Origin of the sequence: Paenibacillus wuxiensis (assembly GCF_040195695.1) — a bacterium.
GTDB classification, from domain to species: Bacteria; Bacillota; Bacilli; order Paenibacillales; family Paenibacillaceae; genus Paenibacillus_B; species Paenibacillus_B suaedae.
In genome coordinates, this window is record NZ_JBEFZI010000005.1 from 519,045 (window position 1) to 575,053 (window position 56,009).

Genomic DNA, 56,009 nt, shown 5'->3' on the forward strand with positions numbered 1-56,009 from the left:
CGTCAATCAACTTGATAAATCCGACGAAGTCTGTATACACATAATATTGAATGTCCAGTCCTGTCAAGTCGCTTGCTGTCTTCATAGCCAGCTCCGGTCCGCCATAGGCGAGCGCCGCATTGAGACGATCCTTGCCGAAGCCAGGGATGTCAACGTATGTATCCCGCAAGAGGGAGAACAAGTTGGCGCGCTTCGTCTTCGGATCGAAGGAGGCGAGCAGAATAGAATCTGACCGTGGGACTTCGTTAGCCTCCAGTCCGCGAGAGTCTCCGCCCAGCAGTAATATGTTGACTCTCTCTTCTCCCTGCCATTTGGGAGGCTCTATGTCGACCTTCTCGGGCACGCGATGTACGACGGGGGTGAAGCGAGAGGCTTCGGGCGGCTTCTGCAGACTGTCCAAGCTGCTGTACATAGACCACATATAATATCCGGCACTAGCCAGAAGGAATACACAAACAGAAATAAGGGCATGCTTCCAATACTTTTTCAACATATGGATCGTCCTTTCCGCATCCGGCGGCAAAGCGGCGAGAGTCATGATGTCGAATCCGGTGCATTCAGCATTCTTTCAAGTCGACCTACGTGCTATAGTAAAGGTTATGGGCAAATGCTCCGCATCTTGTCTAATCAATTATAGAATTTTTACAGAATCGAATCAATTGAATGACTTGTACCCGCGTAACGGGTCGGTGACCAGGGAAAGGGTGACAGAAATATATATGAACGCTATTGACGTGCGGGATTTGCGCAAAACGTTCCAGGTACAGAAAAATCGCGATGGACTGAAGGGAGCGCTCCTTGATTTATTCAAGCGGGAATATAACGAAGTAATGGCAGTGAAGGATATCTCCTTCACGATCCCACAAGGGGAAATATGCGGATATATTGGGGAGAATGGTGCAGGCAAGTCGACGACAATCAAGATGCTGACTGGCATTCTTGTGCCAACCTCCGGTGATATTCGTGTGAACGGATTTATCCCGCATAAGGAAAGAGAGAAGTTCGTGCAGGGCATCGGCGTTGTCTTCGGGCAGCGCAGCCAGCTGTGGTGGGATATCGGCGTTATTGAATCCTTCCGACTGCTGCGCAAAGTGTATCGCGTTTCTGAACATGATTTCAAGCAGCGGCTGGATGAACTGGTTGAGCGTCTTGCCTTGCAGGAGCTGTTGAACCGCCCGGTACGGAAGCTGAGTCTCGGACAGCGCATGCGCTGTGAATTGGTGGCATCCCTGCTGCACCGTCCTTCTGTGCTATTTCTGGATGAACCAACGATTGGACTCGACATTGTCGTGAAGACGGAAATTCGCGAGTTCCTGAAGCAGCTGAATGCAGAGCATGGAACAACGATTTTGCTGACTACTCACGATTTGCAGGATATCGAAGCTCTATGTACGCGTGTCATTATGCTCGATGATGGACGCATTATTTATGACGGCGGATTGGACACGCTCAAGTCGACGTGGGGCAAGGGACGAGAGGTCCGTTTCCAATTTGCGAAGCCTATGCGAGCAGGTGATGTAGAGGCGCTTACGTCCGGCCTTGATGTGGAATGGACAGTTGAATCTCCTTATGAAGCGGGAGTTCTTGTGCCTTTTGCCACGAATGTATCGGATGTCATAGGGCGAGTAGTAGGCGGTGCGTCGATATCGGATTTGAGCATTATTGAGACAAATACCGACGATATCGTTCGTGAGATTTACAAGGCGGGCACGGCGGAGAAGCCGGAAGGGCTGAGCCCTCTCTTGGCCGTACAGTCGAAGATGGAAGTGGAGTCATCTTCATCAGATACAGATGTGAATACGGGCGATTCCAATCGCAAGGAAGAGAACGACAAGGAGAAGGAAGAGAAGGAAGCGGTGACTCATGGCTAGCGCATATCTTGAATTTATCCGCATTCGCTTCCTGTTGATGCTGGCTTACCGTGTTAATTACTATTCCGGCATTCTCATCTATACGCTCAACATTGGCGTGTATTATTTCACCTGGCAAGCGATCTACGGCGGACAAGGAACACTTGCAGGCTTTACGGCTGATCAGATGACGACCTACATCGCGGTATCTTGGATGGCGCGCGCCTTTTACTTCAACAACATGGATCGTGATATTGCCACGGAAATTCGAGATGGCAGCGTAGCGATCCAATTTATTCGGCCTTACAATTACCTATTCGTCAAGCTGATGCAGGCGTTCGGCGAAGGCTTGTTCCGGCTGCTGCTCTTCATGGGGCCGGGTATGGTTATCGCATGTGTTCTTTTCCCGGTGAAGCTTCCGCAAGATCCGAAGCAGTGGGCGGTATTCGGCGTCATGCTGTTCATGAGCTTCCTGATCAATTCGCAGTTGAATATGCTGACAGGATTGACGGCCTTTTTCATCGAAAATAATGAGGGCATGATTCGTATGAAGCGGGTTGTCGTCGATTTGTTCTCTGGTGTTATTGTACCGATCAGCTTCTTCCCAGGCTGGCTGCTCGCGTTGAATGAATGGCTGCCATTCCAAGCGATCACGTATTTGCCGAGCTCTGTATTTACAGGCAGAGTGGCGGGCGATCAAGTGTGGGCGGCGCTCGGCATCCAATTGCTGTGGGCGGTAGTGCTTGTTATTCCAATTGTGCTGCTGTGGCGTTCCGCGCGCAGACGCTTGTTCGTGCAGGGAGGTTGATCACGATGTATTACTTCGGACTTGTCAGTGAGTATTTGAAAAACTATATTAAAACACGACTTACCTATCGTGCAGACTTCTGGATAGAGATCGCATCGGATCTACTTTTTCAGGTCACGAATTTAATCTTCATCTTCATCGTCTTCATGCATACGCCAACATTGGCTGGCTGGACGCGTGATGAGATGGTGTTCGTCTATGGCTATTTCATGATTCCATATGGCATATTCAGCTGCTTCTTCAATCTGTGGGGGTTCAGTGAGCGATATATCGTAAAAGGGGAAATGGACCGGATATTGACGCGTCCAGCGCATAATCTATTTCAGATTCTCCTTGAAAATGTAGATCCCCCCTCCATTATCGGATCTATCGTTGGTGCAATCATGATGGGCATTTGCTGGAACAGGCTTGGTCTCGACTTCGGCATCATGGAGCTGCTCATGCTGTTCGTGATGCTGATCGGATCGGTGATGCTGTACTTCGGCATTTATTCTGCACTAACATCGATCTCATTCTATTCGGATGCGCCGACAGGCATTCTGCCGCTCGTGTGGAACATTCAGAGCTACGGTCGTTATCCGCTAACGATCTACAATCGGTTCATTCAAGTGCTGCTCACATGGATTCTGCCGTTCGCATTCGTGGGCATCATACCTGCCTCTTACTTCATGGAGGGCAAAGGATTGCAGCAGATGGCGCTCCTGACACCGGTTGTGGGAGTTATCTTCTTCGCCCTTGGGTTAACGCTGTGGAATATCGGTGTTAAGCGATACCGCGGGGCGGGATCTTAATTGAATAGGTTGTCGCCTTCCAAGTCAGCAATGGGTTTGGAAGGTGATTTTTTTATACAATGGGGAGAGAATTAGAATCTAAGCCTCGTCGTTTTTGAAAAAAAGAGTTGGGGATGATAAGCTTAATGCAATAGAACGGCAGTCTTGGCTGCTGGGAAGGAGCCTCATACGAATGACACAATCCACGCAAGTTGAACTTGGACAAGTTATCCCTGACTTTACGCTGCCGGCATCTACCGGACAGGACGTGAAGCTGAGTGACTACCGGGGCAAGAAAGTCGTGATTTATTTCTATCCGAAGGATATGACGCCAGGCTGCACACAGGAGTCATGTGATTTCCGTGATTATCATGGAGACTTTGAGAAACATGGCGTTGTCGTGCTTGGCATTAGCCCAGATCCGATCAAGTCGCATACCAAATTTATTGAGAAGCACAGCCTGCCATTCACGCTGCTGTCTGACACGGAGCATGAAGTAGCGGATCTGTTCGGAGTATGGCAGCTTAAGAAGATGTACGGCCGCGAATATTACGGCATTGTTCGCTCGACCTTCCTCATTGATGAAGAAGGCAAGCTCATCAAGGAGTGGCGGAGCGTCAAGGTGAAGGGACATACGAATGAAGTGCTGGAAGCGGTACGCGAGCTCGTATAACGTCGCTTCATCTATATAGAACGGGCTGTCCTTATCAGGGGAGACACCAATGAATCAGACCCGCAAGGAAGGAAAAGACGCCTCCAAAACCACTGGGTTAGTGGAACGGAAGCGTCTTTTTTCATGCAAGTTCAAAGTAATACGGTGCACCAAATTCAACATTGACTGCTGGGGCTGCCCTTTTTTGAATCGTGAGCTGCCCTAGTACACACGGTGGATAACATCCTCGAAATCCGGTTCTTCCATATGGACGTCTTCCACTTCACCGAATTGCCCCAAGATGCGGAGTGCTTCCATGGCGCTCAATTCATCGCGATTGCATTCCACGGTTAAGGTCTGGCCGTTCAACTCACGGAAGCGAAGCGGGCTGGGGACATTTTTAAATTGGTCAGGGATTTGGCAGCTGCTTCGATAGGTAACCGAGATGACAGTCGGCAAGCCGATGCGCTTGCGCAGGTCGTCGATTGTGCCGTCGAAGCCGAGCTTGCCATGATTAATGACGATAACGCGATTGCATAGCTGCTCGATATCGTCCATGTCATGCGTTGTCAGTAGGATCGTCTTGCCAAGCTCCTGATTAATCGTCTTCAGGAACTGGCGAATATTCCGCTTGGCGATGACGTCAAGGCCAATCGTTGGCTCATCGAGGAACAGAATGTCCGGATCATGCAGCAGCGCGGCCGCAATATCGGCGCGCATTCGCTGCCCGAGCGAGAGCTGACGGACGGGCGTATTCATGAATTCGTCCATCTCCAGCAGTTCGGTCAGCTGCTTGATGCGCTTCTGCTTCTCTGCAGGATCGAGCCCATACATAGCGGACAGAATATCATAGGAATCTCGCGTTGGGAGATCCCACCATAGTTGAGTGCGCTGTCCGAAGAGGACACCAAGCCGGCGGGTTACCTGCCGACGCGCCTTATAAGGACTTAGTCCAAATATCCGCACGTCGCCAGATGTCGGATGCAGAATACCGGACAGCATCTTAATTGTCGTAGACTTGCCTGCGCCATTCGGCCCGATATATCCGACAAATTCACCGCTATTGATCGTGAAGCTGATGCCCTGAACAGCTTCCTTCACAATCTTGTCGCGAGAGATCAGGGAGCGTATGCCCTTGAAGGCACCTTCCTTCGGGGCGGGCCGGACGAAACGTTTATGTAAATCGGTTACGGTAATCACGAGTATCCCCCTTTAATTCCGTTCGTTACGTGTGTTGCCTGTTACTTTTTCAGGTTAATTGTGCAGTTATTACAGTCGGCTCTATACCTAGTTTCATATCAAGCTGCTGATCGAACTTCATACCGAACTACATATTCGAGTTCCATATCGGGCTCTGCATTGAGCTCAATATGGACATCAGCTTAGCTTCCTGTGCTCTGATAACGGGAAATCCCAATCTTCCACACGCGCAGGGCAATCAGGAACACGACGGCCGTAATCGCGGTGGACAGACCAATTAGCCATATGCCGGATTGATGACGCAAGATGTAGAGCGAAGGAATATAGTTCGCGAACCCGACGGGAATGATGCTAAGCAGCACTCCTTGCATCCATTTCGGATAAATGGTCATTGGGTATTGCGCTGCCGTACGAGCAGCATCCTCCGTAATGTTCTGCAATTCCTCGATACGGGTTACCCAGAAGCCGGCCGATGCGGTTAACAATCCAATGGCAAACAGCAGGACGGCACCCGATAAGATGACAAATATTGTGAGCGGTATGGCAGTCCATCCAATCTGTCCGCTGCGCATCATAACATTCATGCTGATAGTCAATATCGCGGTTCCTTGGATGAACTCTCCGAGCCTAATGGAGAAATTCTGTGACATCAGTGCCAGCAGTACAGGGACAGGGCGCAGGAGCAGACTATCAAGAGCTCCGTTAACCAGATAGTTCTCCAAATGGTGCACGTCCGAAGCAATCATTCGGTATATTGCCTTGGACAAGGATAGGATGGCATACAAATATCCAGCCTCCGCCAAGCTCCAGCCTTGAATATGGCCGAACTTCAGCAAAATGACTGCAAGCATAAGAAATTCGACGACACTGATAACGGCCGCCATTAGCGTAGAGAACCAGAAATTAAACTTGTACTGCATGCGGCTGCGAATACTTGCGCGAACGAGCAGCACATACATACGAATCCACTTCATCCGCCCTGCACCTCCACCTTGCGTCGCATAATCCCGGTAACGGCGAGACATGCGGCGGTGAATACGATGCACCACATCAGCGAACCTAACAGCGTGGACGGGGATTCCATGCCGAGATAGATTCGAGTTGGGACATAATGCAAGAACGGATAGAATGAGGCACGGCTAATGTCGGCAAGCCAAGATGGCAGCCATTCGATTGGAATGAGAAAGCCCGACAGCAGCATGCTGAACGCATAATTGACCCAGTACAGCCAGACTGATTCTGTCGTCCAGAGCGCAGCGGCTCCGATCAGATAGTTCAGGCATATTGAAATGTACGCGGCCAGCGTCAAAGCTACAGCGGTCCACACGTAAGTGATAATCGTAGAGGGGACGTGAAGCGGCATTACGAAGAAATATAAAATGTAGATCGGTAAAAACTTGTACACGAACTGGTAGGCAATTTGCCCCCATTCCTTGCTCATCAGCTGATAGAACAAGTGAACGGGACGAACGAGATCAAGGGCGATCTGTCCGGTTCGGACGGACTGCTGGATGCCAAGTCCATTCGTTAGAAAGGCAGCAACCCACAAGCTGGCTTGATTGAAAGCGACGTAGCTTACGATGCCATTCAAGCCATACTCGCCAAGCGGCCTTCCTTCGCCAATCCCTGTCCAGATCGAAATGTAGATAAACCCGAACATGAAGCTGGCGATGTTGTGCACCATATGGGCACTGCGGTATTGCAAATTACTGAGATACTTTTTGCGAGCCAAAGTAAAAAAGAGCATTCTCCACCTCCGTCATCTTCTCGTATTGCGGCGTGCCATACTAGTGATGCTAGGTGAAATGAATAAAAAGAGAGCGAGGAATATAGTACCAGATACGTTGTTGAGCTGGCAAGTATTATTTTGGATGCAGCACGGAACGGCTGAAAGTTAATACTCATATTTCTGTCCTTGTTCCTATACTTGCCAATACCTAGATTTACGATATATAGTATATCTAGGTATTACATAGATGTGGGAGGGATAATCGATATCATGCAGCCTAAGGTTAGCAAGGAACTATTAAAAGGCAGTACGGCTATGCTTATCTTGTCCATGCTGGAGAAGGAAGAAATGTATGGCTACGAGTTGTCCAAGCGATTGGAAGCCGCGTCTTCGGGATTGTTCGCTCTGAAGGAAGGGACGCTGTATCCAATTCTTCATGCACTCGAAAGTAAAGGCGAGGTGGAAGCTTATTGGAATGAGGCAAACGGCAGAGCCCGCAAATACTACCGAATTACGGATCAGGGGCGCAAGCTTCTGCAAGAGAAGACGCAAGAATGGCGCTTATTCCGTCGTTCGCTCGATCAGGTGCTGGGGGAGGTATAAGGATGCGAAGTGATCAGGAATCAAGAGTCACGCAGCATGACTCGATCCTTGAAAAATTTGTGGGTGAGGTTCTAGCTCACGTGAAGGCCAAGCAAATGCACAACGAAATTCGGGCAGAACTGCAGGATCATCTATTGAACGAGATCGAGTATGGGATGGATCAAGGCATGGATGAATCATCGGCTGCGCAGCAGGCGGTTCGCAATATGGGAGAGCCTTCGGTTGTGGCGGCGCAGTTCAATCAGGTGCATCGTCCTAAGGCGCCTTGGAAGCTATGGATTTCCGTATTGGTGTGGATTTCCATTTGTGTACTTGGATTGTTCGCCGTGCAAGCTGGGAATCCTCAAGATATTTATCGCTTATCTGCCGAGGGCTATGCATGGCGTCTAGTACCGGGGGTGGTGGCTTTTTTGTTTGCATTTTGGATAGGTTATCTGAAATTGCAACAAGAAGCAGCATGGATATATGGCATTACGTTGTGTTTAAATGTGTATACTGTGTTTTTTCCCGTGTACATCATAAATGGGTACCCTCAATTTGGACTTAAGGGAATTCCTATCCTTGATGGCATTCCTATCGATATCATTTATATGAGTCCGTATCTATACCTCTTATCTTTGTATTCGATGTGGAACAGAAAACCGGAGAGTCCGTATCGCTCTATTCTCCAGAAAATGGTTCTTTTTATACTGCCGATCATTGTATTTCTTGTAAATGGGAATCTGCTTCAAGTGTCCACTTATCTTGTCGGAGGAATAATCGTGCTCAAGCTGGTAGGAGTGAAGAGGAAGAATATAGCGACTGTGGCTGGTATGACGCTCATGACAGGTGGACTCTGCTATTGGTTCATAGAGAATCCGGGCTTGATGGTTAATCTCAGATTTGGAAATTGGTTTGAAGGCTTCTGGGGTAATGGGGACGGGGCTTACACGCAAAAAATAGCACAGCAGTTATTTCGCGAAGCAGGATGGTTCGGGAACGGAGTTGAAGATATTAGCAGACTCCTTCCTTACGCCTATAGCGAAAATTTGACTGTGACCATGGTGCATATGTTTGGATGGGCAGGAGGTCTTGTATTGATAATCTGCCTTGGTGTTATCATCGTTACGATGTACAATTCAGCACTGCTATTCCGTGATCCGTTTGCAAGAGGAATTGGTATGTGGGTGAGCGGAATGATGGGGGTTCAGAGCTTGTTGTATATCGGGGGGATTATTGGGATCATTCCCATTAATGGTGGGGGACTTCCTTTGCTCGGAGCAGGCGGGAGCGAGATTATACTGTGGATGCTGATGCTGGGATTGTATTCCAGTGCACATTGGAAGAAAGACATGGTACCTGTTCTAAATCGATGATCTGAGTTGTGAGAGTAAGTGGATTATTGCGTTTAAGAGAGTTTGAGTTGAAGACTTACATATGCTCGTAGTAGCAGCAACGAGGAAAAGGTGACATCCAATCGATGTCGCCTTTTTTTCGAATAGGAAAATGTTGTTATTCAATGGATGAAATCGTATGATCAAGGAGTAGCCGCAATGAAATGAAGGTGGCACCCATTCGGTGTCATCTTTTTTTATTTCCGCCATATAATCTAGCAATAGGGTAATAGAAACAAGGACAAGTCCACGATTGACTGCACTACGAGAGGGAAGAAGGAGACGATGATAATGATGAATGACAAGTTGAAATCGGTAATGATTACGGCGCTATGCGCCTTGCTTGTTCTGATTGGAACGTTGACGTTCGTAGATGGACAGACGCCAACGGAGCATATCGCTTATGCTTCGTCAGGGCATGAGGTGGATAGGCATGAATCTAGTTCACATACACTGGTGGGGGTCGGAAATCAGACTTCTGTGTTGTCAGCGGCTGTTTCTTCACAGATTGCTGGGCAACAGGTTGGTGTTGAGCCTGCGACTGCACCGGTTCTAGTAAGCAGCAAGAGCAAGTCTGAAGTCCCTGCCAATAAGCCGGATAAGGTCGTGTATCTGACATTCGACGACGGACCAAGTGTACATACGAAAGAAGTACTCGATATTTTGCAGCAGGAGAAAGTGAAGGGCACGTTCTTCGTATTAGGTCAGCAAGCAGAACGGAACCCCAAGCTAGTGGAGCGAATTGTAAATGAAGGCCATGCACTTGGCAATCATAGTTATAATCATGAATATTCTGAACTGTATAGTGATTTTCGTAAGTTCTGGAGTCAAATAAAGCGTACAGGCGAGGTTATTAAGAAGATCGTAGGCTATGAGCCAGAACTTGTTCGTGCTCCAGGCGGTACATTTTTGAACTTTGACAAGCAGTATTTTGATTTGATGAATCAAGCAGGCTATCTCGTCTATGACTGGCATGTAGACAGCAACGACTCGAAGCGGCGCGGTGTTCCTGCGAAGGAGATTGTTCAAGGCGTCAAAGACGGTGCTCTGCTTCCGTCAACCGTCGTGCTCATGCACGATGGGGTAGGGCATGGCGAGACCGTGAAGGCACTGCCGGAAATTATTCGCTACTACAAAACGAAGGGGTATACCTTTGATGTGCTCTCTTCTTATGTGAAACCTGTGCAGTTCAAGCTGGCTGCCAAGCAGCGCTGGTCGAGAACCTCCGTAAGTAAAGCATGGATAGAGGCCAACGTGAAGCCGATTCAGACAGTGAGCAACGATAAGGCACAGAAGCCGGGTCAAAAGCCAGATCAGAAGCCAGACACAACCGCAGGCGGCACACCGGATCCGAAGACGAATCAGAAGCCTGCTGAACCAGTGAAGCTGGACAGACAACTGACGATTGCGACGGAGCAAGGCGAACTTGAATTTGCGCCGGATCAGTTCATGAGTTATCAGGATCTTACCTATGTTCCGCTTCGTATGCTGGTGGAGCGATTGAACGGTACCGTGAAATGGAATACAGAATTGGAACGGGTAGATATGGAGTGGAACAATAGTTTGGTTGGCATTGATGTACGAGCGGGCAAGATGGAGTTGATTGGTCAATCAGGAGAGGACGGTGAGGTGAAGGTGCAGCCTCTTCGTATTGTGACCGAGAAGTATGTAACATGGGTGCCATTAAGGCAAGTGTTGGATGCATTCGGTGTAAAGATGACTAGTTATATGCTGTCCCCGCTTAAACCAATAGAGAAGCTAGAGTAGTTGGAATAAAGAGTAGATGTATGATGAAAATGTACCTGCTATGGATAAGAGAATGCAAAATTGATAGGTTTGAAAACAAATAGCTTGGGCGACACTGGGATATAGAACGGCCCGGGACGATTACAGGACGTGCAGAGGCACGCGGGAATCGTTCCGGGCTTTTTTTGTCATGTTGTTGTCTATGAATTGCACAGAAAAGAAAGTTAAAAATGATATACACCGTTCAGAGTTGATAGGGAGGGAATCGCATGACGAATGAATGGAGTGTTAGTGGTGGACAGCGTCCCCAGCGGGATACAGATGTGTGGCTGGCCGAGTTCGCGCAGCGGGGCTGGATTGCTTATCTGGAACGTATGGAGCAGGTCATTGTGGGCAAGAGAGAAGTGATTACGATGGCGGGGCTTGCGATGATAAGCGGGGGACATATTCTACTTGAGGATGTGCCTGGGGTTGGGAAGACGGTACTGGCACGTGCCATGGCGCGAGTGACAGGGGGGGCCTTCCGTCGTATTCAGATGACCCCGGATATGATGCCTGCTGATATTACGGGCAGTATGGTTTGGGAGCCAAGCAGCGGTGAGCTGCGCTACAGCGAAGGAGCACTCCAGGCGAATGTAGTGCTCGCTGATGAGTTGAACCGAGCCCCTGCTAGGACGCAGTCAGCTCTGCTTGAAGCGATGGAGGAGCGGATGGTGACCGTGGACGGCATGACGCGTCCACTTCCAGATCCATTTATGCTGATCGGTACTCAGAATCCGCAGTATTTCGAAGGTACGTATCGGATGCCGGAGGCGGAAGCAGATCGTTTCATGATGCGATTATCTATTGGATATCCGCATGCTGAACATGAGGCAGATATGCTGCTCCGCCAGCGAGAAGAGCATCCATTGTTGCGTGTTAAGCCATTATGGACTCCAGAGGAATGGCGCTTACTCGTGCGGCGCGTGCATATGGTGCATGTAGATGAAGCACTGTGCCGCTATATGGCGGATCTGGCGCTGGCGACTCGTACTCATGAATCGGTAGCGCTCGGGGTCAGTCCCCGGGGAACGCTTGCGTTGATGCGCGCAGCACAGGCACATGCTTGGGTAGAGGGACGAACTTATGCCGTGCCGGACGATGTGAAGGCTGTTGCAGTCTATGTACTGGCGCATCGGCTGCAGCTCCACAACCATGCCGTACGAGCAGGCATTATGGCTGAGGAAATTGTGTTGGAGGTGCTGGGTCACACAGCTGTACCCGGATTCCCATCAGGTTCTGTAGGCAAGAAGGGGACGAGCGGAGGTGGTTTGTCAGCCTCTACGAGTCGGGCTGGAAGGACTAGACAAGCTTCCACTTATCGTACACATGCAAGGGATGTGCAGTTCCCATCTGTTCAAGAAGAGCAGACGAACTCACGCCAAGCAGGGAAGCGCATATGGTTCGGAGGAGATTATCAATGAAGCAAGCGCTAAGACATCTATTCACAGCTATCGGCTGCTTGGCGCTGGCGTGGATCGGGTTTCAACGGGAAAGTGCTGCAGTCTGCTTCCTGGCAGCCATATTGGGTGTCATGTTGCTTAGCAGCGCCCGTTCTTATTGGATAGGAAGCAGGCTACGCTCGGTGCAGACTGTACACCAACCGATTATTCCGCAGCGCAATGAGAACAGGAACATGGTATTTCTCGTCACCATGACAATGAAGCGTCCGTTTCCCGTATTGTGGCTGCGAGTGACAGAGTTCTGGACTCGTACAGGAGGGGAAGGAGGGGCGTGGATGTGTCGACGACTTTTATTTCCTCGCCGCCGCCAATCTCTTACTTTTACCTCATCCTTTGCAGGGGCTCCGCGAGGTGTATATGAGCTTACCCGCATTGAGCTTCAGTATGGGGATGTATTCGGTTGGTTCAAGCACAATGTAATCATCCGTCCGAGTGAAGAGAATGCGCCTGTATGTATTATGGCGCCTGATCTCAGCACAGGAAATGGGTCGGCTAACGAGCAATATGCAATGGAAATTACGGAAAGCTTGGGAGGCCCTGAGGACACAAGCATCTTTGGGACGACTGAGCGACAACTAGACTCAGAGCTGTTCTCCCCATCCTTATATGGAGAAGGGGGCGAGCCGTGCACAGCAGTGACGAGTGGGATGCGAAGTGCTGAGCTTCGAACGTACCGTGCCGGAGATCAATGGAGATCTATTGACTGGAGAATGTATGCGAAGCGCCGATTGCTTGCAGTTCGTGTTCCTGAAGCGGGACAACTCGAACAATGGGATATTGCAGTGGATGATACAGGGTGGCGGAATGAGCTGACTCAGCATACGACGAACATGAACTCAAAAACAAATACGAACATAAATAAAAACACAAACAAAAGTACAAATACCAAAACAACTGCGAATAAGAAATCGAGCGCGAAGGCAAGTATGGGTGACTTGCAAAAGAAAACGAAGCTCTTGCAACAGATGGAAGCAACGGTTTCTGCGGCAGCAGCCCTTGTAAGACAGAAGATGGAAGCGGGACATACCGTTCGCTTATTCTGGATCAGTGATGGAGCTAGTGTGCATGGTGCTCGGAATGCTATTATCGCACTCGCTGCCGAGCAGCTGGGCAAGCGTGTAGAACACCGTTGGAACTATGAAGAGGGAACTCCTTCGATGGTGCATGCAAATGCAGCAGTCTCTAGAAGGCTTGCCGTTGTAAGTTGGGACAGACACTCCCAGAAGTGGGGGGCTGCACAGCATTTTACAGGGCTTCACCAAGTGGATCAATGGCTGAATGCTGACGAGATCCAACGATTCGAGCCATCAGCGACTAGAATTGTGGGCAGCCAGAACACAGCGAATGCGAGTGTCTCGGCGGCAGCAAGTGAGCGAGTCGGAGTGAGAGGCAGTGACCGAATGAACGATAGTGAGAACCGAGGTGAGTATCGTGTATCTACCGACAGTTGGACGACAGCACAAGGGTAAATCGCAACCGCTGCATACGTCTGCGGATCCAAGCAGCAAGCTTACCTGGTTGATGCGTTGGAAGGCAGCTGGATTTACTGTACTGCTTTTCGCCTTGTTCGCGGAGTGGTTCTATCCCCTGCAAGAGGTGGGACGCAATATTGACTTGAGCGATGTTCGCCCATTTCTCGCTGCGGTGGCGATATATTTGCTTCTTGGCTTGATTGTTCACCATACTGCACTGTCTGTGGTTCTGTATGGGGTGGTGGCGATTGGAACGACCGCTTGGATGTTCGGCTCCGTTCGAGTACTTCCCCATGCGTCAGATTCCTGGCTAATGGGTGAAGGGTTTATCCGTTCTTTGTTGACAGGCTTAGGCAGAATCGGTACCGCACTGCGCGCAGATATCAATGGCTGGATGGATGGCCATTGGATGAACACAAGTGGTGAATTGCGGACACTGCTGCTTCTCATCGGTTGGGCGATGCTGGCGTCATCGATTCAATCGCTTATGTTAAGCCGCAGGACGGTGCTCTTTTTTACGGTGTCAACAATTGTTTATTTATTCGGATTCGAATTGGGATTCGGTATCGAAATAACGGGATCGATCGCGCGATCGGTTGGCTGGGGGTTGCTCTTGTCAGCGTGGCTGTATTTGGATGAACAGTTGGAATCTGATACAGAACGCTCACGCATTGGACATTGGCCATTTAGCTGGTTGTTGTGCGCCTTGCTGCTGTCCTTAGCCGTGGTTGGGATTGCTGAAGGAATCAGGCAGGTGTATGCATGGCCGAAGCCAATGCCGCTGGCATCGTTCGAAGCATTGACGCAGTCATTACAACCAAATGATTTGGCGGAACGAGGCAGGGTAAGCAAGGGCGGGAATAACGGATCGGCTGTAGAGGGGCAGGATCAAGTCCGTACATCGATGATGGTAACAGGCTATAGCACAGACGACTCTGAGCTGGGACGTCCATTGCGTGACAATAATGAGGAATGGTTCACCGCGATATCTCCTGAGCCTACGTATTGGCGGGGAGAGAGCAAATCCATCTATACGGGGAGGGGCTGGACGAGCCCGCAAAAGGGAGAAGAGAAAATTGAACTGTCAAGCTCTTTGAAATTAGACCAAACGGGTGGGCATGAAGGGTGGTCGGAACCTTTTCAACAGACGATTATATGGAAGGGGTTCAAGCCGAAGTATCCCTTGCTGTTCGGAGGGGTGCCAGTGCGGATAACCTCTTGGCTTCCTAATGCAGAAGAGGCTGGAAATGAAGTTCCATCACAGCATTTCGTTCGCTATAATCCCCTATCCGAACGATACGGAGCTGACATCGGAATATCGGATACGACGGGGATTCCTTTAACCTATCAGTATGAGACAAGGGTGTTCCGTTTTCAGACAGAACTGCTTCAATCAGCACCGGAGAAGGTGTGGTCGGATGATATACGCGCGACCGGATTGCAGCTGCCAGAGGCGCTTCCAAATCGCGTTCGTGAGCTAGGCAAACGCATTACAGCGGGGGCAGACAGCCAGTATGACAAGGTTCGGAGGGTACAGCAGTTTTTGCAGCAGGAATACATGTATACCAAGTCGGATACAACCGTCCCGCCAGCCGGAAGGGATTTTGTCGATTATTTTCTGTTTGACTCGAGGCAGGGGTATTGCAATCATTTCTCGACATCAATGGCCGTGCTGCTTCGCACTCAGGGCATTCCAGCCCGCTGGGTGAAGGGGTTCGCTCCGGGAGAAGCTGATTCGCCTGGACATTACACAATTCGAGGGACGGATGCTCATTCCTGGGTTGAGGTGTATTTCACCTCCATAGGATGGGTGCCGTTTGAAGCGACTCCGCCTATAGGCGTACCAGGAGGCTCTGTGGCTGCTTCGAATCCTGACGTCATTACGGCTTCTACTCCCATAAGCGAAGGTACGGGCGGATTATCTACTGCTGCATCAGAACAAGCCGGGTACCGTACGCCACCAGAGGTTGTCGCGATGTTGGACGATGCAGCAGCCGAGAAGACTGGAGAGGGTTGGGGCGCGGTTCGTCAGTTCGGAAACAAGATCGCACAATGGTGGGACGCTAGAGTACAGGCCACTCGTACCTGTATTGAGCAGGAATGGTATACGCTTCAGCGTATTCCCGAGGAATGGACAAGCGAGGCTTCCCACAGTGGGATTGGTACAGCGTTGCTATCCCTTGTCCGCAAGGCGGTTACACAAATGCCAGTTCTCCTATTTGGCGGCGTGATCTTTATCGTGTTTCTATTGCTCACTATGAAATGGGCGATGCAGCGCAATGCGATGCAGCGCAAACTTCGCCGACTGGTGCATGTGCAGCAGCACAGCTTCCGTATGAGTCGCGTACAGGAAATGGGGCGTATCGCTTGGTCGCTTGTCGAGCGCAAATACGGTGCTAAGCCATGTGGAATGACATGGAATGAGTATGCTGGGCAAGCTGCCAGAACTCGTATTCCATCTGCAAGCAATCCGACACGCCATACAGAACATCAAGACTTGGAGCGTGATAAGGAACCGCTAGATCAATTTATAACTGCATGCAATTTGCTTTTCTTCGGGGGGCAGCAAGGGAATGCAGCTGTACAGCAGCAGTTTGTTGATGGCTGTGCACGAGTGCTTCGCGACTGTAATCGAGATAAGCGATGAATCCTCCAATTAGGGAGGATTCATTTTTTTATTTCCGCTGATTATCATGGAGACTTATGCCTGATAGGAATTACGCAGATTTTTTTCTCTTGGAGATTCGACGATTTTGCCAAGATGTTTTGCTTCGTACACGCTTCTTGGCAAGCACGCCTCCTCTAAGAGGACGTTTGCGGAGACGTCTATTGATGCGCTTATTGATACGTCTACTGCTGCGTTGAGTAAGTCTGGCACCGGAGCGCGCGGTTCTACGTTTTCTTTTTTTTCCGTATTTGCGAGTCCGTATGGAAGTGGAGGAAGCGGTTCTGCGTTTACGTGGGTAGTGAACTGGAGCAGCACTCTCCTTAGCAGTAGGGATAGACATAGATGCATCAGTCCAATATCGAAGATCGCCATGGGTGCGAATGGTTGGCAGCTGTCCATAATGGACCAAGTGAATAGCACCGCGCTTGTGCAGGCTCGCAAGGTGGGCGGCAATTTGGGGATCGAGGAAGACCTGCAATTCCTCTTCTCTCGCTGTCGTCCACGTCGATAAGCGCCTAACATCGTCATCCACATATCCAGGGTGGCATAGAATCTCCGTGATTCCTTGCGGGGCATTGTTCACCAGCTTCAAGAGCAGGGATACACCTGTGTCTTTGCTAAATGTGTGCATCATTAGCGTGTCCGCAACCCATGGAAGTTCGGGATCTGGCCTACTAGGGTGCACACGGACAGGAAGCTGCTCCTGTTGAGCCAAGCGTTTGACCCATGCGTATACGCCTTGACTATAGAAATGGATATGGTGGTGCGAATCAATATGGGTAGGATGAAGACCATGCTGCACCATGCGCTGATACTGATTGTCGAGTTCAAGTGAGATATCTTGCTCAGTCCAATCATCCAGCATGCCGTGGAAGGAGCCGTCCTCTCTTACGAGAGAAGGGATAAGAGCCGGATCGGTAACAGGCGAGCCATAGGTTAAATTGCAGTGCAGTCCCACTCCCAGTGAGGGGGTAGATCGAGCAATGGACACAGCATCGAGGAAGCCAGGAGTGTTGATCATTAAGGACGCACTGCTGACTGTTCCAAGCCGGTGAGCTTCCAAGATACCGCGATTCACGCTGTTCGATAGACCGAGGTCGTCAGCATTAATGATTACATATCGAGACAATGACAATCCCACCTTCTATTGTTTTAGTACTAATAGATGATGAGGCGGGTGCAAAGGAAAGTGCAATTGTCCACATATCCATAAAATAGCTGACAATTAAAAAGGAGACCAAGCCCTATGCCCGGTCTCGATTATTTGCTCACGGTAGGGTAATGAAGCAGTGTGATATAGCGGATTACTTCATCCGTATTATTGGTGTATGTATGACTTTCGTTCGCGGTGAAACGGAGCGCCATATTCGGTTCGAGGATATACGTGTTCCCGCCAATGCCGACTTGAAGCTGTCCATTCATGACCATGATGAATTCATCGACACCCTCGTAATGCGGTTCGGAAGTATAGCTGCAGCCCGGCTCGATGACGACGCTGTATACTTCAAATCCTTTATCCTGCTCGAACGGGAAAATTGGATATGCGCGGTAATCCCCATCCTCCTCCACAAGGGGCGTCGTTTCGTCCATGTGCACAACAGTGACATTCGGTGTTGACTCTTCCATTAAAGTTGCAAATGAAATACGGAGTCCATTCACAATTTTCCATAATACAGATATGGTCGGATTGGATTCTCCGCGCTCGATTTGCCCCAGCATGCCCTTGCTGACTCCACTCATTTCGGATACTTGATCAAGGCTAAGGCCCCGTGATTTGCGTATTTCTTGTAGATTCTTGCCGATTTTCTTATGTATCGGTTCTGACATGGGATACTCCTCTCTGGTTGTCCATCTAATCCGTTCCAAAATCATACAAATCACCATGTACAATATAACTCACAAACGTATAATATATTATACAGGAAAATGTTAGAAATATTTACTGCTTCTATTGTAAGAAAAAATCGAGGAAGGGGCAATCAGTTTATGACCCAAACGATGATCGGATTAGTGAAGGCAGAGCGCAAGCCTGGAGCAGTATTACAAGAGGTACCTATACCTGCCTATGGCCCCCATGACGTACTCATTCGGGTGCAGGCATCCTCGATATGCGGTACGGATGTTCATATTTACAAATGGGATGATTGGGCTGCGCGGACCGTTGTTACACCTAATGTGTTCGGTCATGAATTCGCAGGCGTAGTTACTGCCGTTGGCAATGAAGTGACGAATGTGAAGCCAGGGGATTATGTGTCAGGCGAAGGGCATGTAGTCTGTGGGATGTGCAAGGCGTGTCGTACGGGCAATGCGCATGTGTGCGCGAACACACGCAGCTTCGGCATAACGATACCGGGCTGTTTCGCAGAATATGCAGTCGTTCGAGACAGCAATGTCATCCATAACGATCCGAAGCTTCCGCCGCATATTGCATGCTTGCAGGATCCACTCGGCAATGCGGTGCAGGCTGCGTTGTCCGGCGATATCGTAGGCAAGAGTGTAGCGGTTATCGGCGTCGGACCGATCGGACTGATGGCGATCGCGGTAGCGAAGGCCTGCGGAAGCGGAACTGTAATTGCTGTAGATGTGAATCCGTACCGATTGGATATGGCCAAAGCGATGGGCGCTGATGTTATCATTAATAGTGCGGAGGAGCCGCTTGTCGACACCTTAATGCAGCATACTGGCGGTGAGGGCGCAGAGGTCGTGCTGGAAATGTCCGGTCATCCTGGGGCGATCCGCGATGCTTTGAAAGCGGCTGCACAAGCTGCTCGCGTATCTCTGCTTGGCATTCCGACAGAGGAAGTGCCATTCGACTTGGCAAGGGATATTATTTTCAAAGGTCTGCATATTGAAGGGATTACAGGACGGCGCATGTTCGATACTTGGTATCAGATCAAGGGTCTGCTCAATCGCGGCCGCTTGAATTTAGAGCCGCTCGTTACGCATCATTTCCGACTGGATCAGTATGAAGAAGCATTTGAGCTAATGGCGTCTGGGAAATGTGGGAAAATTGTATTCTCGCATGACCTTAACCGAGCAATATAGGTTCCTTAGGTGAAGGATTCAGATGATTCAACATGTAATCTAATTCGGGAGGTTGGACTAATGGCAGGATTTGAAGTAATCGAGGGTCAACTGAAGAGCCTGAAGGCGGAAGGACGGTATCGGCCGCTCACTGTATGGGAGGGGGGCTCCGATTCTTGGATGACGTTACAGGATGGTCGCCGTGTGCTGCAAATGTCTTCGAACAACTATTTGGGATTGACGAAGCATCCAGCCCTTAAGAAAGCTGCCATTGAGGCGATTGAAGCCTATGGGGTAGGGGCAGGCTCGGTACGAACGATTACAGGGACTCTCGACATTCATGACCAACTGGAGCAGCGTTTGGCGGCATTCAAGGGGACGGAGGCCACGCTTGTATTCCAGTCTGGTTTTACGACGAATCAAGGCGTGCTATCTTCTATTCTTGGTCCGGAAGATGTGGTTATCAGTGATGAATTGAATCATGCGAGTATTATTGATGGCATCCGCCTAACGAAAACCAATAAACGCATTTATGCACATAAAAATATGGATCAGCTTGAAGACGTACTCAAGGAATCCGGCTCGTATCGTCAACGGATTGTGGTAACAGATGGCGTATTCAGCATGGATGGTGATATTGCCCCGCTGCCGAGTATTGTAGAGCTGGCTGAACGGTATGACGCCCTTGTCTATGTCGATGATGCGCACGCAAGCGGCGTGCTTGGCAAATGCGGCAAGGGATCTACTGATCACTTCGGTCTGCATGGCCGGGTGCATATTCAAGTAGGTACTTTGTCCAAGGCGGTTGGTGCTGTTGGGGGATATGTAGCCACCTCCCAAGTGTTGAAGGACTATTTAACCCATACGGCGCGTTCGTTCCTGTTCAGCACGGCGCTTCCGCCTTCTGTCGCGGCAACATGCTTGGCAGCCATTGACGTTCTGCAGCGTGAACCGGAGCTGACGGAGCGGCTGTGGGCCAACGCGAATTCATTCCGTGCTTCCTTGCAGGCAGACGGATTCGATACCGGAGGGAGCGAGACGCCGATTATCCCGATTATTGTCGGTGATCCAGCACGAACGATGGCCTTCTCACAGCGATTGCTGGAAGAAGGGATATGTGCGCAAGGAATTGTATATCCTACTGTAGCGCTAGAGCGTGGCCGGGTTCGATTAATTGTAACCGCACAGCATACAGCTGATGATTTGGAGTTTGCACGAGATGTGTTGAAGAAGGTTGGCACTGAATTTGGAATATTGTAAGGTTGAGGAGGCTTGTAGATATGCTTAGGCATATGTGCAAGCTTCTTTGAATATTTTTAAAATGTAAGCGCTATATATAGCTGAACCGTTGAGACTAGTCGCATCCTAATGACCGGAATCTTAATGTAAAAAAATAACTATCAATCTTCGGATCTATGCAGTATAATACATAGAAATACATACATATGCACGTAAATGATAGGTATTTTGTCTCTATTTTAAAGTCGTCTTTTATGTTCATGAACCGTGGAATAACAGTGCTTTTTGACTTTATATGGTGGACAATCCCTCGGAGAGTTAGCGATACCTCTAAAATGTATATTTATTAATTTTTTTTACAGAAATATAAAAAATCCCTATGGTAACAGAACGATACCCCATCACATGACCAAGCGTCACCGCTCTGACATCATCGCCGTACAACTATGCTTTTGAGCAGATAGCTTTTTCTTCATTAACGAGTTAGATAATCACTGTAATAAAGAGATATTTGGATTAAACGGAAGTATTTATAGGAATATGTGGTAAATATACGGGAAATCCGACTTATTGATCATAAATTGAATCATTTTTACTGTGTACATAAATTTACCACTGGACTATAATTAGGCCTATAAAATTCCTACTGAGATTATAGGAATAGTCAATAATATACTTGTTCATTTCAGGAGGGTCAACATGAAGAAAACATTGCTTCTTCTTTTATCTCTAACGATGGCTAGCAGCTTGCTTCTGGCAGCTTGCTCGAATGACAGTGCCGCACCTGCAGACCAAGGACAAAGTCAGGTGTCATCCAACAACTCCAGTTCGGGAGAGACCGCGACGCCTCCTGCGGATTTGTTGACAGAACCGGTTAGTGCTTCGGATATGTCGAAGCTCCCAGAACAAGCGAAGAAGCGTACCGATACGATCATTGTCGGATTGGTAGATCCGAGCGGTGCCTTTACACCTTACTTCCAGCAGAGCGGATATGACGGCAACGTGTCCTCCATTCTGTACACTCCACTCGTTACGAATGACGAGAAGGGACTGCCGATTCCAGGATTGGCCGAGAAATGGGAGATTACGGAGGATGGAAAAACATTTACGTTCCATCTGCGCCAAGGCTTGAAGTTCAGTGACGGCTCACCGATTACAGCCGATGATGTTGCATTCACATGGACGCTGGTCAATGACAAGGGGTACTCCGGTGAGGAGGATCTGTCCATCATTGGTATTGAAGGGGCAAAGGCATTCAAAGAAGGCAAAGCAACTTCCATTTCTGGTATTAAGGTCATCGACGCCAATACAATTTCCGTCACGTTGGAAAAAGGAAATGCTCAAGCGTTGACGGTTCTTGGCGGGGATGTGTTGTCCAAAGCTTACTACGGCAAAGATTACAAACCTGGTCAATCTCAGGACTTTATCAAAAATTTGCATGCGAATCCGGTTGGAACAGGCCCATACAAGCTTGAGAAGTTTATTCCTGGGCAAGAGGTTCGCTTTGTCGCTAACGAAAATTATTATAAGGGCAAGGCAAAGACTGAGCATTTCATATACAAAACAACGGAGGGCGATACGTGGCAGTTCATCGAGACAGGTGAGCAGGATTACGGTTCCTTCACGGCAACACAAGAAAATATTGAGAAGCTGAAATCCTTGGGCTTCTTGAATCTCGTTCCGGTTATATCCAGCAACTATAGCTTCTTGGCATTTAACCACGAGCACGCCACGTTCAAAGACAAGCGCGTTCGTCAGGCATTGACTTATGGACTGGATCGCCAATCCATCTACGTAGATGCGAACCAAGGCGCAGGTCAAGTGGCGAACATCCCAAGTTCACCAACTTCTTGGGCATATACAGAAGAGGGAATTAACCCATATAACTATGATCCGGAAAAAGCAAAAACATTGCTTGAAGAAGCTGGCTGGAAACCTGGTAGCGACGGCATTCGCGAGAAGGACGGGCAAAAGTTGAAACTCCACTTTATCGGTTCCAAGAGTAAGGGGAATGACTTGTTCGTAACGATTGCGAAGGAAAATTACGCAGCGATAGGGGTTCAATTTGAGCCAGAGCTGTTCGCAGATTTCAACGCACTTGGTGCGAAATCAGACAGTGGCGATTACGACATTGCTTCCTTCTCAACGCCAGTTCTGGTGGATCCTGCGGATGGCGTTCGCCGCTTCGTGAACGGTGAAGTAAAGGGCTATGACAACCCGAAGGTGAAGGAGTTGTACGAGAAGGGCTTGGCAACCTCGGATATTGAAGAGCGCAAGAAAATCTATAAAGAATTGTTCCAAGTGTTGAACGATGATATGCCTTACATCTTCGCAAGCTATCGCAAATCCGTATATGCCTACAACGGACGCATCCATGGCTTGAAGGTTACTCCGCTGACTGGCGTAGCTGGAAGCGTGTTTGACTGGGAATTGAAATAATGATTATTGGAGCCCCTGGCCTGCATCTTCATTCGCAGCCAGGGGCGAATGACTTCCAAAAGGAGTGCGATCATGAGTAACTTTTTACTGCGAAGACTTTTGTACATGATCCTCATTTTGTCTGCCGCATCCTTATTTATTTTTGTGCTGTTTGCAATGATGCCAGGTGATTTTCTGGCGGGAAATACGAAGCTGTCGCCTGAACGGAAAGAAGAGCTCAGGGCCATATATGGTCTTAACCAACCCGTGCTGGAGCGGTATTGGAATTGGTTGACCAATGCATTTCAGGGCAACTTCGGATACTCCCTTGCACAGCAGAAGCCTGTAGTGACGTTATTCAATGATTATGTGTGGAATTCATTCTTGCTAGCCATTGTTTCTACCTTTTTCACATGGCTGTCGGCAGTCATCATCGGCGTTGTTTCGGCGTACAAGCAGTATTCCTTCTTTGATACAGCAGTAATGGTCTTCTTATTTGCTGCGATGTCTATTCCCTCATTCTTCATTGGATTGTATCTGATCAAGTTGCTGGCAGTTGATCTGAAGATATTGCCTCCTGGTGGAATGATTACAACAGGAAGCAATGCTACAGGGATGGCCCATGTATGGGAAGTCATCGATCATATGATTATGCCTGTAGCAGTTATGGTATTGCTCGGGGTGGGATCGCTAACGCGATATTTCCGCAGCAACATGATTGACGTTATTCGGCAGGACTATGTTCGGACAGCTAGAGCAAAGGGGATGAAGGAGCGAGTGGTGCTGTATCGGCATGCGCTGCGCAATGCGATGCTTCCAGCAATCACCCTGGTGGGATTTGAACTTCCAGGATTGTTCGGTGGTTCGATGATTATCGAGAAAATTTTTAACTGGCCTGGGATCGGGCAGTTGTACATGCAATCCTTCGGTACGAGGGACTATCCGCTGCTCATGGGCTTTACGATGTTCATTGCTATCTTGACGATAATTGGCACACTTATTTCCGATGTATTGTATAAAGTCGCCGATCCGCGCGTCAGATTGCATTAAGGGGGTTCCATCATGTCTTCCATTACCGGCGGGGTAACAGAGGTTCAGCGGACGGTGCCAGCAGCGGCACGAACGTCTCTATGGCGTCAAGCATATCACAAACTATTAAAAAATAAACTGGCCGTATTCGGCTTGTTCTTCTTCATATTTATGTTCTTGGCTTGTTTCATCGGACCACTATTCTCACCATATGCGGATGGCAAGAGCAATCTGGCTATTATGAACAAAGCACCTTCGATGAAGCATTGGCTCGGTACAGACGGGCTCGGACGAGATGTGTTGACACGGCTGCTGCAAGCCGGGCGCATATCCTTAACTGTAGGCTTTGCATCAATGATTATCTCCGTATTTATAGGTTCAATTCTCGGTGCGGTTGCGGCATATTATCGTGGTGTTGTCGATCAAGTAATTATGCGGATTGCTGACTTGCTGCTGACAATTCCGAGCATGCCGATCTTGTTCATACTGGGGGCTTTGATGTCCGAGTGGAAGGTACCAACGGAATATCGTATGTATTTCATCATGATTATACTCAGCTTTATAGGCTGGCCTGGATTAGCACGACTGGTGAGAAGCCAGATGCTCAGTATTCGCGAACGAGAATTTATGCAGGCAACAATTGTGCTTGGGCTTGATGACAAGCGCAAGCTCTTCAACCATATGATTCCGAATATTGCACCTCTTATTATCGTAGCTGCTACTTTAAGTACGGGCGGAGCGATATTGAGCGAATCCACACTCAGCTTCTTCGGTCTGGGGGTACTGCCTCCAACTCCTACGTGGGGGAATATGATTGAGGCGGCGAACAGCATTATGGACTTTGAGAAGCGTCCGTGGCTATGGATACCGCCCGGGGTTGCTATCTTTACTACAGTAATCGCTATTAACGTATTTGGCGATGGTTTGCGAGATGTTCTCGATCCTAAACAGAAGAAGTAAGGGAATGACAGTTGATGAAAAATGTAATCGAAATTGATCATCTCAGTACTTATTTTTATACCGAAGCAGGGGCAGTTAAGGCAGTCAATGATATTAGCCTGCGCATTCGCGAAGGGGAAACCGTATGCATCGTCGGCGAATCAGGCTGCGGCAAAAGTGTAACCGCAATGTCTATAATGGGGCTCGTCGAAGAACCAGCAGGTAAAGTGGTGAACGGCAATATTCAGTTCGGTGGCAAGGATCTGCTCCACATTCCGAAGGAAGAGCTGCGCCAAATCCGTGGTAACGATATTGCGATGATATTCCAGGAGCCAATGTCCTCTCTGAACCCGGTGCTTACGATCGGCAAGCAGATTATGGAGCCTCTTATGGTGCATATGAAGCTATCGAAGAAGGATGCGCGGGCTCGGGCTCGTGAGCTGGTAGAGCTGGTTGGAATCTCCCGTGCAGAACAGATCTTGGACAGTTACCCGCATCAGTTGAGCGGGGGCATGCTGCAGCGGATTATGATTGCAATCGCGATGTCCTGTAATCCGAAGCTGCTCATTGCGGATGAACCGACGACGGCACTTGATGTAACGATTCAGGCGCAAATTCTGGATATGCTGCGTCAAATCAAAGAAGATTCGAATATGTCTATTCTGCTCATCACCCACGACCTTGGTGTCGTTGCAGAAATCGCTGATTACGTAATCGTGATGTACTCCGGCAAGATCGTGGAAGAAGGCGAAGTTGTCGAGCTGTTCGAGAATCCGAAGCATCCTTACACACAAGGTCTGCTTCGTTCGAAGCCTGTCATCGGCCAGCGTCAGGATGACTTGTATTCGATTCCGGGACAGGTGCCTAACCCATTGTCTTTGACTGAGTCCTGCTATTTCCATGATCGCTGTGACCGCTGCATGTCCGTGTGCACAACGAAGCAGCCACAGCTGAAGGATACAGCTGAACGGCATCGGGTTGCTTGCTGGTTGTATGAGGAGGGAATTCAACATGGCTGAGACATTGCTCGAAGTGAAGCATTTGAAAAAGTACTTTCCGATCACCTCAGGCATATTCAATCGAACCGTCGGCCATGTGAAGGCCGTAGATGATATCAGCTTCACCATCAAGCGGGGAGAGACGTTCGGCTTGGTTGGCGAATCCGGCAGCGGGAAGAGTACGGTAGGACGTACCATTATACGCTTGCTTGAGAAGACAGAAGGCGAAGTGAAGTTTCAGGGGGTTGATATCTATGGCATGCAGGAGAAGGAACTGCGCAAGCTGAGACCGAAGATGCAGCTCATCTTCCAAGATCCGTATAGTTCTTTGAATCCGCGTGTTCGCGTCGGCGATGCCATTGGCGAGGCGCTGCTGAATCATGGGATGACCACGAAGGAAGAAGTTCGGGATCGAGTGCTTGAGGTTATGGAAGCATGCGGTCTATCGGCCTATCAGTATGATCGCTTTCCACATGAGTTCTCAGGTGGTCAACGTCAGCGCATCGGAATTGCCAGAGCGCTTATCCTTGACCCGGATCTCATTATTGCAGACGAGCCAGTATCTGCCCTCGATGTATCGATTCAGGCGCAAATTATTAACTTATTCCGCAAGCTGCAGAAGACACGCGGCTTAACGTATTTGTTTATCTCCCACGACCTAAGCGTCGTGGAGCATCTGTGTGATCGGATCGGCGTTATGTACTTGGGCACCATGATGGAGACGGCGTCGCGAGACGAATTGTTCCGCAATCCGCTGCATCCGTATACGAAGGCACTGTTATCAGCTGTGCCGATTCCGATACCGAAGCTGAAGCGTGAACGAATCGTCCTGCAGGGGGATATTCCGAATCCAGCCAATCCTCCATCCGGCTGTAAGTTCCACACACGCTGTCCGTTTGCGACCGATATTTGTCGTGAGCAGGTTCCGGTATTCAGGGATGTAGGTAACGACCATCAAGTGGCCTGCCACCTCGTATAAGCCGATTTTGATCACTTAAACCAATAGAATGCCCCGACAGTCGGATTGCGACTTCGAGGCATTTTTCATTTTCATGAACAATATCAGTCTCTGTCCGTGACTTCCAATTCAAGCAATTTGGCTGTTTCTTTGTGTTTGTACACGATGAAATACGCTTTTTTGTCGACAGGGGCGTATGTAATAAAGCGTACAACCCCCTCTGGGAATACAGTTGTTTGTTCCTCAATTAACGCTTTCCCAAATGTATCTGTAATGATCCACTTGCTATCTGATAAATCATGCATCCATATCTTCCTAGCTTGGTAGGAAGCATTCCAACCGAAGGTATCATTGTCTGTGAAGGTAGATACTTGCTGATGAATTTGCTTTCTTGTGTTCAAATCGTACACAGCATACACCAAATTACCTTTATTATGATCTGGGCCGAACGGGCTTCCGATACTGTTATGCTCCGTTGTTATAATGAGTTTCCCATCTTGTACACCGAAATCGGTTTGTATATTCCCCTCGATTAGAATTGTCGACTCCTGCGAATTACGAATATTGATGATCTTATAGAAAAATTGGGATTGCATAATGCCAGACCCTTCGTACTGGACGACCAGATTGGGAGCTCGGAAGGCGATATCTATAATAGTTAGATGATCATAACTTCCAGGTTCGATTCGTATATCTTTACGGAGGAGAGGCTTGATCCAAGGAGATGAGTAAAGGGATGCAATCGACTTCTTTTTATAATAATTCTGCTCAAGTACGACAATTTGCTCTTCGATGTTCTGCTGTGGCGGCGACCATCTCACCTTGATGCTAATGCTGTTTAATTCCAGATTAAGCTTAATATTACGGTATAATTGTTGGGATAATGTATTCCCGTGTTGATCGAGAACGATTTTCTTTAGGTTGTCGTTATCGCGAGTCATGACTACGATTTTGGTAGGGTTGGCCAAGACATATACGTCATAAATTTCGGGGAATTTCTTGCTCCACAGTATTTTGGCTTGTGGCAGATTGATCGCATTCAATGTTGAATAATTCTTCTCGTAATTGGGTTCAACGAGCAGTGTTGTGTCGTCTGACAGATGATAAAGCTGAGAGTAAAGGCTTGTATTGGGAAGGGGAGACAGCAATGGAGCATTTTCGGCACTGACAGTTCTTATAGATGGAATGAAGAGGGAAATAAACAACAATAGTGCACAATAAACATGAACAGATTTTCGCATATACACACCTCGATTTTTAGGGGGATCAGCTGTTACCGCTATGGGAAGGGGCTGATGTTCCATGATTTTACTGTTTCGATCCTATAATAACTTGAATACTTTTCAAATTGAAGAAAAATAATAACACTTTACCAGTAATTTTATATAGTTATCCAAACTTGATCACATAACACATTGACTGACGTTTTTCAATTTCGTTATAATAGTGGACAATATGTATTAGGGAGGCACGGCAATGACAAAGCAACATCATGAAATGATCGTTGTCCTCGATTTTGGCGGACAATATAACCAGCTCATCGCACGTCGTATTCGCGATATGGGCGTGTACAGTGAACTGGTTCCATACAACACTTCAATCGAACGCATTCAAGAACTGAATCCAAAGGGGATCGTATTCTCTGGCGGTCCAGCGAGCGTATACGAAGAAAATTCACCAATGGTAGATCCGCGTATTTATGAATTGGGTCTTCCAATCATGGGGATTTGCTACGGTATGCAAATGATGTCGCATCAGCTGAAGGGTAAAGTTGAGCGTGCAGGCAAGCGCGAGTACGGGAAAGCTGATGTTGTATTCCAGCCAGGCAGTGAATTGGCACATGGCTTGGAAGCAAACCAAACGGTATGGATGAGCCATACGGACTTGGTTGTTGAGCTTCCAGAAGGCTTCCGCGTTGACGCAGGTACGGAGCATGCTCCAATTGCGGCAATGAGCCATCCGGAAAAACGTTTCCATGCGGTACAATTCCACCCTGAAGTACGTCATTCTGTATACGGAAATGAAATGATTCGCAACTTCTTGTTCCGTGTATGCGAATGCAAGGGCGACTGGTCGATGGAAACATTCATCGAGGACAAGGTGCAAGAAATTCGCGAGACAGTCGGCGATCGTAAAGTATTGTGCGCGCTTAGCGGCGGTGTAGATTCCTCCGTTGTAGCGGCACTTATTCATAAGGCAATTGGTGATCAACTGACATGTATGTTCATCGATCACAACTTGCTGCGCAAAGGCGAAGCTGAAGGCGTAATGGAGACATTCGTCGGCAAGTTCGATATGCATGTGGTCAAAATTGATGCACGCGAGCGCTTCATGAGCAAGCTTGCGGGTGTATCCGATCCAGAGCAAAAGCGTAAAATCATCGGCAACGAGTTCATTTACTGCTTCGATGAAGAGTCCGCGAAGCTGGGCGACTTCGACTTCTTGGCACAAGGCACATTGTATACGGACATCGTAGAGAGTGGAACAGCAACTGCTCAGACGATCAAGTCCCACCACAACGTTGGCGGCTTGCCTGAGGACATGAAGTTCAAGCTTATCGAACCTTTGAACACGTTGTTCAAGGACGAAGTTCGCAAAGTCGGCGAAGAGCTCGGCTTGCCGCGTGAAATCGTATGGCGTCAGCCATTCCCAGGTCCGGGTCTTGCAATCCGTGTATTGGGCGAAGTAACAGAGGACAAGCTGACTATCGTTCGCGAATCCGATGCGATCTTGCGCGAGGAAATCGCGAAAGCTGGCTTGGACAATGAAATTTGGCAGTACTTCACAGCATTGCCGGACATGAAGAGTGTCGGCGTTATGGGTGACGCTCGTACGTATTCCTACACAGTAGGTATCCGTGCGGTAACATCCATCGACGGCATGACGGCTGACTGGGCACGTATCCCGTGGGATATTCTTGAGAAGATCTCCGTACGTATCGTCAACGAAGTCGAGAACGTTAACCGTATCGTCTATGACGTAACATCGAAGCCACCAGCAACAATCGAGTGGGAGTAATTCCATTCGAATCTTAACAATTTAAAGGCTGTACCGCGTTTAACCGCGGTATAGCCTTTTTGCGTTACGGCATTGAAATAAGGTGACTTCCTTCATTAGCGGCGAACGAAATTCTCTTTTATTTGAGTTGTTAAGCAAATGGAAGGGAGTATTTTTTATGCTTGTTACCAAAACCATCAGAGGAGAAATAAAGTGTTTGAGTACGTTCATTGTATCTTTCAATAATTCACACGTTTTCCATGCTATAGTAAAATATAGGAAGTGAATTAGGGCGGTTTGGAGGGATAACTTTGGATGTAGTGATCACCAGAACAATCGGAGAACTTATCATAGGCACTAGATGTTCAAGAAACAAATTAGAGAAATGATGGAGAAAATAATCCCTATTGCTATTGTGAGTCTATTGTTGTTATTTGCAGTGATTACATCAATAATTTTATTCTTTTTTTTCAATGTCGGCATTTTTGAACTCTTAGGGATCGAATATGATTCGTGGACGTCAATTCTATTATTTTATGGATTGTCACTGATTGCAGATGCTGTTGTTACAATTGTCCTCATGTATATTAATATAAATTGCTATAAAGTAGGGCACAATTTTCGGAGACTGCATGAATTTATACTGCGAGTTGTGCTTAACTTTATTGCTATTTACACGATAGATGAATGTATGTCTTCGATTCGTATCTCTTTTGTTGCCGAGGTTGTTTTTGCAATCATTATTTCTACAATTGATATCTCAATGGGTGCAAGCAAACGAGATTCCGTCAATCCTAGAAGTGAATAAAAAGTTCTAAGGGCACCCTTAACATCTACTAGTTTCCAATTATTTATTACGAGTTCACATATGGATTTACAATTTAGCTGTTGATTTCTGAGGAGATAGTAAAGGCTATACCGCGTTTAACCGCGGTATAGCCTTATTGCGTTACGGTATTGAAATAGGGTTCACTTTCCTTCGTTAGTGATGAGGCGGCTGCCTATTTCTGTACAGGAGACCAGAGTGCTGGTACATTCGAAGGCTCCCAGCCAGTCAAAGATGTATGCGGTTGCACACACTTATAAATCACACCATTATAAGAGACAAGATCGCCTGCCTTGTATGCCTTACCTGCCTGCCATGGATCTGTATTCCCCTCCGGATTTGGGAGATTAGCCGTTACGGATTGACTATGAGGGGAGACATTGCCTTGTCCGTCAATGATCCTGACCGTAAAGGTATACGTATTGCCTGGACTCAGACCGGTTGCAGCATAATTGGTTTGACTGCTGGTTCCGATTTTTTGCTGTTGTTGATAGATTTCGTACGTAAGGCCTTGAATTCCTGTGTTCGGATCGCTCCAACTCAGGTTTACTGAATTATACGTGACTGCCGTTACAGCCAGCTGCTCAGGTGCCTTCAGCACAACCGGTTCTGGTTGTTCAGGGCCTTGACCGAGAATAGAAGAATGATTGCCCGATACAACTAATGCAAATGGCTGAGGGCCTTGTGGCACATTGTATCCTTTGATGGTCACCGTATATTCGCCCGTAGTTGGAGTTGAAAGATATGCATTTTCCACGTTGTTGATGTGGTCATAATTGGAACAGCTTGTGCTAGCTGTATTTTGTACGAAGCAGTTGCCTTTGTAGAGTTCGCCAGTTGGGGTTTTTACTTCAAGATCGAGGTCATTGACCAATTGCTTGCCAGCTTGAACGGCACCTTGGTAATCGCTCCAGACAAGAGATATCTTGAGAGGTTTGCCGGCTTCGGCCTTGACGCGGTAGGAGATAGAATCGTTTGTTTTGATACCTGTGGTGTTGTCGATGAAGCTATTGGTTCTTCCGTCAGTAGGGGTAAGTGAATTCACGAGGTTAACGCGTCCCCATCCAGTTTCTCTGCTCATCCATCCATAGCCTACATCTTCAGCTCCATTAATGAGCGTAGCTTTGATGAGTGCCGAGGAAGGCGTTACGTGCTTGTTCTCGGTATAAAATTGGCGAACGATGGCTGCCGATCCTGCGACAGCTGGAGTAGCCATGGAGGTACCGGTCATGTTGGTGTAGTACTGATTTGGATTTGCAGGTCTAGTTGAGGCTGAAGAACGAGCAGAAATAATTGAGGTACCTGTAACGACGAGGTCAGGCTTAACTCTTCCATCTGGTGCATATCCTCTGCTGGAGCTTGGGGCAATTTGATTCGAATTTGTTTTTTGAAGATTACCGACCGTAATGGTGTTTTTGGCATTTCCAGGTGAATTGATGGTGTTGTTCCCGCTGCCATCGTTCCCTGCGGCGAACAATACGGTGAAGTCTTTATTGTTGAACGTATATTCATCAGCGCGAGCAGAGTTGGAATTGTAGGTGTAGCTGCTGGCGCCCCAGGAGTTGGTATGGATGAACGATCCTTGCTGCTTCGCAGAGCCGAACAAGTCGCGCAGGTCGCCTGGGCAGATAGAAGTACCACCACAGCCAATTGTTTGGGCGAACAGTTTGGCTCCATAGGCTACGCCTTTATATTTCCCATTGGACATTGCTCCTGTGCCGAGCACGGTACCGGCTACATGTGTGCCATGACCGATCGTATCCTTCCATGTTCCTTCGGGGTTAGGAACAGGAGTCGTATGCAGCTGACCTTCGAAATCTTTATGGAGTGTGCTTAGATTACCGGAATCCAAGCCGCTGTCGGCTACGGTAACCACTTGACCTTTTCCGGTCAATCCCTTGCTCCATACGCCATTCGACGTAGCAGCCCCAACTTGATTCGTGACAAAGTCGTTGAGGATCTCTTCTTTAGGCTTAGATTCGACGAAGGTGACATCTGGTTGATTAAGAACGAGCGGGAGTGATTCGTTGCTTAATACAGCTTCGATGTAGCCTTCTTGCACATCGGTAACGGGGATGGCTTGCTGCTTAAGTGATTGGGCAACTTCTGCCTCACTGCCCCTGAATACTGAGATGACATAGTTGCTTGGTGAAGTGTTTTCGGATGTGGCGAGGTTGCCGTTCTTCCATTCTGGCTGAAAGAGGGTGACTCTGTAAATCTGATCGTTGGTGGCGAGGTTGCCGGCTTGTTGCGGGTTCATGCGTACGAGATAAGCATAGTCAGGGAGATAATCTCCGAGTTCCGCTCCAGCCTGTTGCAAGAGCTGTTTGGAGGAATCTGTGATGACGTCGTTGAATTGAACAACGTACAAATGGCGTTGCGTGCTTTCTTCATCATGCTGCAGTCCGTAGTGTTCATTTTCATTCTGGAGATCGACGGTGCCTGTTCGCAAATAGAGCAGCTTCTCGGTTGAATTGTTCGCGGGGCCTTCATAGGCTGACACCGCTGGTGACATCAGGCTGATTGCCATGGCAATCGACATGATCATTGAAAGCACTTTTTTGTTGTTTTTGTTCGCCAAATGCTATTCCTCCTTGGTATAAAAGAGTATAGTCTAGTCTGACAAAGCTGGCATTTTTAACGTATAAACTCACCTCCAAAATGCTAGATTTACATGTTTACCCGAATACCATCTGTAAAAAGCAATCATAATAGTTTCAGAACTGGGTAAAAATGTATGAACCCATTTTATAAAAAATAATGAATTAATTCAATAGTTTTACTTTGATTTTCCAGAAAAATTTTTTTGTAATTCTAGCAAGCTGGGACATCATAGAATGTTGATTTCAGTAATGGAGAAATTGATTTTTTGTCACAAAACACGAACGAGTTATAAGATATTTTGTTTATTGTTCGGAAATAGCGTTGACAACCCTGCCGAATGCCTATACAATGTGAGTAGATAACCTAATAACGCAACTTTTTCGTATAATCTTGGGAATTGGCCTGAGAGTTTCTACGAGATCACCGTAAATGATCTGGCTACGAAGAGGAACGGCTTTCCGGATGAATCTATTTAGAAGATTCGTCTTATACGCTCTGCCTGCCCATAATCTGTGTGCAATATCAGGATGGGAACTTGCTATTCATTCATATAGCGGGCAGTGCGAGTAGGGAATGCCTCACTTCTTTTCACGCCAGAGCTCGGGAGATCAACCTGAGTTCTTTTTTTGTGCTTAGACAGGTTACTGGGGGAAACAGAAGCAGCAGTAAACACACATTCATGAGATGTCATGGGGAGGATGTTATACACATGGAGCGCTTCTTCAAAATCAAGGAGAACGGTTCGACAATTAGTACGGAGATTATGGCGGGTATTACGACCTTTATGGCGATGGCGTACATCTTGGCCGTTAATCCGAACATTCTAACGGCCTTCGGTAAGACCGGCATGGAATGGTATCCCGTATTTCTTGCAACAGCTATTGCAGGCGGTATTTTCACCATTGCGATGGGAATCTTCGTTAATTTCCCGGTTGCCTTGGCACCAGGGATGGGGCTGAATGCTTACTTTGCAACAGTCGTCGTATCGACTGCTGGCTCGGAACATCCGATCACATGGCAAATGGCACTGACGGCAGTATTTATTTCCGGGATTATCTTCTTCCTGCTTACGATTACACATGTACGTCAAATGCTGCTTGAAGCAGTTCCTGATGCACTGAAGCATGCGATTACAGTCGGTATCGGCTTGTTCATTACGATTGTCGGCTTGAAAAATAGCGGAATGTTGTCCGTGTCCGTTGAGACCGTGAATGATATTCCTAAGGGTACATTCACACCGCTTCAAGGTTTTGAAACAGTATTCGGCTTAGGCAGCTTCTCCAATCCTGATGTACTGCTTACAATCATCGGCTTGGCACTTATTTCGATTCTTATGATTTTGAACGTACGCGGCGCGATTTTGTTCGGTATTTTGGGAACGACGGTCGCTGCGATTTTGATGGGGCGCGTCGATTTCAGTTCGTTGAACGGTGCAAACTGGGTTCCAGATTTGACAAAATTGAGCTTCTTCGAGTTCGATTTCGCTGGCATCATGGGTGTGGGTATCGTATCCATCATCCTAACGTTCACATTCGTTGAATTGTTCGATACATTCGGAACATTGGTTGGCACAGCCAACCGTGCTGGATTCATGAAAAATCGTGAAGAAGGCAACAAGCGTGTAGGGAAAGCGATGTTCGTTGACTCTGTTGCGGTAGCGGGTGGTGCGGCACTTGGTACAAGTACCGTGACTGCATTCGTAGAAAGCTCCGCGGGTGTAGCAGAAGGCGGACGCACAGGACTTACGTCTGTAACCACAGGGATTTGCTTCTTGTTGTCCCTGTTCTTGGCTCCTGCAGTTGCATTGATTCCAGGTCCAGCTACAGCAGCAGCGCTTATCGTCGTTGGCGTATTGATGATGCAAGCCGTTACGGAAATCAACTTCAAAGACTTGGTTATTGGGATTCCGGCATTTATGACGATTGCATTCATGCCGTTCACGTACAGCATTGCGAACGGTATTTCCTTCGGTATTCTTGGTTACGTCCTGCTGGCGTTCGTAGCGAACGTATTCGGCAAGGGTGAGAAATATAAGATTCACTGGCTTATGTGGGTGCTGTTCGTACTGGTTATTGTCCGCTATGTCGCAATGGGCGGCCACTAAGATTCGCTTTTGAACACTTACTACACGAGATACACAACTTAGAATGGCTTCAGGGGGATGGGACTTCATGAAAAAATTAGCGTTAACACTTGCATTCGTACTTTCGATGGGCACACTGCTGGCAGCTTGCGGCGGGGACAAGGCAGCTGAAGGCGGCAAGGAAGCACCGACAGAATTGGTCATCTCGACTTGGGGCTTTGCCGAGGATGCGATGAAGAAGAACGTGTACGAGCCGTTCGAGAAAGAGTATAACGTTAAGATCGTGACAGAGATCGGCAACAACACGGATCGCTTGAACAAAGTCCGTCAAGGCAGCTCGAAGGTAGACCTGATCTACTTGTCCGACTACTATGCACTGCAAGGTGCTGAAGAAGGCTTGTTCGAGAAGATTGATCGTAAGAACATTCCGAACATCGAGCAGCTGTATGATATCGCTAAGGCGCCGATCGGCGAAGACTATGGCCCGGCGCACACGGTAGCGCAGCTTGGACTTGCGGTGAACAGCGATGAGGCAAAAACGCCGATTGAATCATGGAGCGACCTGTGGAAGCCTGAATTGAAAAATAAAATTGCCCTGCCTAACATTACGATTACAACAGGGCCAATGATGATGGATTTTGCGGCGAAGGTAGCGGGCAGCAAGGATATGGATACGGAGGCGGCCTTCAAAGCGATGAAAGAAATTAATCCTGGCGTCGTGAAGTATTACTCCAAGTCCGCTGACTTGGTTAATATGTTCGCGCAAGGTGAGGTTGTGGCTGCACCAATGCAGGACACCTTCTTGGGCAGCTTGACGGAAGCTCTGCCATCCGCTAAGTTCGTAACGCCGAAGGAAGGCGCATATGCGCTCTTGAACACGGTCAACATTGTAAAAGGCTCGAAACATAAAGAGCTGGCAGAAAAGTTCATTAACTGGCACTTGAGTCAGCAAGTACAAGAAGCGAATGCGAAGGCTCGCGTCGATTCGCCAACGAACAAAGAAGTGAAGCTGACCGCTGATGAGGCGAAAGGCTTGACGTATGGCCCAGAAGTTGTTGAAAACCTGAAGACGCTTGACCTTCGTAAAGTGAACAAAGAAATGAGCGGTTGGATTGACCGCTGGAACCGTGAAATCGAGTAAAGTCCAAATAGTGAATGTTCAAAAACGTATACGTTGCAACGGCTAAGAGCGACTTCGCGACGACAAGGTACCTTTTTGAACTTCCTCGATCAAGAGGAGGGCTGCCGTATATCGCACCCTCCTTTTTTATTCCCATCAATAGTCAGGAGGCTGGTATCATGGTTGCGGATACGGCTACTTCGAAGCAAATGCCCGTCATTATGGATGTTGATACGGGCGTAGATGATGCACTTGCATTAGCGTTAGTTTGGAAAAGCAAACAAGTAGAGCTTGTCGGCGTGACGACAGTGAATGGCAATGTCTCACTCTCACAAGCGACGTTAAATACACGAAAAGTAATACACATGCTTCAGCAGTTGGATGAGGACAAGCAACGCGCGGATGTTGAGGCGAACAAGGTTCCGTTGAATTTCGAGCAAAAAGAAGCTGCCTCTGCAAGGAATGGATTCACTCGCAATGTTCCGATCATTCCGGGAGCGAACGAGCCATTAATGCGTCCGACGTTCTTCGAGCACGCTGTGCACGGAAATGATGGCTTGGGCGGAGCTCTATCCGATATGAGTCCGCCGGAGTTGGAGGAAGGTCTGCCGCATGCAGCACAGTTCATCATTGAAGAAGCGAAGAAGCGCCCAGGTGAGCTGACACTTCTTATGACAGCGCCGCTCACCAATCTGGCAATTGCCTTGCGGGCCTGTCCCGAATTGCCGCAGCTCGTTAAGCGGGTCGTTATGATGGGAGGCGCGCTGCAGACGTTCGGCAACGTTACGCCAGTGGCGGAATACAACATCTACGTTGACCCAGAAGCGGCCAAAATGGTGCTGCATGCAGGATTTGATCTGACCATCGTCGGTCTGGACGTAACACGTCAGGCACTGCTGCGTCCCGAGCATTTGGAGAAGCTCGATTCCACACCGCTTGGAGGCTTTGTCCGTACATGTACGGCACAGTACATGGAGCGTTATCGAATGCGCAATGGTGTAGCAGCGTGTGCGATGCACGATCCGCTCGCTGCCTATATCGTGATCGATGCCAGTATCGTCAAGACGCATCGCTATTATGTGGACGTTGAGACACGAAGCGACCTGTGCGACGGTCAAACCGTATGCGACGTTCAGAATCGCCTCGGCCGGGAGGCAAACGCAAATGTATGTGTAGAGGTAGATGGAGAGGCGTTCATGGATCGTTTTATCTCCGTATTGCAAGCTTAGACATCAAGAGAAACAGGAGACGAACTGATGAAAAAACCATTTATATGGCTGCTGCTTCCGGGACTCGTATTCTTGACCTTGTTCATGATCATTCCGATCTTCATGACGATTGGCTCAACTTTCTTCCGTGAAGGGCAATTTACAATCGACGGTTATGTGAAGCTGCTCGGCGATCCGTACATGCTGAAAATATTAGGTACTACACTGCAGGTCAGCTTCGTTACAACACTTGCCTGCATAATGATCGGATTCCCTGCTGCTTACTATATTTCACGGCAGAAGGCGCGTATCAAAGGAATCCTGCTGGCGCTCGCAATCTTCCCACTCATGACGAGTGCGATTGTGCGCTCCTTCAGTTGGATGGTCATTCTCGGCAAGAACGGTTTGGTGAATCAGCTGTTGACCAGCATTGGATTAATTGATGAGCCGTTAAAAATCATGTATACGCCGACCGCGATGATGATCGGTCTCATTCATCTGTTTTTGCCGCTTATGATCATTTCGCTCGTCGGTGTTATGGAGAACATTGACGGCGACCTGTTAAATGCTTCATCAAGTCTTGGCGCATCGCGCATGAAGGGCTTTATGACCGTCATCGTACCGCTGTGTGTGCCTGGTCTTATCGTTGGCAGCATCCTTGTATTCGTCGGCAGTCTAACGGCGTATACGACGCCGCAGCTGCTTGGCGGCAAACAGCGAGTCGTCGCTACGTTCCTGTATCAGAATGCGATGACGCTCAACGACTGGGATATGGCTTCGATTATTGCAACCGTCATGATTGTCGTCACCTTCATCATTATCGGTCTTATGAATCAGCTCGCTCGCAAATTGAATCCGAAGGGATAACGGGGGTTAACTTCTTATGAAAGAACAACATCGCGGACTCGCCGTATTTACGGGATTGGTGTTTCTCTTTTTGCTCGGGCCGCTCATCATTATTATGGCAACGTCTTTTGGAGAGGGTTCGGTACTGAAGTTCCCGCCAGAAGGTTTCTCACTGAAATGGTATCGCAATATTTTTGATGTCGAAATGTTTTTGTCTACGTTCAAAGTTACGATCATCGTCGCGCTTGCCGGCAACCTGATTGCGCTTCTGCTCGGCGTTCCTGCTGCATATGCGCTGAGCCGCTATCAGTTCAAGGGCAAGGGGCTGCTCAATGCCATCTTTATCTCGCCGATTTTGATCCCTGGGGTCGTGCTCGGCTTCACGATGCTCAAGTATTTAGTCGTGAAATTCGAACTGCCCGTATATACAAGCTTGCTGATCGGACATATCGTGCTGATGCTGCCATTTATCATTCGGGTCATTGCATCGAGCTTGGCGAACTTCGACTATTCCGTTGAAGAAGCGTCCATGAGCTTAGGTGCGAGCCGACTGCATACATTCTTCACGGTCGTGCTGCCTAACATTCGTTCTGGTCTTATCGCGGGTGTTCTGCTCGCGTTCCTGGAATCGTTCAACAACGTAGATATTTCCGTGTTCATGACGGGACCCGGGGTCAGCACATTGCCGATTCAAATGCTGACCTATGTCGAGAATTACTTCGACCCAACGATTGCAGCAATTTCGGTGCTGCTGATGGTCATTACCGCATTGCTTATGTTCTCAATTGAACGCTTAATGGGACTCTCCTACTTCACGAAAAATAACTAGCATACATCGGAGGCCAACGATCATGGAATTGCTATCCCTTCAAAATATATCTGTTGCATACGAGAAAAACCTGATCTTGAAAGACTTCAACCTGAGCCTGAACGAAGGCGAGCTGATCTCTCTGCTCGGACCATCAGGCTGCGGCAAGACGACAACGCTGCGCCTGATTGCTGGCTTCCTGGAAGCGAAGGACGGCAAGTTCCTATTCCAAGGAAAGGATTATACTCGGGTACCTGTGAACAAGCGCAACTTCGGCTTCGTATTCCAGAGCTATGCGCTGTTCCCGCACATGAGCGTGTTCGACAATGTCGCGTACGGCTTGAAGCTGCGCAAGGTGGACAAGTCGTCCATCGCGAAGCGTGTACATGAGATGCTGGAGGTTGTAGACCTGAAAGGCTTCGAAAAGCGATTCCCCGGAGAATTGTCCGGTGGACAGCGTCAACGCGTTGCAATCGCTCGTGCGCTCGTCATTCAGCCGGATCTGCTCCTGTTCGACGAACCGCTTAGTAACCTGGACGCGAACCTGCGCGTCAATATGCGTGTAGAAATTCGCCGCATTCAGAAGCAGCTTGGGATTACAAGCGTGTATGTATCTCACGACCAAGAGGAGTGCTTCTCCATCTCAGATAAGGTTGCCATCATGAACAAAGGCGTCATTGAGCAATTGGATGCGCCTGCGAACATTTATAAATACCCGGCTACTGAATTCGTTGCCCGGTTCATCGGCTTCAACAACTTTATCGACATTGGCGAAATGCATGATGACGGAGGAGCGATTACGATACACGGCACAGAAGGAGTGAAGATGCAGGTCATCCATCGCTCAGGCCATCCATTGTCCAGCTCGATGAAGGGCGCTATTCGTCCAGACGATCTTCTGGTAGCTACAGACAGCGAATGTACGGCTGGGATTGGCGGCTTAACGACTGAGGATGTGGAAGCGGGATGGAACCAGATTGACGGTCAAGTGAAAATCAGTACCTTCCTCGGTCGCAGCTATCAATACATCGTCGAAACGCCGCTTGGCGAATTCACGGTAAATCGCGAAATGGAGACGCCGTTCGAACGCGGTACAGCCGTGAAGCTCGTACTGCCGAAAGAAAAAGTCGTATTGGTGAGAACGTCGAATTAATATTACATGTATACCTCTATACCAACGAACGAAGGACAGCGAGGAGTGGAGACATGAAAATAGATTTGTTGGTAACGAACGTCAGCGTATATAACGTGTATTTGAAACGATTCATACAAGGGAATGCCGCCATTCAGGATGGGCGTTTCCTCTACATTGGGAATCGCGGAACGGATGAATTCGAGGCGGTCAAAGTCGTGGACGGAACGGGAAAGTACATGATTCCAGGCCTCGTCGATATCCATCTTCATATTGAGAGCACGATGGTTACGCCGCAGACGTTCTCGCACGGCCTAATTCAAAACGGGGTCACGACAATTGTATCCGAGCCGCATGAGATGGCGAACGTGTTCGGCGTTGAAGGCGTGAAGGAAATGATCAAAGCAAGCAAGGGCTGCACAGCGGACATCTTATATGCAATTCCGAGCTCGGTGCCTGCAACGCCGCTGGAGACTACTGGAGGGGAAATCGATATCGCGGATATCGATGAGCTGCTGAAGGATGAGCGGGTTGTATGCTTGGGAGAGATTATGAACTCGGTCGATGTTCTGCGCGATCCGGACTGCAAAACGAACCGCATCCTGCACCATATCCGCACCAATTATCCGAATCTCGTTATCGAGGGACATACGCCGAAGAAGCTGGTTGATCTAGAACTGGCACGCTTCATGTTCGCAGGAGTAGACTCCGATCATACCGAGCAGGCCGTGGACAGTATGCGCGATCGAATGGCGAATGGCATGTTCCTTGAGATTCAGGAGAAGTCGATGACACCGGACATTATGGATGTACTCATTCATGAGGACGTAGCAGAGCTGTTCTGCTTCGTAACGGATGATGTCATGGCGGATACCTTCGTTCAGGACGGCCATTTGAATCACTTAGTCAAAAAGGCGATCGCAATGGGCATGAAGCCAGAACGTGCGATTTATGCGGCTACGTATACGCCAGCTAGTCGGATGCGCTTGTATGATCGCGGAGCAATTGCACCGAATAAAGTGGCGGACTTCGTGCTGCTCAGCGACGTTACGCAATTCCGCATTGCATCGGTATACAAGCATGGACGCTTGGCTTATGAGGCTGGAACAGCCTATGAGCAAGAGCGCGGTGAACGCCAATTCCCGTCTCATTTCTATGAGAGTGTGAAGTTGCAGAAGCTAACGGCAGAAGATTTCCAGGTAGCTGCAGAGGCTGTTGATGGCGAGTATCTCTGCCGCGTCATGCAGGTGTTGAACGGAACGACGAACACGAAGGAACTGCATGAATCGGTACGTGTGGCAGATGGAGAATTGAAGTGGCAGGAGAGTCCATATGGGTTGATTGCTACCTTCGAACGTTATGGCAAGAATGGCAACCGTGCTTACGGACTCATTACGGGCAACACGATTAAGCGCGGAGCGATTGCGACGACATATTCACATGACAATCACAACCTGCTTGTCGTAGGTCATTCACAGGCAGATATGGTGCTTGCGGCAAATACAGTCATTGCGGATCAAGGCGGCTTCTGTGTCGTTGATGACGGCAAGGTGATTGCACATATTCCGCTGCCTGTTGGCGGCATTTTGTCAGAGGAGCCGTTCGAGGAGTTCGGACAAGCCGTGAAGAAGCTGCGCGAGGCGATGGAATCAATCGGCTACGAGCATTACAACCCGATTATGTCGCTGTGTACGCATTCCTTGCCAGTAAGTCCGGCGCTGAAGATAACGGATCTGGGATTGATCGATGTTCATGCTGGACAGGTCGTTCCGCTTCTGGTGGAAAAGGTTTGAACAACCGTATCGACTGCGAACCGTTGAGGTATAGGACTCACCTCCTTTCAGGAGGGAGTCTTTCCACTCAAGGTGTGTTGTGTCTGATTATTATACCACATATTAACATTGTCTTTTCTCTGGTTGTTTTACTTGAAACCAAGATTATAGGCGAAGAGTCGTAGGGATTGTTGCATCCTTACGGCTCTTCTCGTATTAGATCAGCCAAAGGGCTAAATTAACTACGACTATAAATTTTCAAGTAGGATCATTTGCCGTCGGTTTCTCGCACCTGCGTAGAATCCCCCGAAATCAATTGTGGCTGGAACACGATCTTTTGCTTCGGCATGTCTGGATTGTCTGCTTGGCGGAGCAGCAATTGAATCGTTTCCTTGGCCATATCGGGAATTGGCTGTGCGATCGTCGTGAGACGCGGCACAACGATTTGAGACAGGATCGTATCGTCGAATCCAATGATGGACAACTCGTTAGGAACTTGCAAGCCGATCTGGTGTGCAGACTGCATAGCGCCGACGGCTAGCAAATCATTGCAGGTGAATATCGCAGTCGGACGGGAATACTGCTGCAGTATTTGATTTGCGCCGGAACACCCTTCTGCGACAGACGAGTGAACGACTGTGATCCATTGATCGTTCGGCTCGATTCCTGCATCCTTCATCGCTTGCTTGGCGCCTCGAACCCGGTGCTCACCGCTTGGGCTGTCCTCTGTAATGATGCCGATATCGGTATGCCCAAGCTGGAGCAGGTGACGAATCGCTTCGTAGCCGCCTTTATAGTCATCCACGGTCACGGTGTGCATGGTCAGGGATGTGATGTCTTTGGAGAATAGCACGATGGGGAGACTGTCGGTAATGTAGTCTTCTAGCTGCGACCATTTTGTAAATTGGCAGGCAATGATAAGCCCGTCAATTTGCTTGCGCTGCAATAGGGAAATGTAATTTAGCCCTTTATCATCCTTATTGTCTGTGCTGCACATAACAATACTGTATCCGGACGCTTGCGCTTGATCCTCCAGATTGCGAGCCACCTCAGCGAAAAAGGGGTTGGCCAGATCAGAGATGAGCAGGCCGAAGGTGGACGTTTTCTTTCCGGTTAACGCGGAAGCAACTACACTCGGCTGGTATTGCAGCTCTTTCATAATATGGAGGACACGCTCACGTGTTTTGGCGCTAATATTGCCTGTTTGATTGACGACCTTCGATACGGTGGCAATGGATACGCCAGCCGCCTTGGCTACGTCGTAAATAGTTGATTTCATAGGGAACTCCTCATCGTTCTTCGCACTTCTTGTGTACGTCTTCTCTTTATTTCTCATTATACAACAAAAGGAGAATGGACTACGCCATTCTCCTGTAAGAGACTGCTCGAAATAAGCGGCATCACTTTTTTTCAAAAAGCCACTCGTGTTCGGGATCATTGTGGAACTTCCATGTACGCACAGGTCCCGCCATCACGTTCAAATAATAGGAATCGTATCCTGGAGGCGCGGATACCGGGTGGTACCCCTCTGGAACTAGGACGACATGGCGGTGCGGCACGGCCATCGTCTCATCCAACGAACGGTCGTCATTGTATACGCGCTGCATAATGAACCCTTGCTCAGGATTGACTTCATGATAATAGGTTTCTTCCAAATAAGATTCATGCGGCAAATTTTCCTGATCGTGCTTATGCGGCGGATAGCTGGACCAATGCCCGCCAGGCGTGAACACCTCTACGACGAGCAGGCTGTCCGCCTCTTTTTGTTCCGGCAAAATATTATGGATATGCCGCTCGATGCTGCCAGAACCGCGTGTTTCTACACCGACATCTTCAGGAGCAATGACACGAGCCGGGTATGTCCCCTTGCCAGGGGCGGCACAGACAGCTAGTTCTAAGGCCGTTTCGGCCTGAACGGTATATCGATCATGGTTCGGCACGTAAACCGAATACGGAGGAATGCGCTCAAATACACTCATGCGCTGTCCAAGCACACCGAACGATTTTTTCGAAGTGCTGACCTCAGCCTTCCCACTCAGCAGGACAAGGCATACCTCCTGCTCATTTGTATCGTTTTGCAGCTTTTCACCTGGCTGCAGCGAATACAGTTCGAACCCTACATACTCCCAGCCTGCGCTTTGCGGCGTAACGGAAATGACCTTGCCTTGCTCATCTCTTGGTTGTGGCGATACGAGTAATTTAGACATAAAGGCGGCCTCCTTGCCTCAGTAGAGATTAGTTTTTATAAATACAAATCTATATGTTAATGGGCTATCTTAACAGGCAGCCCGGTACGCAGCGACTCTTTGGCCGCTAGTGCAATGCGTTCCGCCTGCAATCCGTCGTTGGCATCACAGACGACTGGGCCATCGTGCATAATGGCCCGAACGAAGTCTTGAACCTCCTGAATATAGGCCTGCGTATAGCGCTCGATGAAGAAATGCAGCGGCTTGTCCATATGAACCCCATTAGCCGTCGCAACAACCGCTGTAGAAGGACGGTCGTTCTGTGTCGAGACACAGCCATCGGAGCCGAATGCTTCCAGACGCTGATCATAACCGTACACGGCCTTGCGGCTGTTCTCGATAATGCCGAGCGCACCGTTGGCAAAGCGAAGACTAACAATGGCTGTGTCAATATCGTTCAATTCCCCAATTTTCGGATCGACCAGATTCGCTCCTTGCGCATATACCTCAACGACCTCGCTTTGCATGACATAGCGGGCCATATCGAAGTCGTGAATGGTCATATCAATGAACAGTCCGCCGGATTTGGCGATATACTCTGCTGATGGCGGTTCTGGATCGCGCGACGTAATGCGCAGCAAATGTGGGGCTCCAATGCTTCCGGATTGTACGACGTCACGCGCTTTTTTGTAATTATGGTCAAAGCGGCGGTTAAAGCCGACCTGCATTTTCACGCCGGACTTCTTAACCGCAGCTAGTGCTTGCTCTGTCGTTTCGATTGAGAAGCTGACAGGCTTCTCACAGAAAATATGCTTGCCGGCTTCGGCAGCCTCACGAATGATGTCCGCATGTGTGCTGGTCGGTGAACAGATAAACACCGCTTGAATATCCGGGTCATGAAGAATGTCTTGATAGTCGTTCGTGACAACTGGGATTCCATGCGCGGAAGCCCATTCGTTCAACCCTTCCGTATATACGTCTGATATTGCGCGAACGCGGATATTGCTCATTTGTTGAATATGGCTGGCATGCAGCTTTCCAATTCGCCCGGCTCCGATGATTCCTACTTGCAGCATAATAATCCCTGCTTTCTCTGAGTGTGATCGAAATTGTTCTGTATATGGAACAGTAAAACGACGACTTACTAGGCAAAGTAGGGAAAGCGCTTAACTCATATTTTAACTATAGGCCATGTTCCAGAGGTTGGCAAGGTGAAAAATCAATAATCGAGTGTGTTTCCGCTGTGTTACAGGGAAAATGGCAAGTTATTTTAAATAGGAAAAGAAGATGTGTAAGTGAAAAAAAGAACTTATTAAATCATTAAAAAAGCGTTTACATTACCAAATTGGTGTGCATATAATTAGCTACAAGGTAAGCGCTTAACTCAACTCGCAACAGAAAGAGACTGCATCATAGTGGCCTCAGTCCTGCAGAAAGAGGGCATGAGGCAGAGAACATGGAGGTGCTGACTGGATATGAGTACACTATCATTCCCTAAGGATCGGCCATTCGACTTGATTGCCATCGGAAGACTGTGCATCGATCTAAATGCGAACGAAATTAATCGGCCAATGGAGGAGACGAGAACGTTCACGAAGTACGTCGGCGGATCTCCAGCGAACATTGCAATTGGGGCGGCACGCCTCGGCATGAAAAGCGGATTCATCGGTAAGCTGTCCGATGATCAGATGGGCCGTTACATACGACAATATTTGAACGATCAATCGATAGATACGTCGCAGCTTGCTGTTGATGATACGGGAGCAATGACAGGATTAGCTTTTACTGAAATTAAAAGTCCTACAGATTGCAGCATTCTGATGTACCGTGACCATGTAGCGGATCTCCTCCTTAAGCCGGAAGAGGTATCTGAGGAGTATATTAAGCAGACGAAGGCGCTGCTCATATCAGGAACGGCGCTCGCTGCGAGCCCGTCACGCGAGGCAGTATTCATTGCCTTGGAATATGCACGCAAGCATGGGGTATTCGTATTTTTCGATCTAGACTATCGCCCGTACACCTGGAAAAATGTTGCGGAAACCTCGATTTATTATCAGCTTGCGGCGGAAAAATGCGACTTTGTCATTGGAACGCGCGAAGAGTTCGACATGATGGAGAAGTTCTCCGGTCAGCAAGCGGACGATCGACTGACGGCAGCGAAATGGTTCGGGCATCATGCGCAGGTTGTTCTCATTAAGCATGGCTCGGAAGGTTCGATTGCCTATACGAAAGACGGAGAAGCGCATAGAGGGGGCATTTTCAAGACGAAGGTGCTCAAGACATTCGGAGCGGGCGATTCCTATGCGTCTGCCATGATTTATGCGTTGATGCAGGGCTGGGATTTGCCGCGTGCGATGGAATACGGCAGCGCTTCAGCCGCCATCGTTATCTCGCGCCATAGCTGCTCAGACGCGATGCCAACGACCGCGGAACTGGATGAATTCATCAGAAGCGCGGAGCGTGGGGAATAGACCTGAATACCGCTGACACACGACCAAATCTTCCATTGGAATGAAACTGCATTGGATTGAATGCAGCCATAACGGCCCGATGGGGTAGTTTGCGGCGTATGAGATAGTGAGCAAGTTATAAGTCATTCAACATGGAGGGACGGTTCATGCTCGTTACATTAACGGAAATGATGCAGGGGTTGCCGGAACGCAATGCGGCCGTGCCGGCATTTAACGTATTTGGTTATGAGGATGCTTCGGCGGTCATTGCCGCAGCCGAGGAAGTCGGAGCGCCGGTCATATTGGCGACAAATAAGGTGGCGCTTCGCTACATGCCTCTTCAAGTATCAGGAGCGTTGTACAGAAGCTTGGCTGAGCGCGCGAAGGTGCCAGTATGCATCCATTTGGATCACGGCGATGGATTCGAGTCGGCAGCCGAAGCGATTATGAGTGGATACACATCCATTATGTATGACGGCTCGCAGCTACCGCTAGCAGACAATATCCGCAACACGCGGGAAATTGTAAAGCTGGCGCATGCCTGCGGCATTCCTGTCGAAGCGGAAATTGGCGCTGTCGGATATACGGATCCGTCCATGAATGTGGAGGCAAGGCTGACAGCCCCTGGCGAAGCGAAGGTGTTTGCTGAAGAGACTGGCGTCGATGCACTGGCAGTGGCGATCGGTACGCTGCATCGGATGGAAGAGCAGTCCGCGCCGATCGATTACGAACGGCTCGCGGAGATTGAGCGTGTCGTATCGCTGCCGCTCGTGCTGCATGGATCGACTGGAGTGAAGGACGATGATTTGCACAGGCTTGCGGCTACACGCATCAGCAAGGTCAATATCGGTACGGCACTCCGCATGGCGTTCGGCAAGACACTGCGCAGCGAAATACTGAACAAACCAAATGAGTTCGACCGCGTTGCCTTATTCGCCCGTCCGATGGAAGCGGTGAAAGAAGCCGCCAAGCAGAAGATGCTGCTGCTGAATGCTCACCAAGCTTTGAACTTATAACTTTGAACGTATAAAAGGAACGGTTTGCTAGGTTCACATCCGGATTTCAGATGTTCTTTACTATATATGAAATGACGAGAGGAGAATGGAACATGACAGAAGCAATCACCATTCGCAACTATGTCGGGGGACAATGGAAGGAATCAACATCGGGTAAAACGGAACCGGTATACAATCCGGCTACGGGCGACATTATCGGGCATGTCCCGTTGTCCGGCATGGAAGAATTGAATGAAGCGGTAGCTGTGGCTGCGGAAGCGTTCCGCACATGGTCGCGTACTGCTGTTCCGCGTCGGGCGCGCATCATGTTCAAGTATCAGCAGCTTCTCGTTGAGCATTGGGATGAGCTGGCCAAGCTGATTACGCTTGAGAACGGCAAAAATTTCAAAGAAGCATACGGTGAAGTGCAGCGAGGCATCGAATGCGTGGAATTCGCAGCCGGTGCACCAACGCTCATGATGGGCAAGCAGTTGCCGGACATTGCTACCAACATTGAATCCGGCATGTACCGTTATCCAATCGGTGTCGTTGGCGGCATTACCCCGTTCAACTTCCCAATGATGGTGCCGTGCTGGATGTTCCCGCTGGCGATCGCCTGCGGCAACACGTTCGTATTGAAGCCTTCCGAGCGTACTCCTCTTCTGGCTTGCCGTTTGGCGGAGCTCATGGAAGAAGCGGGCTTGCCGAAGGGCGTTCTGAATATTGTCCATGGGGCGCATGATGTCGTGAATGGATTGCTTGATCATAAGCAGGTGAAGGCGATCTCCTTCGTTGGCTCCCAGCCAGTCGGCGAATATGTATACAAGCGCGGCACTGCCAACTTGAAGCGCGTGCAGGCCTTGACCGGAGCCAAGAACCACTCGATCGTAATGGAAGACGCGAATTTGGAGAACGCTACGACGCAAATTATCAATGCAGCATTCGGTTCGGCCGGAGAACGCTGCATGGCCTGCTCAGTTGTGCTCGTGCAGGAATCGGTTGCGGACGAGTTTGTTGCACAGCTTGTGAAGGCTTCTGATGAGCTTATTATCGGCAACGGCGAACGCGATGACGTGTTCCTTGGGCCAGTCATTCGCGAAGGTCATAAGGAGAGAGCGATCGGTTACATTGATGCTGGCGTGCAGGAGGGGGCCAAACTTGTGCGCGATGGCCGCCAGGACGCAGAAACCAATGGCGATGGCTTCTTCATGGGGCCGACGATTTTCGATGAAGTGACACAGCAAATGAAGATTTGGCAGGATGAGATTTTTGCGCCGGTATTGTCAATTGTGCGTGTAAAGGATATCGATGAGGCAATCGCTTGGGCGAATGAATCGCGGTTTGCGAACGGTGCCTGCATCTTCACGTCGAGCGGCGCTTATATGAGACAATTCCGTGAGCATATCGATGCAGGGATGCTCGGTGTAAACGTTGGCGTCCCAGCACCGATGGCCTTCTTCCCGTTCTCTGGCTACAAGGATTCCTTCTATGGGGATTTGCATGCGAACGGCACGGACGGAGTAGAGTTCTATACCCGCAAAAAGATGGTCACTACGCGCTGGTAAGGATGGTGTTCGGGATGGAAACGATCCGTTTAACAATGGCGCAGGCACTCGTCAAGTTCCTGGATCAGCAATATGTGGAGTTTGACGGTGTGGAGCAGCGCTTCATTAAAGGCGTATTTACGATATTTGGTCATGGCAATGTGCTTGGATTGGGCCAAGCGCTCGAAGAGAACTGCGGCGGCTTGGAAGTATACCAAGGGCGCAATGAGCAGGGGATGGCTCAGGCTGCCGTCGCATTTGCCAAGCAGATGCGGCGCAAGCAAATATGCGCCTGCACCTCCTCTGTCGGGCCGGGCGCAGCCAATATGATAACCGCTGCGGCAACGGCGACGGCGAATCAAATTCCGGTGCTGCTGCTTCCGGGAGACACGTTCGCCTCTCGCCAGCCCGATCCGGTGCTGCAGCAAATTGAGCAGCCACATGATCTTACCATATCGACGAATGATGCTTTTCGTCCGGTAAGCAAGTATTGGGATCGAATCGTACGTCCGGAGCAGCTAATGACGGCACTGATTCAAGCAATGCGGGTGCTGACTAATCCGGCCGACACCGGTGCCGTTACACTGGCATTGCCGCAGGATGTACAGGGGGAAGCGTATGATTATCCCGCCTCCTTCTTCGAGAAGCGGGTGCATCGAATCGATCGGCGGCCTGCATCAGCGGCGCAGCTTGAAGATGCGGTTCGCCTCATCGCTCGCAAGCACAAGCCGCTGCTTATCTGCGGCGGAGGCGTTCGCTACTCCGAAGCGGGAGAGGCACTGGCGGCATTCGCGGAAGCTTTCCATATTCCGTTGGCTGAAACGCAAGCGGGCAAGAGCGCGATCGCAAGCTCTCATCCGCTTAATCTGGGCGGCATCGGAGTTACAGGCAATTCGGCTGCGAATGCGATAGCCAAGGATGCGGATCTCATTATTGGGGTTGGCACCCGCTTTACTGATTTTACGACAGGTTCTAAGGAACTGTTCGGCAATCCTGATATAGATGTTGTGACGGTGAATGTATCCGAATTCCAAGCGATTAAGCTGGATGCAACTCCGATAGTGGCTGACGCAAAAATGGGATTGGAGGAGCTTCATCAGCGGCTTCAATCCCTGGATTACCGTTCAGCCTATACAGGGGAGATTCAAGAAGCGCGCGACGCTTGGGATAAGGAATGGCAGCGCTTGGCTGGCATTCAGTACGTTCAAGGCGCAGGTTCATTTACTCCAGAAATTGAGGGCCATTTGGATAAGGCACTGCCAGAATACGCGGCGGCGCTTGGCAGCAGCCTGACGCAGACACAGGTTGTGGCCGCCTTGAACCAACTGCTCGGCGACAATGCGATTGTTGTGGGCGCAGCCGGCAGCCTTCCAGGGGATTTGCAGCGGATGTGGCGGGCTGAGACACCGCATTCGTACCATATGGAATATGGCTACTCATGTATGGGATACGAAATTGCAGGCGCGCTTGGCGTGAAGATGGCGGAGCCGGAGCGAGAGGTATACGCTTTTACCGGTGATGGAAGTTACTTAATGCTTCACTCTGAGCTGCTGACGAGCATTCAAGAGGGACGGAAAATTAACGTCCTGCTATTCGACAATAATGGTTTCGGATGTATTAACAATTTACAGATGGGCAACGGCATGGGCAGCTTCGGCACGGAGTTCCGTTCGCGTAACCCGTATACGGGCAAGCTGGACGGGCCTCTTGTCGGCATCGATTTTGCGCTTAGTGCCTCGGGGTACGGAGCCGTTACGTATTCGGTACGCACCATGAAGGAGCTCGAACAGGCCGTGATGGCAGCTAAGCGCCAGAAGGAATCGACGTTGATTGATATTAAGGTGCTCCCGAAGACGATGACCCATGGCTATGATGCATGGTGGAATGTCGGCGTAGCAGAGGTGTCGGACAAGAAGGCAATTGCCCAAGCCTATGATGAGCGGCGCCAATCCCTGAGCCAGGCACGACCATATTAGCCAATCCTCTCGTATATTCGATGGCAAGTTCGACGGCAATAACCTTTATTAACATGTCACAGAGCAGGAAACAGCAGTAATGGAGCAGGCGGTGGACAGTCGGGCACGGCATTTAGTTAAGCGGATATTATACGGAATGTTCGATGTTCGGAGCGCTTGGCGGACAGCAGAGGATAATAATCGGCAGGTGATTTTTCGAACCTAGATTTGCGAGGTTTTCAAGCCGCCCTTTCAAGCTGTACCGCCTGCCTCCATGAATCTTGATTATGACTTCTAGGGAGGAATGGGCATGTTTGCAGCAGAGAGTGTGAAGATTGGGATTGCTCCTATTGGCTGGACGAACGATGATATGCCTGAATTAGGCGGAGAAAATACTTTTGAGCAGTGTGTAAGTGAGATGGCACTTGCCGGTTTTACGGGTACGGAAGTCGGCAATAAGTATCCTCGTGAAGTTGAGGTGCTGCGGAAGGCGCTGCATCTGAGGAATCTGGAGGTAGCGAGTGCCTGGTTTAGCGCTTACCTGACTGTGAAGCCGCTTGAAGAAACGGTAGAGGCATTTATTCAACACCGTGACTTTTTGCATGCGATGGGCTCGAAGGTCATTGTTGTATCCGAGCAGGGACACAGTATTCAGGGAGAAATGGATACTCCGCTTTTTGATAATAAGCCGATATTCAACAACGAAGATTGGAAGCGCTTAACTGAAGGGCTTCATCGATTGGGAGAGCTTGCTCAGGCTAAGGATATGCACCTTGTGTACCATCATCATATGGGAACTGGCGTTCAGACAACGGTGGAAATCGAGCGTCTAATGGCTAGCACAGATCCGGAACTGGTGTCCTTGCTGTATGATACAGGCCACCTTGTATTTTCTGGTGAGGATCCCCTTTACATATTGAATCGTTATATGGATCGCATTAAGCATGTTCACTTGAAGGATGTGCGTATCGATGTGGCGCGCCGCGTAATTGAAGAGAAGCTCAGCTTCCTGCAAGCGGTAAAGGAAGGGGTATTCACGGTTCCCGGAGATGGATGCATTCCCTTCGAACCGGTGTTCCAATCGCTTGCAGCGGCTGGATACCGCGGTTGGATGCTGGTGGAAGCGGAGCAGGATCCTGCTCGGGCGAATCCGCTCGAATACGCAATGAAGGCTAGACAGTATATTTTGCAGCAAGCGGGCGTATAAACGGAGGGACGAACAGATGAAACAGGGCAAACAGATATCGGTAGGTCTTGTAGGCTTAGGAAGACTCGGGCGGCAGCACGCAGATAATTTGGCGCATCGCATTCCGAACTGCAAACTGATGGCTGTATGCAGCGTGAAGCCGGAAGAAGTAGAAGAGGCTCAGCAGGAGCTCAAAGTTCCTTACGGGTACACAAATTATGAGGATATGCTGCGTAATACAGAACTGGATGCGATATTTATTGCATCTCCATCCGCATATCATTGCGAACAGATTGAGCAGGCGTTGGAAGCTGGGTTTCACGTATTCAGTGAGAAGCCGCTTGGGCTGTACATGGAGGAAGCGCTGCGCGTGCAGAAGGCTGTTCGCAAGCATCCGAATCAGGTGTTCATGCTTGGTTTTATGCGCAGATATGACCGCTCTTATGCGTATGCGAAGAAACAAATTGAAGCGGGTGCGATTGGCGAACCCGTGCTGATTCGCTGTTATGGAATTGATCCGGCACAAGCGATGCCTGGCTTCATGCAATTTGCCAAGAGCAACTATAGCGGGGGCTTGTTCCTCGATATGGCAATTCATGATTTGGATTTGGCTCGGTGGTATTTGGGCGTGGAAGCGGAACGCGTGTGGGCAATCGGCGGTTCTCATCGATATACCGAGCTTGCGGAGCTGAACGATGCAGAAACCGGAGCAGCACTTGTACAATTTGCAGACAATAAGATGGGGATATTTGTAGCGGGTCGCAATTGTGCGCACGGCTATCATATCGAGACTGAAATTATAGGTACGCAAGGATCACTGCGCATCGGGACTGTACCAGAGAAAAATCAAGTCATGATTCTCGATGATCGGGGTGTTGTGCGAGAATGCGCAAATGGATTCCTTGAACGGTTTGAACAGGCTTATATGGATGAAGCAGTTGAATTTGTACAGGCAATCCTCGAGGGAAGACAACCGAAAGTAACAGTAGAGGATGGGGTGCTGTCGACCGCGCTTGGGTATGCATGCAAGGAGTCATTTGAAAGCGGCCAACTGGTTGACGTTCAAATGCCTGCTGCTGTGACTGCCATCAAGTAAGAATGGGGTTTCGTAATCCTTCTCGGTGCCAGCAGTCCCATTTACTAGAACTAGCAATGATAAGCACAAGATTTCTCTATGCATAGAGGAGGGCTTTCATGACTTACATCACGGTCATCACCTTTTTACTGTATACTGGAATTGTTGCCTGGTACTCTTGGTACAAGACGCGCAGTGTGGATTTGAACAGCTCGGATGGATACTTTCTGGGCGGGCGCAGCTTGACAGGTATTGTAATCGCTTTCTCGCTGCTGTTGACGAACTTATCGACGGAGCAAATGGTTGGATTGAATGGGCAAAGCTATGCAACTTCCATGGTTGTCATGGCTTGGGAGGTAACATCGCCGATCGCGCTCATCTTTATGGCATTTATCTTCTTGCCGCGTTATTTGAAGTCAGGGATTACGACAATCCCGGATTTTCTGGAACAGCGCTATGATTTGCGTACGCGTCAGATTATCTCGATTTTGTTTTTGCTTGGATATGCTGTTGCTTATTTGCCTACCGTGCTCTATTCTGGTGCACTTGTGCTTGATACGATTTTTAATATTTCGGCTCGATTTGATCTGAGTGATTTCAATATTATATTGGTTGTATCTCTTGCGATTGGGATTACAGGGATTGCTTACGTGGTACTAGGCGGTCTGCGAGCATGTGCACTGTCGGATACGCTGAATGGAGTCGGTCTTATTGTCGGTGGTCTGCTCATTACCGTGCTTGGTCTGGTTGCACTCGGAGGAGGCAATTTGTTCGATGGGGTCAGCACACTGCTGCACAAAGAACCCGAGAAGTTGAACTCGATTGGTGACAGTTCTTCACCAGTTCCTTGGGTGACGATTTGCGCAGGGCTTCTCTTCAACAATTTATTCTATTGGTGTACGAATCAGGCGATCGTTCAGCGGACGCTGGGCGCCAAAAACTTGAAGGAAGGCCAAAAGGGCGTGCTGTATGCCGGCATGTTCAAAATTTTCGGAGCGTTCTATCTCGTTCTTCCGGGCATTATTGCCTACCATCTCTTTAACAATTCGCTTAGCAATGCGGATATGGCCTATCCATCACTTGTTATTGAGGTTCTTCCGACGTTACTGTCTGGATTTTTCGCGGCCGTGTTGTTCGGTGCGATATTAAGCTCATTTAATGGAGCGCTCAACAGTTCGTTAACTTTGTTCACCTTGGATATTTACAAGCCGATATTCAAGCCGAACGCGACGGATCAGCAGCTCGTGAAGGCAGGCAGAATCTTTGCCGTCGTGCTTGGTCTTATTGCAGTAGCTGTTGCACCCTTTATTCTGTATGCGCCTTCAGGATTGTATTACTACTTGCAGGAGATGTTCGGATTTTATAACATCCCGATCATTGCCGCTGTCGTTGTCGGCTTCTTTAGCAAGAAGGTACCGGCAATTGCGCCTAAAATCGCATTGGTTGTCCATATTGTACTCTATACCCTGTCCAAGTTCTTTTTGGGTACGCTCAACTTCCTGTACATTTTAAGTGTATTGTTCCCAGTCTGCGTGTTAGTCATGCTGCTCGTCGGGAAATGGAAACCGCGCGAACAGGATTTCGAGCTGTTTGAATCAGGCAAGGTGGATTTGACGCCATGGAAGCATGCGAAGGCATTTACCGTCGTCATGATCGTGCTTATGATCGCTGTTTACATTCTATTCTCTCCATTAGGAATAGCTGCTTAATAGGAAGAGAGGAATCAATCCTATCTTCTAGTACTATGAATAAGGGGTTAGCCTGAAAAAAGGAGCTTGGGTGTTTGGGATTCCATGCTAAGTAGGCTGCCCCTTCTCTAACAATTGCGTTATCATAATCCTAAGCATTCTTATTATTAATAGAAGAAGATAGAATAGAAACATGGCTGATACAAACAAATTCGAAAAAAAGGTTGCATTCTTTTATGTAGCTATGGTATATTCTAATTCCTGCTTCGCTAAGAGGCGGGCAACAACAAATGAAAACAACTTAAAAACAAGTTGAAAAAAAAGTTGTTGACTTCGGATGAACGAAGTGATAAGATATTAAAGTCGCCGCTGATGAGGCGGTGAGAAAAAGAAAGCAACTAAGAAATTGGTTGCTGACTGAAATTGTTCTTTGAAAACTGAACAACGAGCAACGTTTGTGAATGAGGTAGCAATACCTCGTCAAAAGATATGAGCAGTTCAAACTTAACTTTAACGGAGAGTTTGATCCTGGCTCAGGACGAACGCTGGCGGCGTG

General features: G+C 48.9%; 44 protein-coding genes and 1 riboswitch (1 of these 45 only partly in view). Of the genes, 33 read left to right on the forward strand and 11 right to left on the reverse strand.

Translation table 11 applies throughout. The features are described from left to right. Nucleotides 1–538, reverse strand: the 5' portion of a protein-coding gene (locus ABN764_RS13890) for an LCP family protein (RefSeq protein WP_446672219.1). 497 nt of this gene lie to the left of the window's left edge; the window shows 538 of its 1,035 coding nt (coding positions 1–538); its start codon is at nucleotides 536–538; the stop codon falls past the left edge of the window. A 181-nt stretch (nucleotides 539–719) separates the two neighbouring features. On the opposite strand from ABN764_RS13890, the gene ABN764_RS13895 reads away from it, so the two are divergent. The 4 genes from ABN764_RS13895 (at nucleotide 720) to bcp (ending at nucleotide 4,101) form a co-directional block, all read left to right on the forward strand. Then, on the forward strand, nucleotides 720–1,871 hold the full coding sequence (locus ABN764_RS13895) for an ABC transporter ATP-binding protein (protein WP_174809571.1): 1,152 nt from the start codon (nucleotides 720–722) through the stop codon (nucleotides 1,869–1,871). Then, nucleotides 1,864–2,658 (forward strand): ABC transporter permease, encoded by a 795-nt coding sequence (locus tag ABN764_RS13900; protein ID WP_174809572.1) that lies wholly within the window; start codon nucleotides 1,864–1,866, stop codon nucleotides 2,656–2,658. Before ABN764_RS13895 ends, ABN764_RS13900 begins: the two co-directional genes overlap by 8 nt. A 5-nt stretch (nucleotides 2,659–2,663) precedes the next feature. Then, entirely contained in the window at nucleotides 2,664–3,449 is a 786-nt protein-coding gene (locus ABN764_RS13905) for an ABC transporter permease (RefSeq protein WP_021252237.1), read from the forward strand. 172 nt (nucleotides 3,450–3,621) lie between these two features. Next, a complete protein-coding gene (gene bcp / locus ABN764_RS13910; RefSeq protein ID WP_072730525.1) occupies nucleotides 3,622–4,101 on the forward strand; it encodes a thioredoxin-dependent thiol peroxidase in 480 nt (159 codons plus the stop codon). 201 nt (nucleotides 4,102–4,302) lie between these two features. On the opposite strand, the gene ABN764_RS13915 is transcribed toward bcp, so the two are convergent. The 3 genes from ABN764_RS13915 to ABN764_RS13925 all read right to left on the reverse strand — a co-directional run bounded on the left by ABN764_RS13915 (nucleotide 4,303) and on the right by ABN764_RS13925 (nucleotide 7,027). After that, nucleotides 4,303–5,280, reverse strand: coding sequence for an ABC transporter ATP-binding protein (locus ABN764_RS13915; RefSeq protein ID WP_446672220.1), 978 nt, complete (start codon nucleotides 5,278–5,280; stop codon nucleotides 4,303–4,305). 182 nt (nucleotides 5,281–5,462) lie between these two features. Beyond that, the gene (locus tag ABN764_RS13920) at nucleotides 5,463–6,254 is read right to left on the reverse strand and encodes an ABC transporter permease (protein WP_446672221.1); all 792 of its coding nucleotides are present in this window, start codon (nucleotides 6,252–6,254) and stop codon (nucleotides 5,463–5,465) included. After that, nucleotides 6,251–7,027 (reverse strand): ABC transporter permease, encoded by a 777-nt coding sequence (locus ABN764_RS13925; protein WP_446672222.1) that lies wholly within the window; start codon nucleotides 7,025–7,027, stop codon nucleotides 6,251–6,253. Before ABN764_RS13925 ends, ABN764_RS13920 begins: the two co-directional genes overlap by 4 nt. 252 nt (nucleotides 7,028–7,279) lie before the next feature. Here ABN764_RS13925 and ABN764_RS13930 point away from each other — a divergent pair, with 252 nt between their 5' ends. The 6 genes from ABN764_RS13930 (at nucleotide 7,280) to ABN764_RS13955 (ending at nucleotide 16,352) form a co-directional block, all read left to right on the forward strand. Next, nucleotides 7,280–7,612, forward strand: coding sequence for a PadR family transcriptional regulator (locus ABN764_RS13930; RefSeq protein ID WP_021252232.1), 333 nt, complete (start codon nucleotides 7,280–7,282; stop codon nucleotides 7,610–7,612). A gap of 2 nt (nucleotides 7,613–7,614) precedes the next feature. After that, nucleotides 7,615–8,967: an FtsW/RodA/SpoVE family cell cycle protein gene (locus tag ABN764_RS13935; RefSeq protein WP_446672223.1), complete on the forward strand. Its 1,353-nt coding sequence runs from the start codon at nucleotides 7,615–7,617 to the stop codon at nucleotides 8,965–8,967. A 309-nt stretch (nucleotides 8,968–9,276) separates the two neighbouring features. After that, nucleotides 9,277–10,752, forward strand: a complete 1,476-nt coding sequence (locus ABN764_RS13940; protein WP_446672224.1) for a polysaccharide deacetylase family protein — start codon at nucleotides 9,277–9,279, stop codon at nucleotides 10,750–10,752. 248 nt (nucleotides 10,753–11,000) lie between these two features. After that, complete coding sequence (locus ABN764_RS13945; protein WP_446672225.1) at nucleotides 11,001–12,194, forward strand: AAA family ATPase; 1,194 nt, start codon at nucleotides 11,001–11,003, stop codon at nucleotides 12,192–12,194. Next, the gene (locus ABN764_RS13950) at nucleotides 12,191–13,702 is read left to right on the forward strand and encodes a DUF58 domain-containing protein (RefSeq protein WP_268627389.1); all 1,512 of its coding nucleotides are present in this window, start codon (nucleotides 12,191–12,193) and stop codon (nucleotides 13,700–13,702) included. Before ABN764_RS13945 ends, ABN764_RS13950 begins: the two co-directional genes overlap by 4 nt. After that, on the forward strand, nucleotides 13,665–16,352 hold the full coding sequence (locus ABN764_RS13955; protein WP_446672226.1) for a transglutaminase-like domain-containing protein: 2,688 nt from the start codon (nucleotides 13,665–13,667) through the stop codon (nucleotides 16,350–16,352). The genes ABN764_RS13950 and ABN764_RS13955 overlap by 38 nt, the downstream gene beginning before the upstream one ends. Nucleotides 16,353–16,422: 70 nt before the next feature. On the opposite strand, the gene ABN764_RS13960 is transcribed toward ABN764_RS13955, so the two are convergent. Continuing rightward, complete coding sequence (locus tag ABN764_RS13960) at nucleotides 16,423–17,502, reverse strand: ChbG/HpnK family deacetylase (RefSeq protein ID WP_446672227.1); 1,080 nt, start codon at nucleotides 17,500–17,502, stop codon at nucleotides 16,423–16,425. Nucleotides 17,503–17,633: 131 nt separating this feature from the next. Beyond that, complete coding sequence (locus ABN764_RS13965) at nucleotides 17,634–18,200, reverse strand: helix-turn-helix domain-containing protein (protein WP_072730516.1); 567 nt, start codon at nucleotides 18,198–18,200, stop codon at nucleotides 17,634–17,636. A gap of 159 nt (nucleotides 18,201–18,359) precedes the next feature. On the opposite strand from ABN764_RS13965, the gene tdh reads away from it, so the two are divergent. From tdh to ABN764_RS14000, 7 genes are all read left to right on the forward strand, one after another. Next, entirely contained in the window at nucleotides 18,360–19,418 is a 1,059-nt protein-coding gene (tdh, locus tag ABN764_RS13970) for an L-threonine 3-dehydrogenase (protein ID WP_268627382.1), read from the forward strand. 60 nt (nucleotides 19,419–19,478) lie between these two features. Beyond that, on the forward strand, nucleotides 19,479–20,657 hold the full coding sequence (locus tag ABN764_RS13975) for a glycine C-acetyltransferase (protein WP_446672228.1): 1,179 nt from the start codon (nucleotides 19,479–19,481) through the stop codon (nucleotides 20,655–20,657). Nucleotides 20,658–21,335: 678 nt separating this feature from the next. Continuing rightward, nucleotides 21,336–23,075, forward strand: a complete 1,740-nt coding sequence (locus ABN764_RS13980; protein ID WP_446672229.1) for an ABC transporter substrate-binding protein — start codon at nucleotides 21,336–21,338, stop codon at nucleotides 23,073–23,075. Nucleotides 23,076–23,147: 72 nt separating this feature from the next. Further along, a complete protein-coding gene (locus ABN764_RS13985) occupies nucleotides 23,148–24,104 on the forward strand; it encodes an ABC transporter permease (protein WP_446672230.1) in 957 nt (318 codons plus the stop codon). Between the two features lie 12 nt (nucleotides 24,105–24,116). Then, nucleotides 24,117–25,043, forward strand: coding sequence for an oligopeptide ABC transporter permease (gene opp4C, locus ABN764_RS13990; protein ID WP_446672231.1), 927 nt, complete (start codon nucleotides 24,117–24,119; stop codon nucleotides 25,041–25,043). A 14-nt stretch (nucleotides 25,044–25,057) separates the two neighbouring features. Continuing rightward, nucleotides 25,058–26,041 (forward strand): ABC transporter ATP-binding protein, encoded by a 984-nt coding sequence (locus tag ABN764_RS13995; protein ID WP_446672232.1) that lies wholly within the window; start codon nucleotides 25,058–25,060, stop codon nucleotides 26,039–26,041. Further along, entirely contained in the window at nucleotides 26,034–26,999 is a 966-nt protein-coding gene (locus tag ABN764_RS14000) for an ABC transporter ATP-binding protein (protein WP_028533670.1), read from the forward strand. The genes ABN764_RS13995 and ABN764_RS14000 overlap by 8 nt, the downstream gene beginning before the upstream one ends. 83 nt (nucleotides 27,000–27,082) lie before the next feature. Here the strand turns inward: ABN764_RS14000 and ABN764_RS14005 are convergent, their stop codons facing one another. Beyond that, complete coding sequence (locus tag ABN764_RS14005) at nucleotides 27,083–28,021, reverse strand: hypothetical protein (RefSeq protein WP_446672233.1); 939 nt, start codon at nucleotides 28,019–28,021, stop codon at nucleotides 27,083–27,085. Between the two features lie 433 nt (nucleotides 28,022–28,454). On the opposite strand from ABN764_RS14005, the gene guaA reads away from it, so the two are divergent. Together guaA and ABN764_RS14015 are read left to right on the forward strand one after the other, a co-directional pair. Beyond that, the gene (gene guaA, locus ABN764_RS14010; RefSeq protein ID WP_021252216.1) at nucleotides 28,455–29,996 is read left to right on the forward strand and encodes a glutamine-hydrolyzing GMP synthase; all 1,542 of its coding nucleotides are present in this window, start codon (nucleotides 28,455–28,457) and stop codon (nucleotides 29,994–29,996) included. A 367-nt stretch (nucleotides 29,997–30,363) separates the two neighbouring features. Next, nucleotides 30,364–30,783, forward strand: a complete 420-nt coding sequence (locus ABN764_RS14015) for a YrvL family regulatory protein (RefSeq protein WP_446672257.1) — start codon at nucleotides 30,364–30,366, stop codon at nucleotides 30,781–30,783. A 193-nt stretch (nucleotides 30,784–30,976) separates the two neighbouring features. Here ABN764_RS14015 and ABN764_RS14020 read toward each other — a convergent pair whose 3' ends face one another. Further along, on the reverse strand, nucleotides 30,977–33,382 hold the full coding sequence (locus tag ABN764_RS14020; RefSeq protein ID WP_446672234.1) for a S8 family serine peptidase: 2,406 nt from the start codon (nucleotides 33,380–33,382) through the stop codon (nucleotides 30,977–30,979). A 383-nt stretch (nucleotides 33,383–33,765) separates the two neighbouring features. Continuing rightward, a riboswitch (purine riboswitch) is annotated at nucleotides 33,766–33,866 on the forward strand. 248 nt (nucleotides 33,867–34,114) lie between these two features. On the opposite strand from ABN764_RS14020, the gene ABN764_RS14025 reads away from it, so the two are divergent. From ABN764_RS14025 to ABN764_RS14055, 7 genes are all read left to right on the forward strand, one after another. After that, nucleotides 34,115–35,509: an NCS2 family permease gene (locus ABN764_RS14025; protein WP_021252211.1), complete on the forward strand. Its 1,395-nt coding sequence runs from the start codon at nucleotides 34,115–34,117 to the stop codon at nucleotides 35,507–35,509. Between the two features lie 67 nt (nucleotides 35,510–35,576). Further along, complete coding sequence (locus ABN764_RS14030) at nucleotides 35,577–36,629, forward strand: ABC transporter substrate-binding protein (protein ID WP_021252210.1); 1,053 nt, start codon at nucleotides 35,577–35,579, stop codon at nucleotides 36,627–36,629. 158 nt (nucleotides 36,630–36,787) lie between these two features. After that, nucleotides 36,788–37,837, forward strand: a complete 1,050-nt coding sequence (locus ABN764_RS14035; RefSeq protein WP_446672235.1) for a nucleoside hydrolase — start codon at nucleotides 36,788–36,790, stop codon at nucleotides 37,835–37,837. A 27-nt stretch (nucleotides 37,838–37,864) separates the two neighbouring features. Continuing rightward, nucleotides 37,865–38,683, forward strand: coding sequence for an ABC transporter permease (locus ABN764_RS14040; protein WP_028533676.1), 819 nt, complete (start codon nucleotides 37,865–37,867; stop codon nucleotides 38,681–38,683). 16 nt (nucleotides 38,684–38,699) lie between these two features. Further along, nucleotides 38,700–39,491, forward strand: coding sequence for an ABC transporter permease (locus ABN764_RS14045; protein WP_446672236.1), 792 nt, complete (start codon nucleotides 38,700–38,702; stop codon nucleotides 39,489–39,491). A gap of 22 nt (nucleotides 39,492–39,513) precedes the next feature. Beyond that, nucleotides 39,514–40,623: an ABC transporter ATP-binding protein gene (locus ABN764_RS14050; protein ID WP_446672237.1), complete on the forward strand. Its 1,110-nt coding sequence runs from the start codon at nucleotides 39,514–39,516 to the stop codon at nucleotides 40,621–40,623. A gap of 53 nt (nucleotides 40,624–40,676) precedes the next feature. Then, complete coding sequence (locus ABN764_RS14055) at nucleotides 40,677–42,395, forward strand: adenine deaminase (protein ID WP_446672238.1); 1,719 nt, start codon at nucleotides 40,677–40,679, stop codon at nucleotides 42,393–42,395. Between the two features lie 247 nt (nucleotides 42,396–42,642). Here the strand turns inward: ABN764_RS14055 and ABN764_RS14060 are convergent, their stop codons facing one another. From ABN764_RS14060 to iolG, 3 genes are all read right to left on the reverse strand, one after another. Then, on the reverse strand, nucleotides 42,643–43,653 hold the full coding sequence (locus ABN764_RS14060) for a LacI family DNA-binding transcriptional regulator (protein WP_446672239.1): 1,011 nt from the start codon (nucleotides 43,651–43,653) through the stop codon (nucleotides 42,643–42,645). A gap of 121 nt (nucleotides 43,654–43,774) precedes the next feature. Beyond that, nucleotides 43,775–44,581: a 5-deoxy-glucuronate isomerase gene (gene iolB / locus ABN764_RS14065; protein ID WP_174809502.1), complete on the reverse strand. Its 807-nt coding sequence runs from the start codon at nucleotides 44,579–44,581 to the stop codon at nucleotides 43,775–43,777. Nucleotides 44,582–44,637: 56 nt separating this feature from the next. Beyond that, the gene (gene iolG, locus ABN764_RS14070; protein WP_268627401.1) at nucleotides 44,638–45,642 is read right to left on the reverse strand and encodes an inositol 2-dehydrogenase; all 1,005 of its coding nucleotides are present in this window, start codon (nucleotides 45,640–45,642) and stop codon (nucleotides 44,638–44,640) included. Nucleotides 45,643–46,035: 393 nt separating this feature from the next. On the opposite strand from iolG, the gene iolC reads away from it, so the two are divergent. The 7 genes from iolC (at nucleotide 46,036) to ABN764_RS14105 (ending at nucleotide 55,474) form a co-directional block, all read left to right on the forward strand. Then, nucleotides 46,036–47,031 (forward strand): 5-dehydro-2-deoxygluconokinase, encoded by a 996-nt coding sequence (gene iolC / locus ABN764_RS14075; RefSeq protein ID WP_028533679.1) that lies wholly within the window; start codon nucleotides 46,036–46,038, stop codon nucleotides 47,029–47,031. Nucleotides 47,032–47,177: 146 nt separating this feature from the next. Then, nucleotides 47,178–48,026, forward strand: a complete 849-nt coding sequence (locus ABN764_RS14080; RefSeq protein ID WP_268627352.1) for a class II fructose-bisphosphate aldolase — start codon at nucleotides 47,178–47,180, stop codon at nucleotides 48,024–48,026. A gap of 92 nt (nucleotides 48,027–48,118) precedes the next feature. Beyond that, on the forward strand, nucleotides 48,119–49,570 hold the full coding sequence (locus ABN764_RS14085; RefSeq protein WP_446672240.1) for a CoA-acylating methylmalonate-semialdehyde dehydrogenase: 1,452 nt from the start codon (nucleotides 48,119–48,121) through the stop codon (nucleotides 49,568–49,570). Between the two features lie 14 nt (nucleotides 49,571–49,584). Continuing rightward, nucleotides 49,585–51,525, forward strand: coding sequence for a 3D-(3,5/4)-trihydroxycyclohexane-1,2-dione acylhydrolase (decyclizing) (gene iolD, locus ABN764_RS14090; RefSeq protein ID WP_446672241.1), 1,941 nt, complete (start codon nucleotides 49,585–49,587; stop codon nucleotides 51,523–51,525). A gap of 289 nt (nucleotides 51,526–51,814) precedes the next feature. Next, nucleotides 51,815–52,711 carry a myo-inosose-2 dehydratase gene (gene iolE, locus ABN764_RS14095; protein WP_446672242.1) on the forward strand — a complete coding sequence of 299 codons (897 nt, stop codon included), beginning with the start codon at nucleotides 51,815–51,817 and terminating at the stop codon, nucleotides 52,709–52,711. 16 nt (nucleotides 52,712–52,727) lie between these two features. Further along, nucleotides 52,728–53,786: a Gfo/Idh/MocA family oxidoreductase gene (locus ABN764_RS14100; RefSeq protein ID WP_446672243.1), complete on the forward strand. Its 1,059-nt coding sequence runs from the start codon at nucleotides 52,728–52,730 to the stop codon at nucleotides 53,784–53,786. Nucleotides 53,787–53,884: 98 nt separating this feature from the next. Further along, on the forward strand, nucleotides 53,885–55,474 hold the full coding sequence (locus tag ABN764_RS14105; protein WP_142545446.1) for a solute:sodium symporter family transporter: 1,590 nt from the start codon (nucleotides 53,885–53,887) through the stop codon (nucleotides 55,472–55,474). The last annotated feature ends 535 nt before the right edge of the window (nucleotides 55,475–56,009 follow it).

Coding starts and splice junctions, on each gene's coding strand:
- ABN764_RS13895 (WP_174809571.1), top strand. CDS start 720: ATGAACGCTATTGACGTGCGGGATTTGCGCAAAACGTTCCAGGTACAG.
- ABN764_RS13900 (WP_174809572.1), top strand. CDS start 1,864: ATGGCTAGCGCATATCTTGAATTTATCCGCATTCGCTTCCTGTTGATG.
- ABN764_RS13905 (WP_021252237.1), top strand. CDS start 2,664: ATGTATTACTTCGGACTTGTCAGTGAGTATTTGAAAAACTATATTAAA.
- bcp (WP_072730525.1), top strand. CDS start 3,622: ATGACACAATCCACGCAAGTTGAACTTGGACAAGTTATCCCTGACTTT.
- ABN764_RS13920 (WP_446672221.1), bottom strand. CDS start 6,254: ATGAAGTGGATTCGTATGTATGTGCTGCTCGTTCGCGCAAGTATTCGC.
- ABN764_RS13925 (WP_446672222.1), bottom strand. CDS start 7,027: ATGCTCTTTTTTACTTTGGCTCGCAAAAAGTATCTCAGTAATTTGCAA.
- ABN764_RS13930 (WP_021252232.1), top strand. CDS start 7,280: ATGCAGCCTAAGGTTAGCAAGGAACTATTAAAAGGCAGTACGGCTATG.
- ABN764_RS13935 (WP_446672223.1), top strand. CDS start 7,615: ATGCGAAGTGATCAGGAATCAAGAGTCACGCAGCATGACTCGATCCTT.
- ABN764_RS13940 (WP_446672224.1), top strand. CDS start 9,277: ATGATGAATGACAAGTTGAAATCGGTAATGATTACGGCGCTATGCGCC.
- ABN764_RS13945 (WP_446672225.1), top strand. CDS start 11,001: ATGACGAATGAATGGAGTGTTAGTGGTGGACAGCGTCCCCAGCGGGAT.
- ABN764_RS13950 (WP_268627389.1), top strand. CDS start 12,191: ATGAAGCAAGCGCTAAGACATCTATTCACAGCTATCGGCTGCTTGGCG.
- ABN764_RS13965 (WP_072730516.1), bottom strand. CDS start 18,200: ATGTCAGAACCGATACATAAGAAAATCGGCAAGAATCTACAAGAAATA.
- tdh (WP_268627382.1), top strand. CDS start 18,360: ATGACCCAAACGATGATCGGATTAGTGAAGGCAGAGCGCAAGCCTGGA.
- ABN764_RS13975 (WP_446672228.1), top strand. CDS start 19,479: ATGGCAGGATTTGAAGTAATCGAGGGTCAACTGAAGAGCCTGAAGGCG.
- ABN764_RS13980 (WP_446672229.1), top strand. CDS start 21,336: ATGAAGAAAACATTGCTTCTTCTTTTATCTCTAACGATGGCTAGCAGC.
- ABN764_RS13985 (WP_446672230.1), top strand. CDS start 23,148: ATGAGTAACTTTTTACTGCGAAGACTTTTGTACATGATCCTCATTTTG.
- opp4C (WP_446672231.1), top strand. CDS start 24,117: ATGTCTTCCATTACCGGCGGGGTAACAGAGGTTCAGCGGACGGTGCCA.
- ABN764_RS13995 (WP_446672232.1), top strand. CDS start 25,058: ATGAAAAATGTAATCGAAATTGATCATCTCAGTACTTATTTTTATACC.
- ABN764_RS14000 (WP_028533670.1), top strand. CDS start 26,034: ATGGCTGAGACATTGCTCGAAGTGAAGCATTTGAAAAAGTACTTTCCG.
- guaA (WP_021252216.1), top strand. CDS start 28,455: ATGACAAAGCAACATCATGAAATGATCGTTGTCCTCGATTTTGGCGGA.
- ABN764_RS14015 (WP_446672257.1), top strand. CDS start 30,364: ATGGAGAAAATAATCCCTATTGCTATTGTGAGTCTATTGTTGTTATTT.
- ABN764_RS14025 (WP_021252211.1), top strand. CDS start 34,115: ATGGAGCGCTTCTTCAAAATCAAGGAGAACGGTTCGACAATTAGTACG.
- ABN764_RS14030 (WP_021252210.1), top strand. CDS start 35,577: ATGAAAAAATTAGCGTTAACACTTGCATTCGTACTTTCGATGGGCACA.
- ABN764_RS14035 (WP_446672235.1), top strand. CDS start 36,788: ATGGTTGCGGATACGGCTACTTCGAAGCAAATGCCCGTCATTATGGAT.
- ABN764_RS14040 (WP_028533676.1), top strand. CDS start 37,865: ATGAAAAAACCATTTATATGGCTGCTGCTTCCGGGACTCGTATTCTTG.
- ABN764_RS14045 (WP_446672236.1), top strand. CDS start 38,700: ATGAAAGAACAACATCGCGGACTCGCCGTATTTACGGGATTGGTGTTT.
- ABN764_RS14050 (WP_446672237.1), top strand. CDS start 39,514: ATGGAATTGCTATCCCTTCAAAATATATCTGTTGCATACGAGAAAAAC.
- ABN764_RS14055 (WP_446672238.1), top strand. CDS start 40,677: ATGAAAATAGATTTGTTGGTAACGAACGTCAGCGTATATAACGTGTAT.
- ABN764_RS14060 (WP_446672239.1), bottom strand. CDS start 43,653: ATGAAATCAACTATTTACGACGTAGCCAAGGCGGCTGGCGTATCCATT.
- iolB (WP_174809502.1), bottom strand. CDS start 44,581: ATGTCTAAATTACTCGTATCGCCACAACCAAGAGATGAGCAAGGCAAG.
- iolC (WP_028533679.1), top strand. CDS start 46,036: ATGAGTACACTATCATTCCCTAAGGATCGGCCATTCGACTTGATTGCC.
- ABN764_RS14080 (WP_268627352.1), top strand. CDS start 47,178: ATGCTCGTTACATTAACGGAAATGATGCAGGGGTTGCCGGAACGCAAT.
- ABN764_RS14085 (WP_446672240.1), top strand. CDS start 48,119: ATGACAGAAGCAATCACCATTCGCAACTATGTCGGGGGACAATGGAAG.
- iolD (WP_446672241.1), top strand. CDS start 49,585: ATGGAAACGATCCGTTTAACAATGGCGCAGGCACTCGTCAAGTTCCTG.
- iolE (WP_446672242.1), top strand. CDS start 51,815: ATGTTTGCAGCAGAGAGTGTGAAGATTGGGATTGCTCCTATTGGCTGG.
- ABN764_RS14100 (WP_446672243.1), top strand. CDS start 52,728: ATGAAACAGGGCAAACAGATATCGGTAGGTCTTGTAGGCTTAGGAAGA.
- ABN764_RS14105 (WP_142545446.1), top strand. CDS start 53,885: ATGACTTACATCACGGTCATCACCTTTTTACTGTATACTGGAATTGTT.